Source organism: Pseudomonas flexibilis (assembly GCF_000802425.1).
GTDB lineage: Bacteria > Pseudomonadota > Gammaproteobacteria > Pseudomonadales > Pseudomonadaceae > Serpens > Serpens flexibilis.
Genome location: NZ_JRUD01000003.1, coordinates 54,978 through 110,291 on the forward strand (window position 1 = coordinate 54,978; position 55,314 = coordinate 110,291).

Sequence of the window (55,314 nt, forward strand, 5' to 3'; positions counted from 1 at the left end):
GAACCAGCCGTCCAGGCCCAGGGCGCGGTGCTCGTGGGGACGGTCGAACAGGCCCTGGCCGCGCTGCAACCAGGCCTGGCGCGAGGCCGAGTGCTCCCAGGCGGCCAGGCTGTCCGGGTCGCTGAAGCGGAAGATCATCTGGAATTCGTTGTCGCCGGGCGGCGGGGCGAGCATCCCGGAACCGAGGTAGCCGGGGAAATCGGCGGCCAGGCGTTCGCCTTCATGCATCCATTCGATGAATGCGGTGTAGTGGGCAGGCTCGACGCGGCGAGCAACCAACAGGGTCATGGGCGGGGTAGGCATCCTGCGACTCCTTGCGGTGACCGCCCGGGTAGGGCGGATACGGTTACGCGCCCCAGGGGTGGCGGGGCGCGCTCGGAGCGCAATCATGCAAGCTGCAAGCCGAAATGCAAGTGGTCTTGTGACGGACGTGCGGGTGTGCGCGCCGAACCGGGCATCTCGCGAATGAATTCGCTCCCACGGGTTGGCGTGAGGATGCTGGTCGGTGGCGAAGAGGATTGGTTGTCGGTGCGAGCGGCACCGGCATGGAGCAATGGATCAGTGGGCCTGTGCCTCGTGGTGCAGCGTGACCAGCAGATCCTGCAGGCGCGCCAGGCCGTTACGCTGCAGCGGGGTGATGCGATACGCCGCCAGCCCTTCCTCCAGCACGCGCACCTGCTTGCCGCGCAGCGACAGGGTGGATTTGTCCGGCAGTACCATCCACAGGGTGAAGTTGTTCGGCAGCGAGGCGCCGGCCACCAGTGCACCGTTGAGCGAGAGCTGGCGCACCGACAGGCCGGTGGCCGCGCCAGCGCGGTCCAGCAGCGCCAGCGGTGTGGCCAGGGTGGCGCGCCACGGACGTTCGACCAGGCCCTTCTCGAAGATCTGCGGCGTTTCCAGCTGCAACTGCAGGGTTTGCACCTCGTCACGATTCAGACGCAGCGGGAAGCTCAGGCGCTGACCATTGACCTGGGCCTCGACGGTCAGGTGCGCGTCATCACCCAGGCTGGCCAGCAGGGCATGGATGGCGGGGCTGCTGTCGAGCACCAAGCGACTGGTGTCGTGCGTGACGGAAGGCGTGGGCTCATCCAGCAACTGCTGGAGGAAGGCCAGTTCGTCACGGGTGAGCAGCGGCTCGTTGCGCATGGGGAAATCTCGAAGCGAAGCGGTAACCGATTGTAAGACTCGGCTATTCGACGTTTGTTGCAAGCGGTCCCGTTTCTTCCGATAAGCGGTTCCCATAAATGCAACTCCCGGCTGGATATCGGTTTTGCGGCATAATGCCGCGATTCTTGAGCGGTCACGTGGGAGTTTTTCATGAAAATCGCGATTCTGAGCGGCAGCGTGTACGGCACGGCCGAGGAAGTGGCCCGCCACGCCGAGCAGCAGTTGCAGCAGGCCGGCTTCGAAACCCGCTATCAGCCGCGGGGCGAATTGGCCGAACTGATCGCCTGGGCGCCCGAAGCGCTGCTGGTGGTCACCTCGACTACCGGCATGGGCGACCTGCCGGACAGCCTGCAGAAGATCCACGCCGCCCTGCGCGATCAGCCGCCGGCTTGGTACGGCTTGCCCGGTGCGGTGATCGGCCTGGGCGATTCCAGCTACGGCGACACTTTCTGCGGCGGCGGCGAGCAGATCCGCGAGCTGTATGCCGAGCTGGGCATCCGCGAAGTGCTGCCGATGCTGCGCCTGGACTCCAGCGAGACGGTCACCCCGGAGCTGGATGCCGAACCCTGGCTGGCCGAGCTGGCCGTCGCCCTGCGCGGTTGAACCGTTGAACAAGCCGGGGGAGACCCGGCGGTAGATGCCTTGTCGAGGAAATTCATGAGTCAGGTGCTGGATGAACTGGTGGCTCTGCTGAGCCTGGAAACCATTGAGGAAAATCTGTTTCGTGGCGCCAGCCAGGACCTGGGGTTTCCCCAGCTGTTCGGCGGCCAGGTGCTTGGCCAGGCGCTGTCCGCCGCCTGCCAGACGGTGATTGCCGATCGCCATGTGCACTCGCTGCACGGTTACTTCCTGCGCGCGGGCGATGCCCTGCTGCCGGTGGTCTACCAGGTGGAGCGGGTGCGTGACGGCGGCAGCTTCAGCACCCGGCGGGTCACCGCGATCCAGAAGGGTCAGCCGATCTTCTTCTGCAGTGCCTCCTTCCAGGCCGACGAGCCGGGCTTCGAGCACCAGCCGAGCATGCCGGAGGGCATCGAGGCGCCGGAAAACCTGCCCAGCGAAATGGACCTGTTCAGCCCGCATGCCGAGCGCATCCCGCAGCCGATGCGCGACAAGATCTTCTGTGCCAAACCGATCCAGATTCGTCCGGTGAACCCCGGCGATCCCTTCCGGCCGAAACCCAGCGAGCCGCTGAACATGTACTGGTTCAAGGCCGACGGCAGCCTGTCGGCCAACCCGGCGCTGCACAAGTACCTGCTGGCCTACGCCTCGGACTTCGGTCTGTTGACCGCGTCGCTGCGTCCGCACGGCGCCTCGTTCTGGCAGCCGGACATGCAGGTGGCCAGCCTCGACCACGCCTTGTGGTTCCACCGCGACCTGAAGATGGACGACTGGCACCTGTACGTTCAGGAAAGCCCGTGGAGCGGCGGCGCGCGGGGTTTCAGCCGCGGCAGCATCTTCAACCGCGCCGGCGAACTGGTGGCCTCGGTGGCCCAGGAAGGACTGATCCGTCGTCGGGAGAGCCGTGCATGAACTTGCGCGATGTCCGGCACTGGGTGTTCGACATGGACGGCACACTGACTGTCGCCGTGCATGATTTCGCGGCGATTCGCCGGGCGCTGGACATTCCCGCCGAGGACGACATCCTCGTCCACCTGGCCGAGCTGCCGGCCGAGCAGGCGCGGGCCAAGCGGGCCTGGCTGCTGGAGCACGAGCGTGAACTGGCACTGGCCGCGCAGCCGGCGCCCGGCGCGGTGGCACTGGTGCGGCACCTGTGCGAACGCGGCGTGCGCCTGGGCGTGCTGACGCGCAATGCTCACGAGCTGGCTCAGCTCACCCTCGACGGCATCGGCCTGGGCGACTGCTTCGAGCGCGATGATGTTCTCGGCCGTGACGAGGCGCCGCCCAAGCCGCATCCCGGCGGCCTGCTGAAGCTGGCGGCGCGTTGGGAAATACCCACACGGAGCCTGGTGATGGTCGGCGACTACCGCTTCGATCTGGAGTGCGCCCGCGCCGCCGGCGCGCGCAGTGTGCTGGTCAACCTGCCGGGCAACCCCTGGCCGGAGCTGGCCGACTGGCACGCCCGCGATTGTGCAGAGCTGCACGGCTGGCTGCGGTAGGACGGCTGCCCGCGCCCGTCGCGGGGTCGTGGGGGCGGCGTTAGCTGCGATGTTCTGGTCGAAGCGTTCGTGCAGGCCATAGCCACACGCTCGCTGAAGTCGTTCCCACAGGTCCGGGCGGTCGGTTCTTTCCGGACGGTGTGCCCGAACGCGCCACCTACAACCGTGGCGCCTCGAAGGTATCGCAGCGCCCGGCCTCGCCGCTGTCGAAGCCGATGCGGAACCAGTGCACCCGTTGTGCGGATGAGCCATGGGTAAAGGAATCCGGCACCACCTGCCCCTGGGTGCGCTTCTGCAGGCGGTCATCGCCGATCGCGCTGGCGGCGTTCAGCGCTTCCTCCAGATCGCCTTCCTCCATCCAGTCCAGGCGCCGCTGCGCATGGTGCGCCCAGACGCCGGCCAGGCAGTCGGCCTGCAGTTCCTGACGCACCAACAATCCGCCTGCTCCCTCAATCGGTTCGCCACGCTGACGGGCGGCCTCGACCTGACGGGAGATACCCAGCAGGGTCTGCACATGGTGGCCCACTTCGTGGGCGATCACGTAGGCCTGGGCGAAATCACCGGCGGCGCCGAAGCGCTGCTCCAGTTCCGCGAAGAATTGCAGGTCCAGGTACACCTGCCGGTCGGCCGGGCAGTAGAACGGGCCGACCGCCGAGGACGCGAAACCGCAGGCCGAATTGACTCCGCCGCTGAACAGCACCAGGCGCGGATGTTCATACTGGCCGCCCGCCTGTGCGAACAGCGCGTCCCAGGTGTCCTCGGTGTCACCCAGCACGGCGCGCACGAACTGGCTGTGCGGATCGTCGGCCGACGGGGGAGCGGCCTGCTGTCCGACCCCCGGTGTACCGCCCGGACCGGCCAGCTGGCCGAGGATCTGCAGCGGGTCCTGGCCCATCATCAGGCTCAGGACCACCACGATGGCGATGCCGCCCAGGCCCAGCCCGCCACCGACGCGCAGACCGCGTCCACCGCTGCGGGCATCCACCACGTTGTCGCTTCGACGGGCACGTTTCCAGCGCATGGCAGCTCTCCGCAAATCGACGTGGCGTTGAGTATGGTCGATGGGCCGTCCGGCTGGCGGCTTGTCGCGTTCCGATGCGGCGACCTAGGATTACCCTGTCATTGAGGCAGGTATGACAGATGAAGCGTCCCTCGTTACCCACCACCGTGCTGGCCTGCGCCCTGGCTGCCGGTTGCCAGGCGGTGAACACCACCAGCGGCGGCGCCGTGGGCGTCGATCGCAAGCAGTACATGTTCAGCATGCTGTCGACCGAGCAGGTCAACCAGATGTACGCGCAGTCGTACCACGAGGCCATCAGCCAGGCGGCCAGCGCGGGCGTGCTGGTGAAGGGGACTGCCGATGCCCGGCGGGTACAGACGATTTCCCAGCGCCTGATCGCCCAGGCCCCGGTGTTCCGGCCGGATGCCGCCCAGTGGCCCTGGGAAGTCAGCCTGATCTCCAGCCAGGAGATGAACGCCAACTGCGGGCCGGGCGGCAAGATCATGGTCTACACCGGGCTGATCGAGCAGCTGAAGCTGACCGACGACGAACTGGCCGCGGTGATCGGCCATGAGATTGCCCATGCCCTGCGCGAGCACAGCCGCGAAGCCCTGTCCAAGGCCTATGGCGTGGAGTTGGCCACCCAGCTCGGCGCTGCGCTGGGCGTGGGGCAGGGCGGCTTGCAGATGGCCAACCTGGGTGTCGAGTACCTGATGACCCTGCCCAACAGTCGCGGCAACGAGAACGAGGCGGACCTGATCGGCCTGGAGCTTTCGGCGCGTGCCGGCTACGACCCGAACGCCGCCCTCACGCTGTGGGAAAAGATGGCCCGCGCCGCCAACGGCGCGCCGCCGGAATTCATGAGCACCCACCCGTCTTCCAGCACGCGCATGAGCAACCTGCGCGAGACCATTCCCAAGGTGATGCCGCTCTACCGGCAGGCGACGTCGCGGTAGGACAGGCAACGCTTTATTGTCCGCCGTCACGCCGGAACGGGCGCCCCTGGCGGTCAGATAGAGCGCTGACCGCCCTACGCCAATACCCGCTTCATAGGGCGGACAACGTCTTTCTTGGCCGCCGTCGCGCGGTTTCGCTCAATGAGCGCCCAAGCAAGGGGCTGCTCCGCTGCTACCCCAGCAGCCCTGCCAGGTGCAGGGCCTGATAGGCGGCATACAGTCCCAGCAGCAGGAAGGCCAGCGCCGCCAGGCGATGGATCAGCTTCAGCGGCAGGCGCTCGGCGGCGAAGTTGCCGGCCAGCACCACCGGCACGTTGGCCAGCAGCATGCCCAGCGTGGTGCCCAGCACGACCATGACGAAGTCCGGGTACTGCGCGGCGAGCATCACCGTGGCGATCTGCGTCTTGTCGCCCATTTCGGCGAGGAAGAAGGCGATCAGCGTGGTGATGAAGGCGCCATGACGCTTGAAGCGGCTGCCTTCGTTCTCGTCCAGGGTGTCGGGAATCAGCGCCCAGGCCGCCACTACCAGGAAGGCCACGGCCAGCAGGCTGTGCAGCAGCACCGGCGTCAGCCAGTCGGCGATCCAGTTGCCCACCGCGCCGGCGGCGAAATGGTTGGCCAGGGTGGCAACGACGATCCCGGCGATGATCGGCCAGGGCTTGCGGAAACGGGCAGCGAGCACCAGGGCGAGCAACTGTGTCTTGTCGCCGATTTCGGCCAGGGTGACGATTCCGGTGGGGACCAGCAGGGATTCCAGCATCAGGCTTCCTAAAGGGGTGGGTCGACAAGAGAACGCAATGACACGCACGCCCACCCACCCCGGGTCGGGTCGTTCGTGTCACAGGTCTTGTCAAACCCCAGGCTTCAAGCCTGTCGGGTCGCCGGCGCCATGGTCTGTGGACCAAGCATGTTGACGCGGGCCGCGCGAGCAGGGCGCTCGCAGGAGACTACTCCCCCAGGACGGCGGGCATTCTGCCCAACGAGGCGGGTGGGTGCAAGCCTGACGTCCTGCCGCTTAACCGCTCCTCGTGCGACCGGCGGTACCGGTGCGATGGTGGACAAGGAAAACGTTGTCCATCCTACGTAGGGTGGATCGCGCTTCATCGATCCACCAACGCACTGCAAGATGCGGCCGGCGAGGTGCGGCCGGCAAGGTGCGCCGTGCAGTCACCCAAAAGCATCGCGGCTAAAGCCCCTCCCACCAGTCCCGGTCAGGAGCTGCGCCGCGCCCGGTAGATGCGGAATCCCTGCCTCTCGGCCAGTGTGACGCACGGACCCAGGTGCTGCTCGATCAGCGGCGGGTACTTGAGGAAGCTGTTGGCCACCAGCCGCAGTTCGCCGCCGGGGCGCAGGAAGCGGGCAGCGTCGCGCAGCAGGGTTTCGCTGGCCTGGTAGTCGGTGTGCACGCCCTGGTGGAACGGCGGGTTGCTGACGATGGCCGCCAGCCCGGTGGGCGCGGCGTGAATGCCGTCGCCGGCGATCAGCTCGGCGTCCAGGCCGTTGGCGGCCAGGGTCAGGCGACTGCTGGCCAGGGCGAAGGCGTCCACATCCAGCATCAGCAGCGGACTGGCCGGGTAGCGGCGCTTGAGCACCGCGCCGAGCACGCCGGCGCCGCAGCCGAAATCCAGCAGCGGCCCGGCCGGCAGGTCTTCCAGATGCTCCAGCAGCAGGGCGCTGCCGGCGTCGAGGCGTCCATGGCTGAACACGCCGGGCAGGGTGACCACCTGCAGCGGGCCGTCGGCCAGCGGCAGCTCGTAGCGTTGCGCCAGGTCTTCCAGCACCGGGACCGCGGGTGCCTGTTCGACCTGCACCTGCCACAGCTGGCAATGCCGGGCGCTGTCCAGCTTGCGCGGCGTGCCATAGGTGGCCAGCTGCTTGGCGGCGCGTTCCACGCCGGCACGCTTTTCGCCGACCAGGTACAGCAACTTGCCCGCCAGCTGGGCGGCCAGGGACTGCAACAGGTAATCGGTCAGCTCGCGGGACTTGGGCAGGAACAGCACGGCGGTCTCGAACCGCGTCTCGGGCGGCGTGGTGCCGAACCGGCTGCGCTCGGGGAAGCGTGCCTGCAGTGTGGCCTGCTCGCCGGCGTGCCAGCTCCAGCCAATGGCGTCGGGCAGGGCGGCGAGCAGGTCGTCGGCCGGCAGGCCGGCCAGCAGCACCGTGCCGGTGAACAGCTCGGCCTGGCGCAGCAGCACTTCGCTTCGTGGATCCATGGGAGGTCTCCTGTCAGCCGACCACGCGCAGCGCTGCGCCGGCGCGGAAGGCGCGGGCGTTTTCGGCCAGTTGTTCGAGGATGCGCTGGCGCGCCTCGCGGCTGCCCCAGGCGCAGTGCGGGGTGAGGATAAGCCGGGGGATGTCCGGCGCAAGCAGCGGATTGCCGTTGCGCGGCGGCTCCTCGCTGAGCACGTCGCTGGCCGCGCCGCCCAGGTGGCCGCTGCGCAGGGCGTCGGCCAGGGCCTGTTCATCCACCAGTCCGCCGCGTGCGGTGTTCACCAGCAGCGCGCCGGGCTTGAGCAGCGCCAACTCGCGGGCGCCGATCAGTTTGCGGGTCTGTTCGGTGAGCGGGCAATGCAGACTGAGGGCGTCCACCTGCGGCAGCAGCTGGTCCAGCGGCAGATAGCCGGGGCGCGCCGGCCGCCCCGGCAACTGGCCGAGCAGCACGCGCAGGCCGAAGGCCTCGGCCAGCCGTGCCACGGCGCCGCCCAGCTCGCCATGGCCGAGGATGCCCAGGGTCTTGCCGGCCAGTTCGACGATCGGGAAATCCAGCAGGCAGAACTGCGGCGCCTGCTGCCAGCGGCCGGCACGCACGGCGGACTGATAGTCGCTGAGATTGCCGGCCAGGGCGAGCAGCAGCATCAGGCAGTGCTGGGCCACCGAGGCGGTGCCGTAGCCCTGGCAGTTGCACACGGTGATGCCGCGCGCCCGGGCGGCGGCCAGGTCGACGTTGTTGGTGCCAGTGGCGGAGATCAGCACCAGCTTCAGCTCCGGGCAGGCGGCCAGCACCTGCTCGGTCAGCGGCACCTTGTTGCTGATTGCCACCTGGGCGCCGCGCAGGCGTTCGATGACTTGCTCCGGCGTGCTGGCGCTGTGCAGCGTCAGGCGGTCGAAGCAGGCATGCAGGCTGCTGAAATCAAGGTCGTCGAGGGTGGCGGAGTCGAGGAAAACGGCGTTGAAGGACATGGCGGCGGGGCTGCAGGTATAGAAAGCGAGAGGTTAACAGAGGCTGACAGGACCGTGGTTTGGGTAGGGCGGTCGGCGCCGTTCCGGCCGCCGGTGCGGCCCGACCAAGGCTTCGGTAGGGGGGAAGGTGGCCAACGCGTTGCGTTGGCCACCCTGCCGAAACTCCTGCCAGCGCTCGCGGACAGGTCCGCCCCCACAGGAGCAATAGCATGTGCCCTGTGGGAGCGAATTCATTCGCGAGCTATTCGGCGGTCAGCCCGCCACCAGCACCCGAATGGCTTCCAGGCGCAGCGAGGCCTTGTCCAGGTAGCTCAGGCCGTCCTCGCGCTGGCGGCGCAGCGCCTCGATTTCGCTGTCGCGCACGCTCGGGTTGACCGCCTGAAGGGCGGTGAGGCGCGCCAGTTCCTCGTCCAGCTCGGCAGCGAAGCGCTGCTTGGCCTCGGCAACGCGCTCGGCGTGGCGCGGCGCCATCTTGTCCTCGGCCAGCTTGAACTGCTGGCTCAGCACATCGCGCTGGGCCTGCACGAACTTGTTGGCGCTGGCGCGCGGCACGCTTTCCAGCTGGTCGTTGAGGGTGTCGAAGCTCACCTTGCTGGCCAGGTCGTTGCCCTTGGCATCCAGCAGGCAGCGCAGCGCCTGGGGCGGCAGCACACGGCCGAGCTGCAGGGCGCGCGGCGCCACCACGTCGCTGACGAATAGCAGCTCGAGCAGCACGGTGCCGGGCTTGAGCGCCTTGTTCTTGATCAGCGCCACCGAGGTGTTGCCCATCGAGCCGGACAGCACCAGGTCCATGCCGCCTTGCACCATCGGGTGTTCCCAGGTAAGGAACTGCATGTCCTCGCGGGCCAGCGCCTGGCTGCGGTCGTAGGTGATGGTCACGCCCTCGTCGTCGCCGAGCGGGAAGCTGGCGTCCAGCATCTTCTCGCTCGGGCGCAGGATCAGCGCGTTCTCCGAATGATCTTCGCTGTGGATGCCGAAGGCGTTGAACAGCTCTTCCATATAGATGGGCAGGGCGAATTCGTCGTCCTGCTCGAGGATCGCCTCGACCAGCCGCTCGCCTTCGCCGGCGCCGCCGGAGTTGAGTTCCAGCAGGCGGTCACGGCCGCTGTGCATCTCGGCTTCCAGGCGCTCGCGCTCGGCGCGGGCCTCATCGAGCAGCGCTTGCCAGGGCTTGTCGTCGCCGCCGTTGAGCTGTTCCAGCAGGCGAGGGCCGAACTGCTGCTGCAGGGCGTTGCCGGTCGGGCAGGTGGCCAGGAAGGCATTCAGCGCCTGGTGGTACCACTGGAACAGACGCTGCTGGGCACTGCCTTCCAGGTAGGGCACGTGCAGCTGGATGCGGTGCTTCTGGCCAATGCGGTCCAGACGTCCGATGCGCTGTTCGAGGAGGTCCGGGTGGGCCGGCAGGTCGAACAGCACCAGGTGATGGGCGAACTGGAAGTTGCGGCCCTCGGAACCGATTTCCGAACAGATCAGCACCTGGGCGCCGAACTCTTCGTCCGCGAAATAGGCGGCGGCACGGTCGCGCTCGAGGATGCTCATGCCCTCGTGGAACACCGTGGCCGGGATGCCGGAACGCAGGCGCAGCGCTTCTTCCAGGTCCAGCGCGGTCTCGGCGTGGGCGCAGATGACCAGCACCTTGTGCTGCTTGAGCAGCTTGAGGGTGTCGATCAGCCATTCCACGCGCGGGTCGAAGCGCCACCAGCGCGCTTCCTCCGCGTCGCCGGCATAGCCGAGCTCCGGATACAGCTCGGCCTGCTCGCCGGGCAGGTCCTGGTACTGCTCGGGTTGCGGCAGCGGGTAGGGATGCAGCTCGCGCTCCGGGAAGCCACGCACGGCGGCGCGGGTGTTGCGGAACAGCACGCGGCCGGTGCCGTGGCGGTCGATCAGCTCGCGGATCAGGCGCTGGCTGGCCTGGATGTCGCCATCGGTGACGGCGGCCAGCAGGGCTTCGCCTTCCTCACCGAGAAACTCATGGATGGTGCGGTGCGCCTGTTCCGACAGGCGCCCGTTGTCGAGCAGCTCCTGCACGGCCTCGGCCACCGGACGGTAATGCGCGCTCTCGGCGCGGAACGCCTGCAGGTCGTGGAAGCGGCTCGGGTCGAGCAGGCGCAGGCGCGCGAAGTGGCTGTCCTGACCGAGCTGCTCCGGGGTGGCGGTGAGCAGCAGCACGCCGGGAATCGCCCCGGCCAGGCGCTCGACCAGCTGGTATTCCGGGCTGGCGTGCTCGGGGTGCCAGACCAGGTGGTGAGCTTCGTCCACCACCAGCAGGTCCCAGCCGGCGGCCAGCAGGGCATCGGCGGCCTTGGCGTCGTCCTTCAGCCATTCCAGGGCGACCAGCGCCAGCTGGGTGTCCTCGAAGGGGTTGTCGGCATCGCTCTCGGCGAAGCGCTCGGCATCGAACAGCGCCACCGGCAGGTTGAAGCGCCGGCGCATTTCCACCAGCCACTGGTGCTGCAGGTTCTCCGGCACCAGGATCAGCACGCGGCTGGCGCGCCCGGAAAGCAGCTGGCGGTGGATGACCAGGCCGGCCTCGATGGTCTTGCCCAGGCCCACTTCGTCGGCCAGCAGCACGCGTGGGGCGATGCGGTCGGCCACCTCGCGGGCGATGTGCAACTGATGCGGGATCGGCTGCGCGCGGGCGCCGCCCAGGCCCCACAGCGGCGACTGCAGGATGCGGCCGCGGTGGGCCAGGCTGTGGTAGCGCAGGGCAAACCAGGAGAAGGGGTCGATCTGCCCGGCGAACAGGCGGTCGCTGGCCAGGCGGAACTGGATGAAGTTCGACAGCTGGGTTTCCGGCAGCGAGCAGGTCTCGTTCTGCTCGTTCAGTCCGTGGTATACCAGCAGCCCATCGACGTCCTCGACTTCGCGCACGGTCAGCTTCCAGCCTTCGAAATGGCTGATCTCGTCGCCGGGCGCGAAACGCACGCGGGTCAGCGGAGCATTGCGCAGCGCATACTGACGGGTATCGCCGGTGGCTGGGTAGAGTACGGTCAACAGACGGCCATCCTGAGCCAGAATGGTGCCGAGACCCAGCTCGGCCTCGCTGTCGCTGATCCAGCGTTGCCCCGGTTGATACTGCTGCTGCGCCATTCGCGTCTCCGTTGGTGAAAAAGCCGGGTATGGTACCGGAAGCGCAGAGGGATTCCACAGTTGGCGTGCGTAGCTGCTAAAGGGGCACCGCCGGCTGCCGACAGCTTGGACAACAAGGAGAACAATCATGTTGCCGCCGATCCTGCCCAACCAGATCCCCGTGACCAGCCAGCAGGACCCGCCCAAGCCCAAGCCGGACATTCCGCCCGTGGTGCCCACCCAGCAAGCCGGCAAGGAAGGCGCGGTCAGCCTGGACAAGCGCAATCCGGAGGAAACCGCCCTGCGGCTGCGCGAGGAACAGGAGCGCCGGCAGCGCCAGCAGCGCGAGCGTGACCGCATCAAGAAAGCCCTCGACGAAGGCGAGGAAGACCTGGAAGCCCTGGAGGCCAGCCTGGACCCGAGCGTGCCGCGCAAGGGCCTGTGGGTGGATATCAAGGCCTGAACGAGCCGAACCCGCATGACCGAAAAGCCCATCGATTTCGCCGCCGAGCGCGAAAAGCGCATCCACGACCTCAAGGAAAAGCGCCTGAACGAAGTCCGCGAGGCCTTCGAGCGGGCGTTGCCGCTGCCCAAGGGCAAGAAGCCACGCGGCGGCAAGAAGAAGCGCTGAGCGCCCCGCCGGCCTGTTCGGGCCGGTCTCCCTCTGTTTCCAATTGTTTCGGCGACGTTCCCCGCAGGTCGGGCGAACCTGCGTCGCAGCGCGCCTCACTCTTGATCTGGATCAGGTGCAGCATCCTGCCGCATGGGCGGGGCGTCGCAAACTTGACTTGGGTCAATGGGCGCCGACGGTCCTCTGGCAATCTGCGATCAACCAGCACGTGGTGAGGAGCCCGGACATGTTTATCGATGAAGTGGTATTGGCAGGCGTACTTATCGTCGGACTCTGCGTCGTCTTCTGCGCCGGGTTCGCCTATTTCATCTGGAAGGACTCGAAGAAAACCAAGAGCAACTGATCCTTCCTGATCAAAGAGCACGCAAGGCATTTTGGGCGACTTCGGTCGCCCATTTTTTTGCCTGGAAAAAGTCTACTTATACAAAATGTGAAAAAGTTCCCCTGACTTCAAACTTTCATAATCCGGAAATGGCTCTGTCACATCCGGTTCGGATACTCCGCTTCGGTCGAAACAGCGAAACGTTCAAATCGCTCGGACGTTATACAAACCCGATGGAGCTTTCCGATGAAAAAGAAGTTGATCGCGATGGTTGTCAGTGCCGCAGCTGTTATTCCCGCCGCGGCCATGGCGGATGTTGATGTTTATGGACGTGTCCATGTTTCCACCGATTTCCTGGACGATGGCGCCGATTATTCCGAAGTCAACATTTCCAGCAACTCCTCGCGTCTGGGTTTCAAGGGTAATCATCAGATCAATCCCGATCTGAAGGCGTTCTTCCAGATCGAGCAGGAAATCAATTTCACCAACAGCAATGGCGATAATTTCAGCACCCGCGACACCTTTGTCGGACTGAGCGGCAACTTCGGCGCCGTCCAGCTGGGTCGTTTCGACAGCCCGTTCAAGGTGGCCCGCGGTCCGGCCAACCTGTTCGGCGACCAAGTGGGTGATATGCGCAACCTGACGCGTGCCGGTCAGGCCCGCTTCGATGAGCGCTATGACAACACCTTCCAGTACACCACTCCGAACTTCAGCGGCTTCAATGCCAAGCTGGCGTACTCCGTGCACGAGGACAGCGTTGCCGCTTCGGATCACAAGACCGACAGTGTCAGCCTGTCGCTGAACTACGCCGGCGGCCCGTTCGAAGCCTCTCTGGCCTATGAGCAGGTTTCGGAAGAGGCCACCCGCGGCGAGCGGGACGGTATTCGTCTGGCTGCCGCCTACAAGCTGACCAGCGCTGCCAAGCTGGTCGGCTTCTACCAGACCCTGGACTACACCGGCCTGGCGGGTACCAGCGATGCGGTTCAGGAGCAGAACACTTCCGATGTCTACGGCCTGGGTGCCGAACTCAAGGTTGCCGCCAACACCGCCATCAAGGCCATGTGGATGGCCCGCGCCGTCGATGCTGACGACCGCGACAGCGACATGCTGGCCGTGGGTGTCGAGCACAAGCTGGACAAGGCGGTGCGCGTCTACGCCAACTACGCGCTGGTCAACAACGACGACAACATCGCGCTGACGCCCTGGGGGCAGGCCCGTACCGCCACCCCGCCCGGCACCAACGGCGAAACGGCCTCCGCGCTGTCCGTGGGCCTGCGCTACGACTTCTGATCTCATCCGAGAGCGGAAATCTCCAGCCGGGCTGCTCCTTGCGAGCAGCCCGGTTTTTTGTCATCGAAACGTAATCGTCCGTTCTTAATCTTCTGGCTCTGACCGATCGGGCAGCGTCATGCGGCCCATCCCCAACGCCAAGGAGTCTTCATGCGTCGTCTATTCTGGCTGGCCCTGATCGGGCTGCTGTCGGGCTGTGCCCAGCAGTCCCCCGTCAAGCTGTACGCGGGGCCCGAGTTGTCGCAGGCGCAGGTGCTCGTGGTTGAAGTGCCTGATGCGCTGGAAGTGATGGCTATCAACGGCCAGCCCGCACCTGCCGCCAATGGGTTGCTCGGCACCGGAAGTCGGGTGTTGCACCTGCGCCCCGGCGATTACCGGATCGATGCCTTCTACGAGAACGTCTTCGACATCGGCGGCGGCCTCAGTCACGAAGTGGTGCGCACGCGCAGCGCGACCTATCGTCTCACCGGTCGCGCCGGCGAGCGCTGGAAGCTTGATTACCGGGAGCCGGCCGGCCTGCAGGACGCGCGGGCCATGCAGGATTCCTTCGCCGGCTGGTCGGTGAACGTGCGCACCGGCGAGCGCATCGCCACGTCCCAGGGACCGAGGCCGGTGTCCACGGTCAGCCAGCTGCTTGGCCGTGACTCCAGCCCTGCTGCGCCCGCTTCGATCGAACCACTGGCGGCCGCCCCCGCACAGACTTTGCCGCACAACGACGCCACTCTGCACACCCTGCAGCAGTTGTGGCGGTTGCTCGATCCGCAAAGCCGACAGGCATTCCTGGATTGGGCGGGGCAGTAGCGGCTCCCTGTCGGGTTACACGCTTGCTCCCTTGCCCCGCCCGCTGGCGGGGCTTTTTTTGCTGATCGGCGCCCCGCCAGCGAGCCGATTTTCAAATCACGACGGAAGACGCTAGGCTTCCCGGGTCGTTTGCAGAGGCCCGCACCGCCCCATGACTGCGTTTACCTCGCCTGGTGGCACGCCTTCCGGCCGGGATATTCCGGAGCGGCACTTCTTCCGACCGCCGCTGCCGGCCGGTCACGCACCTCGTCCGCACCTGTGCGAGCGCCTGGAGCAGGGGCTCGAGGGTCGCCTGCTGCTGATCTGCGCGCCGGCGGGCTTCGGCAAGAGCTCCCTGGCCAGCGAATTCTGCGAGCGCCTGCCGTCCGGCTGGCGCACGCTCTGGCTTGGCCTGGGGCCTCGGGACGGCGACCCGGGGCGCTTCTTCGAGCGTTTTCTGGAAGGTCTGCGCAGGCATTATCCCGGCCTGTACGAGGAGGGCCTCGCCCTGCTGCGCATGCGCCAGCCACACCAGCCGTTCGCCTTCGAGGCCTGGCTGAGCGATCTGCTGGACGAACTGCAGGTACGCCTCGACGGTGAGGATCTGCTGCTGGTGCTGGACGATTACCATCTGGTGCAGGGGGCGGTGCTGGACAGCAGCCTGCAGTTCGTCCTGAACCACCTGCCGGCCGGCGTGCGCCTGCTGGTCACCAGTCGCCAGCGGCCCGCCTGGCACCTGGCGCGCCTGCGCCTGCACCGCCAGTTGCTGGAGCTGCAGGTCCAGGACCTGCGCCTGAGCGCCGAGGAGGCCGGTGCGCTGGTGGCCGGGCAGGGCACCCAGTTGAGCGATGAAGAGCGCGACCTGCTGCTGCAGCGCTGCGAGGGCTGGGTGGCCGGCCTGCGGCTGTGGTTGCTGGCGCGTCAGGATGCGCCGCAAACGGAGGCCGCTCCGCTGTCCCCGGCGATCGCCGACGGGCTGATCCACGATTACCTGCTTGAAGAAGTGATCGACCGCCAGCCTGCGGCCGTGCAGGCCTTCCTCTACCAGACCGCTTGCCTCGATCGCTTCTGCGCCGAGCTGTGCGACGCGTTGCGTGAAGAGCATGACAGCGCCGAGATTCTCGATCACCTCAAGGCCCATCAGGTCTTTCTGGTCCCCCTGGACGAGCAGGGCCGCTGGTTCCGCTATCACCATCTGTTCAGCGACCTGCTGCGCCGCCATCCGCCTGCCACGGGCGAGGTGTCGCGTGCCAGCCTGCACCTGCGCGCCTGTCGCTGGTACAGCCGGCAGAACGATCCGGTCGAGGCGGTCGAGCAGGCGTTGCGCGCCGGACGCAGCGATGTGGCCGCCGAGCTGGTGCAGAACCTGTCCGAAGAACAGCTGCTCGGCGAGCAGAACGTGGCCATGCTGTTGCGCTGGAAGCTGGAGCTGCCCGACAGCCTGCTCGGGCTTTCGCCACGGCTGATCCTGCTCTACGGCTGGGCCCTGGCCCTGGCCTGCCAACTGGACGCCGCCGAGGCACTGGCCGAACGGCTCGGACACTTCCTGCCGGCCGCCAGCGCGACTGAGCAGCGCTTGCTGCTGGCCCAATGGCAGGCCCTGAGCGGCATGATCGCCCGCGGGCGCGGCGAGATCGCGCTGGCCGAGCGGCATTGCCGCGAAGCCCTGGTCGATCTGCCGGCCGAGCGCTTCGGACAGCGCTTCATGTGTATTTCCACCCTGGCCAACCTGGCGGTGACGCGGGGTGTGCTGTGGCGCGCCCGTGACTTCAACCGCCAGGCGCTGGAGCTGGCCCAGCGCTACGGCAATCCGCTGTTCGAGGCGCTGGCCCATCACGATCGCGCGCGGGTGTTGCAGGCGCGTGGGGAAGTCCTGCGCGCGCTGGACGAGGTGCGCCTGGGCCTGGCGCGCCTGGGCGGTCTGGGCGCGCACAAGCCCTACGCGGTTCGCGCCCGGCTGACCCTGTACGAAGGCTACCTGCTGGCGCTGCGCCTTCAGCCGGAGCAGGCCCGCGAGCGGTTGCAGGCCGGTATCCGTGAAGCGCGGGCCTGCCGCGACGTGACCCTGGTGATCGGCTACAGCGTGCTGGCCACCCTGGCCGAGCAGGAGGGTGACATCGCCGAGGCTTTCCGTCTGCTCGCCGAAGCCGAGCGCACCCTGCACGCCTGGGATGTGCCGCCCATCTACTACCTGGCCCTGGTCACCCTGGTGAAATGCGAACTCTGGGCCGGCCAGGGGCAACTGCCCCTGGCCGAGCTGTGGCTGGCCCGGCTGAGTGACACCTACACCGGGGAGCAGCCGGCTGCGGCCCCGGAGCTGCTGCCCCAGTTGCCGCTGCACCTGGGGTTGCGCCGCGCCATCGTGGCCCGCCGGCGCTTCCAGACCGAGGACGCCGAGCGGCAGCTGCGCGATCTGCAGCGCCAGGCGCGCCGGCGCGGTGCCCTGATGTTCGCCTGCTTTGCGGATATCCACCTGTGCCTGTTGCTGCTGGATCGGGGGCGCCTGGAAGAGGCGGGCGCCGTGCTGGTCAGCGGGCTGGAGTCCGGCCGGGGCGGCTGTCTGCTGGCATTCCTGCACCTGCTGCGTCGCCATCCACACTGGCTGCGCGCGCAGCTTGCCGAGCAGCCGGACGGTCCGCTGGCGAGCGATCTGCTGGCCCTGCTGCCGGCGTCGGCCAGCTCGGCCGACGCTGGCGGGGAGGCGGTGCCGCTGAGCGGTCGCGAGCTGGGCGTGCTGCGCCTGATCGCCCAGGGGTGTTCGAACCAGGAAATCAGCGAGCGGCTGTTCATCTCGCTGCACACGGTGAAGACCCATGCGCGGCATATCAACGGCAAGCTGGGGGTGGAGCGGCGCACCCAGGCGGTGGCGCGGGCCAAGGCGCTGGGACTGCTGGACTGAGTGAGAGCCCTGCGCTCCGGCCGGTAAAGCGCCGATCGTCCTACGTCATGGCAGTGCTCCGGTCAGGATGGGTTCGGCGCCGGTCGATTTGGCGCGCATGTCGTCCTCGATGGCCAGCAGGGTCGGTTGCAGCGCATTGAGGCGGTCGCGCACCGCGGCCAGCGGATGTTCCCTCGCCAGGCTGTCCAGGCGCGCCAGGACCTCGGCGCGCGCCGGGGCCGGCAGGTGCACGAACAGCTCCGGCAACTGGCCGCTCAGCTCGCTGGCGTACTGCTCAAGCTCGGCGGCACCGAACTGCCGGGTCATGTCCAGGAAATCCAGGGCGCTGCGGGTCAGCTGGGCGGCGGCTTCCTTGGTGTCGCGCAGGCCCTGCAGGCGCACCGGGCTTCGTCGCTCCTCCTCCGACAGCGTCATCCAGAACTCCACCGTCAGGGTGAACAGCACCGCCTGCTGGCGCAGCGAATGGCTCATCAGCCCCAGCGCCTCGCTGGCGTAGGGCTGCTGCGCGGCCTTGAAATCCAGGTACAGGCGCAGCAGTTCGCGCAGGTGTAGCAGGATGTCCCGCGCCTGCTCCTGACGCTGCTCCAGGGCCACGTAGATGTTCAGTTGCGGGCGGAAGTTCTCGGGATTGACCATGCGCTGGTAGAGCGGCCCGGTGAATTCGCCGCCGCGCCGGGGCAGGGCGTCGGCCTGGCTGCCCTGCACCTTGCGCAGGGTGTCCAGCAACTGGCGGTAGTCCTCGCTGCTCCAGGGGCGCTGGATGTCGGGGATCGGCTCGCCGAGAAAGTACAACTCCGTAGCGGCCAGCGGTCTCAGCACAAGCAGCAGCACCAGGGCGAGCAGGGCGTTATGGGGGCGCGGCATGGGGCAATCCGTGGCTCGTTTCCGACCGGGGCAGCTTATCCAGCCTGGCGCGCAGCGTCATCCCGTCCTTCGGTTGGGCTCATGGGTGTTTTTTTCCGTGCTGTGATGCCGATGGCACGGGTACACCGTGCCTTCCGTTCGCTGCCGGCTCACAAGGAGAATGCCATGCCCGCTTCCAGTTCCACCCTGACGCCGCCCCTGGCCAGCGGCGTCGCCCGCCTGGGCTTCGGCGAGCTGCCCCTGCCCGCGCTCAAGGCCCGCTACGGCCACCCGGCCAGCGGTTCGCGTTATGTGGAGCTGGACGGCTTTGCGGTGCACTACCGCGATGAAGGCCACCCCGACCAGCCGGTGGTGGTGATGATGCACGGGGTGGTGGCTTCGCTGCATACCTGGGACGGCTGGGTGAAGGCCTTTTCGCGCCATTACCGGGTGATTCGCTTCGACCTGCCCTGTTTCGGTCTCACCGGTCCGGCGCCCGGCGGGTACTCCGAGGAGCGCATGCGCAAGGTGCTGGGGCTGTTGCTCGATCATCTGCGGGTCGAGCGGGCGACCCTGGTCGGCAACTCGCTGGGCGGCTACCTTGCCTGGAGCTACGCCCTGGAACAGCCCGAACGGGTGGATCGGCTGGTGCTGCTCGATCCGGTCGGCTACCCGATGCGAAGGATTCCCTGGATGATCGCCGCCGCCAGCCTGCCGGGCGCCACCTGGGCCATGCCGCTGTGGATGCCCCGCGCCTTGATCGCCCAGGGCGTGAAGGAAGTCTACGGGGATCGCAGCCGTATCCAGCCGGGCGTGCCCGATCGCTATTACGAGCTGACTCGCCGGCCCGGCAATCGCCGCGCCATGATGGAGATCTTCCGCCTGCTGGTGCGCCTGAACCGCAGCCGCAAGGACACCGCCGAGCGGGTGGCGCGCATCGGTGTGCCGACCCTGCTCATGTGGGGCGACCGGGACCGCTGGATCGCGCCGGAGCAGGTGGCCCTGTGGAAGCGCGACCTGCCGGGTGTGCAGGTGAAGGTGTATGCCGGCGTGGGGCATGTGCCGATGGAGGAAATCCCCGAACGCAGCGCCCTGGATGCGCTGAATTTCCTCGGCGCGAAGCGCTAGGGCGCTGGCCGCTGTGGGGCCGGGGACCTCGGCATCTGCCGAAACTCCGTCTGCCGGCGTAAACCTGGTGGCCTCGACCAGCCCTGCGGCGGTCACGACTGGCGAAACCGCACCAGCCGGCGCAGCAGCGGTCGGCCGGCCAGGTGCAGGAACAGCGGGGCGCCGGCGATCAGGTAGAAGTAATAGGTGACGCCCCGCCAGATGATGATTGCCGCCGCCGCGCTGGACTTGCCCACCAGCGGAGCGAGCAGCGCCACCGAGGCCAGTTCGGCGCTGCCGGCGCCGCCAGGTAGCAGGCTCAGCTGGCCGGCGCCCAGCGCCAGCACCTGGACCAGCACCGTCCAGGCCCAGGGCAGCGTGCTGCCCAGGCCCTGCAGGGTCAGGTAGAGCACGCTGTAGCGCAGCAGCCAGTGCAACGCGGTGAGCACGAACACCCCCAGCAGCACCCGGCGCGGCAGTCGCAGGCTGTCCTGCAGCGCATTGCGAAAGCCCAGTACCTTGCGCCCCCAGTGCACGCGCCGCCGCCAGGGCACGCCCAGTCGCGCCAGCAGATGGCCAAAGATGCGCAAGAGGCGGCGGTGGTTCCAGGCCAGCAGGAAGGCCAGTGTCAGCCCGCTGATCAACAGGAGCAGGCTGGCACCGAGCATCCAGCCCAGGCGCGAGCTCAGCGCGTTGAACAGCGCATAGCAGAGGATGCCCAGCAGCGCGCAGGCGAACACCAGCAGATCGCCCAGTTGTTCGACGGTGAAGATCGCCGTGCCCTGGGCCGGCCGCAGGCCGTGGCGCATCAGCAGCGCCATCAGGGTCAACGGGCCGCCGGCGCCGGCCGGCGTGGCGCAGATGGCGAACTCCGTGGCCATCACCACGCCCAGCGCACGGCCCTGGCCCATCGGCCGACCGACCAGCAGCAGGCGCAGGCGCAGCGCGTTGAGATTCCAGCCCACGAGGATCATGCCCAGCATCGCCAGCAACAGCCCCGGGGGAAAGGTGCGCAGGCGCTCCCACAGCCCGCTGCCGCCCAGCAGCAGAGGCACCAGCGCGGCGGCCAGCAGTGCACAGGCCAGGAGCCAGAGTCCGCGCTTCATGCGGCCGCTCGCTGCGTCCTGCAATGCTCCAGCCAGGCCGCCTTGGTCAGGGGGATGCGGCCGCTGTCGAGCAGACGGCGCACGGTGGCCAGCCAGAAGGCCCGCCCGCTGGGGTGGCGCAGATCCTCCGGATGCAGCGCCAGACGCAACACCGGCGCCTGCTGGTAGCGCCGCAACTGGGCTGCGCACCAGGCCTGGGACAGGCCGCGCCGCCAGGCACTGCGACTGGTCCACACCAGCGTCGGCGCAGGCAGCGCGGTGAAGTTGGGCAGCAGCAGCAGGCTGCGTGGATCACTGGTATAGCGCAGCCCGCTGCGGGCCAGGGCGCGCCGCGTGCCGGCGCTCATCAGCCAGGCCGGGGCGACGAACCCCTGCAGCGGCCAGCCGAGGCGCTTAAACAGCTCGACGCCTCGGGCCAGGCGCTCGCCGGCGCGCTGTTCATCGAGACGGAAGAACTCGCCCTCGCGGGTGTAGACGCGGCGCATGAACCAGTCGCGCGGATCGCGCGGCGGCGGTTCGTCGTCGCAGTGATGGAAGCCATGCAGGATCAGCTCGTCGCCCCGCGCCAGGCGCTGTTCGAGGATGTTGCGCAGCGGACTCGCCTGCAGGGGGTGGCGATGGTGGAAGTTGGGCACCACCAGCCAGCTCAGGGGCAGCGGACCGAGCTGGTCGAGCGCCTCCACGAACGGCCGGTACTGCGGCCAGCCGGGTGGCGCCACGTCATGCAGGACGATCAGCAGGTGCCGCTCAGCCATGCACCACCGCCGGCAGTTCTGTAACGCCCAGCACGGCGCGGTAATGGCCCAGCAGGCCGGCGACCACCGTGTCCCAGGAATAGTGACGCTCCACATGCCGGCGGGCCTGGCTGCCCAGTTGCCGGGGATCGCCTTCGAACAGCATCCGCACGGCCTGGGCCATGGAGGCGCCGTCGTTGGGCCGGCACAGCTGCCCGCAGTGCGGGGGTACGATCTCGGCCAGCGCCCCGGCGCGCACCGCTACCACCGGGATGCCGCTGGCCATGGCCTCCAGCACCACCAGGCCGAAGGTTTCCTGGTTGCCGGCGTGCAGCAGCGCGTCGCTGCTGGCCATCAGCCGCGCCACCTCGGTGGCGGGGCAGAAGTGGTTGATCACCGTGACATTGGCCGGCACCCGGGTGGGCATGCCGGAGCCGACCAGCAGCAGGTGGAAGGGATGCCCCAGGCGTTGTGCGCAGTCCAGCAACACCGGCAGGCGTTTTTCCCGCGAGCCGCGCCCGGCGAAGATCAGCAGCCGGGTCGCGTCGTCCAGGCCCAGCTGGCGTCGCAGGCCCTCGTCACGGTGGCGCGGGTGGAAGGTGTCCAGGTCGACGCCCAGCGGCTGCACGTGAACCTGCGTCACGCCCAGCCGCCGAAGTTTGTCGGCCATCACCTGGCTGGGCGCCAGCACGCGTTCGAAATTGCCATACAGGCGGGCGATATAGGCGTCCAGGTTGGTGTCCAGCCAGGGGCCGATGCGGTTGCGCACCAGACGCGGCAGGTCCGAGTGATAGAAGCCGATCACCGGCACGTCCAGGCGCCGACCGGCGTCCAGCGCCGCCCAGGCGGTCAGGTAGGGGTCGCCGACCTCGATCAGGTCCGGCTGCAGCGCGCGCAGCAGGTTACGCCACGGCGTGCGGCGTATGGGAAAGCGGTAGCCCCGGGCGAAGGGCAGCGGCGGGGTGGGGATGCGGTAGATGCCGTCGTGCTGGCTGTAGCTGTCGCCCGGAATCAGCAGGCTGTGCTGCACGCCGGGGTAGGCGCACAGGCGGCGGTGCTTGGCGTCCAGATAGGTGCGTACTCCGCCGCTGGCCGGCGCGTAGAACATCGTCATGTCAGCGATATGCACAGCATTCCTCCGTTGCGATCCGCTTCGATTGACCGTGCCGGACAGCGGGTGTTCGAAGGCTCTCTTCCTTCAAGACCGAAGCTTAGACGCGAACCTCGCACCCTTCGGGCTTTGTCACGCCGCCGTCATGCCGCTGTCACCGCCCCGACACCGGCCCTCCCTAGCATCGCCCTTGCCCACACTGCCCGACCGGCGGAGAAGCCGGCCAAGGAGACAAGCATGTTGCGTTCCCCCAGCCGCCTGCAGGCCGTGCGCCTGAGCGGTGACGATCAGCTGCGCGAAGCCCAGGCCCTGCGTTATCGCGTGTTCAGCCAGGCCTTCGAGGCCCACCTGCCGGGTGCCGACGAGGGGCTGGATCGCGACGATTACGATCCCCACTGCCTGCACATCGGTGTGCGCGACCTGGACAGCGGTGCGCTGGTGGCCACCACCCGCCTGCTCGACCACCAGGCGGCGCGCGGCCTGGGGCGCTTCTACAGCGAAGGGGAATTCCGCCTGCGCGGTCCGGCGCTGAGCCAGGGGCCGCTGCTGGAGATCGGCCGCACCTGCGTGGATGCCGCCTATCGCAACGGCGCGACCATCGGCGTGCTGTGGAGCGAACTGGCGGAAATCCTCAACGAGGGCGGCTACCGCTACCTGATGGGCTGCGCCAGCATCCCGATGCGCGACGGCGGCATCCAGGCGCGTGCGGTGATGCAGCGCCTGCGCGACAGCTACCTGTGCCACGAGCACCTGCGCGCCGAACCGCTCAATCCGCTGCCGGCGCTGGACATGGCGCTGCCCGACAACCTGGTGGCCGAGTTGCCGCCGCTGCTCAAGGCCTACCTGCGCCTGGGCGCGAAGATCTGTGGCGAGCCCTGCTGGGACCCGGACTTTCAGGTCGCCGACCTGTTCATCCTGCTGCGCCGCGAAGACCTCTGCCCGCGCTACGCCCGACACTTCAAGGCCGCGGTATGAGGCGGCTGCGGCTGGCCTGGCGCCTGCCGCGCCTGGTCGCGGTGCTGTTGCTGGGTGTGCTGTTCTCCCTGCTGCTGGCGCTGGTCGAGCCGCTGTGGCGCGGCGATCGCCTGGCCCTGCGTCTGCGCCTGACCCGGCGTTTCCACGCCGCGCTGGCGGCGGCCCTGCCGTTTCGCGTCACGCTGATCGGCGAGGTGCCGCATGAGCCACGGTTGTGGGTCGGCAACCATGTGTCCTGGACCGATATCCCGCTGCTCGGCCAGCTGCTGCCACTGGCCTTCCTGGCCAAGGCGGAAGTGCGCGGCTGGCCGCTGCTCGGCTGGCTGGCCGAGCAGGGCGGCACGCTGTTCATTCGTCGGGGCAACGGCGACGGCGCGAAAGTAGCCGAGCAACTCGCCGAGCGCCTGGGCCGACCCGGCGCGCTGGCGCTGTTCCCGGAAGGCACCAGCACGGACGGCACGCAGGTGCGTACCTTTCACGGTCGCCTGCTGGGCAGTGCCACGCAGGCCGGTGTGCCGCTGCAGCCGGTGGCCATTCGTTATCTGCGTGGCGGGCGCATCGACCCTCTGGCGCCGTTCATCGGCGACGATGAGCTGCCCGGCCACCTGCTGCGCCTGCTCGGCGCCGAAGTGGCTGAGGTGCATATCCATCTGCTGCCGCCTATTGACAGTCGCGGCAGGAGCCGGGACGAGCTGGCGCGGCTGAGCCGGCAGGCAGTGGCCGAAGCGTTGGGGCTGAGGGTGCCACCCTCTCCCCCGGCCCCTCTCCCGTCGAGGGAGAGGGGAGACGGTGCATGCAGGCCGGCGTAGGGTGGGCAACGTTGTTCTTGCCCACCATGGCGGTGGCCGCGGGTTCTGTCTGGCGGCCAGGAAGGCGCTGACTGCCCTACGCCGACCGCTGCTCTTCGGCGAAACGCATCAATTGCGGATAGAACGCGCGAAAGTCCTCCCACAGCGGGTCGTAAAGGCGTGCCAGCTCATCTTCCGCAGCGTCCAGCAGCTGCGGGCGCGACAGGCGGCGGCGCATGGCATCGACCACCCGAGGCAACGTGTCGAAATGGCGGTAGCTGCCCAGCCAGTCCTGGGCGGCCATGCGCGGGGCGATCAGCGCCAGGTGGCCGGGCAGCTCCGGGGTCACCGCCAGCACCCGGTACACGCGCCCGGTGAACTGCGGCAGGGATTCGCCGGCGTAGTCATCCCAGGCCCGCGCCAGGCAATGATCGAAGAACAGGTCGAGCAGGATGCCCGAGGTGCGCCGCCGCTCGGCGGGGAAGCGCGCACGGGCGGCCAGCACCGCCGGATGGCTGTCGGTGAAGGCATCGATGCGCCGGTGCAGACGGATCGCCGCCTCGATGTCGGCGGCAAAGCGCCCGGCCAGCGGTCCCTTGACGAAATCGCCGTACAGGCTGCCGAGCAACTGGGCCGGCGCGGGGCCGCCGAGGTGCAGGTGGGCGAGGTAGTTCATGGGGCGGCAGCTTACCGCGTGGATGCGCGGCGCGCATGCCGATGGTCAGGCGGCCGGGAGGTCCCGGTTCGTAGGGTGGACAACGGCGCAGCCTTGTCTACCGGGCTTTGCGCACGGTCGGGCAGTGGAAAATCGCTGCGCGAGTTTTCCACCCTACGGGGCGGGACGCGGCGGAGACCGACGCTGCGCGAGCAATCCATGCGAAAGACCGGCTCCGCGCCGGGTCCAATTGGCGTTGACTACTCTCGACCGTCTTGCGTGAGCGTCCGCCATGTCCCAACCGACCGATCTGCACATCCGCCCCCGTCGTCTGGCGTCCGGCCTGCCGGATCCGCTGCCGCGCCACTGGCACGGTGGCAATGCCTTCAAGAGTCATCTGTTCAACGCCATGTCGGTGCTGTTCCCCGATGGCGAGCGCTTCTTCATCGATTCGGTACGGCTGTTCCGTGAGCAAGTCACCGATGACGAACTGAAGGAACAGATTCGCGGCTTCATCGGCCAGGAAGGCCACCATAGCCGCGAACACCTGGAGTACAGCCAGCGCCTGCGCGAGCTGGGCTATGACATCGACGCCATCGAGCGCCGGCTGAAACGACGGCTGGCGTTCATTCAGCGCCACCTGCCGGATCGCCTGCAACTCGCCGCCACCTGCGCGGTGGAACACCTGACCGCCATCATGGCCAACGCCCTGCTGTCCAACCCGGACTGGATGGAAGGCGCCGACCCGCGCCTGGCGCGCCTGTGGCGCTGGCACGCGCTGGAGGAAACCGAGCACAAGGCGGTGGCATTCGATCTCTACCTGCAGGTCTGCGGCAGTCCCTGGCTGCGCCGCCGGGCGATGCTGCAGAGCACGATCTTCTTTACCTGGGACACCACGCGCGGGCTGATCCATTTCCTGCGCCGCGACGGCCTGCTCTGGAACTGGGGTGTCTGGCGCGATGGCCTGGGCTGGCTGTGGGGACGGCGCGGCATCTTCCGGCCGCTGGTGCGCGATTACCTGGACTTCTACCGGCGCGATTTCCATCCCTGGCAGCACGACAACCGGGCCTTGATGGTCCGCTATCAGGAAGAATTTGCCGGCGAGGTGCTCGGGCGGGGCTAGTTGAACCCGTGGGGCGGTCAAACACCCGCCCCACGGTGTGCCAGCCGGCTCTGCTGACCTGACCATGTCCCGTCTGTCACAAAGAATTCACCCGACATAGGTGGTTCTACTCACGCGCCCGAGATGTGCGTGATGTCACAATGCCAGTTGATTGTGTGATCTGCGATGCAGGAATCGACTGCGCATGCCTCCCCGGAATTCTTCTGTTGTTGCTCTCGCGGCCCTGGCCGTTCTCAACCTGTTGATCTGCACCTGGCTGGCGTCGGTCTGGTGGCAGGGCCTGTTGTGGGCGGCCGCCCTGGCGGGGCTACTGCTCTGGGTCGGCCGTTCCCCGGCGGGCGTGCGGGAGGAGTCGCAACCCGCAGCTGATCTCCCGGACCCGGAGCAGACCGAGCGCCTGCAGCGCTTGCAGGCGCTGACTGGCAGCGTGGTGCCGATGTGGAACCGCCACCTGGGGCTGGCCCGTCAGCAGATGGGCGATGCCATCGGCAACCTGGGCAGCGGCTTCAGCGGTCTCAACCAGCGCCTGCTGGCCGGCGACCAGATGGCCGGTGGCGAGCTGGGCAATCGCGCCATTGCCGCCATCGACCAGGCCGAGCAGGGCCTGCAGAGCCTGGTCGAGGCCCTGCGCCAGACCCAGCAGTACCGCGCCAGCCTGGTCAGCGAAATCCTCGGCATCGCCGGCCACACCAACCAATTGCGACGCATGGCCGAACAGGTCGGCGAGATCGCCGACCAGACCAACCTGCTGGCCCTGAACGCCGCCATCGAAGCGGCCCGCGCCGGCGATGCCGGGCGCGGTTTCTCGGTGGTCGCCGACGAGGTGCGCAAGCTCTCCAACCAGTCCGGCGAGGCCGGCAAGCAGATTCGCGAGACGGTGAAGACCGTGACCGACGCCATCCACAAGGCCGAGACCCTGTCGCAATCCTTCGCCGAGCGCGAGCAGGCGCTGGTCAGCGACTCCAGCCAACTGGCCGAGCAGATCGTCGCCCAGTTCGCCGACACCAGCCGCGCGCTGCAGGACTCGCTGCAGCAACTGCGCGACGAGCGCGGGCAGATCGAGCACGACCTGGCCCAGCTGATCGTCAACCTGCAGTTCCAGGACCGCGTCGACCAGATCATCAGCCACGTCACTGCCGACATGGAGCGCCTGCAGGCCTGCGCCCGCGACCTGGCCGAGTGCGATCTGGCCGGCCTCGGCGTCGAGCAGTGGCTCAAGCGCCTGGCCGGCACCTACACCACGCTGGAGCAGCAGGCGCTGCACGACGGCCGGCGCAACAGTGCGGCCGCCGCTTCCTCCTCCGTCACCTTCTTCTGATTCAAAGGAGCATTCGATGAGCAAGACAATCCTGGTCGTGGACGACTCCGCCAGCATGCGCCAGATGATCGGCCTGACCCTCAAGGGCGCCGGTTACAGCGTCATCGAGGCCACCGATGGCAAGGACGCGCTGGGCAAGCTGGACGGCCGCAAGATCAACCTGATCGTCTCCGACGTGAACATGCCCAACATGGACGGCATCGCCTTCGTTCAGGCCGCCAAGCAGGTGGCCGGCTACCGCTTCACCCCGGTGATCATGCTCACCACCGAAGGCAGCGAAGACAAGAAGCAGCAGGGCAAGGCCGCCGGCGTGCGCGCCTGGATGGTCAAGCCGTTCCAGCCGGCGATGCTGCTGGACGCCGTTTCCAAGCTGGTGATCTGAACCCATGACGCCCAGCGATCCCAACGCCGTGCTGCAACTGGGTGGCGCCTTCACCATCGAACGCGCCGCCGAGCTCAAGGGCCTGCTGCTGCAGCAGATCATGGAGAATCGGCCCGAGCGCCTCGACCTGCGCGGCATCACCGAGCTGGACACGGCCGGGCTGCAGTTGCTGCTGTCCGTCAAGCGCTGCTGGCCGCGCCTGAGCCTGGTCGAGCCGAGCCCGGCGGTTTCCCAGGTGGTGGACCTGCTGCGTCTTGCGGATTTCATCGACTGAGCGGCGGAGAAACTCATGGATATTCAAGCGGTACGCAACGTGCTGCTCGAGGAAGCCCGCGAGTTGCTGGCCACCTACGAGCACACCCTGCTCGACATCGAGGCCCAGGGCCTGGACGGCGAGCGAATCAACGCCATCTTCCGCGCGGCCCATACCCTCAAGGGTTCGTCGGGCATGTTCAACCTGCAACGGGTGGTCAGCTTCACCCATCTGCTGGAAAGCCTGCTGGTGCGCGTGCGCAGCGGCGAGCAGCCGATGGGCGGGGCGCTGATCAGCCTGCTGTTGCGCTGCGGCGACTACCTGAGCCGGCTGTTCGACAAGGTCGCCGAAGGCCTGGACGATGAAGACCCCGACCCGGCCCAGCGCGCCGAACTGATCGCCGCCCTGGAGGACTACCTGGGCAGCGTGCAGGCGCTCAAGCCCCTGGCGGGCGTGCCGGCGGGCAGCGAGGCGCAGGACTGGCTGATCGGCATTCATTGCCACCCCGAGCTGTTCCATCACGGCCTGGACCCGCTGCCGTTCATCCAGTACCTGGTCGGCATGGGCGAGCTGCTGGAGTTGGCCCTGGACCGCGAGCTGATTCCCAGCCTCGAGGACATCGATCCGGAGACCTGCTACTTCAAGGTCGACCTGCTGCTGCGCACGACCGCCAGCCGCGAGGCGCTGACGCAGGCCCTGGAGTTCATCCAGGAAGACTGCGACATCAGCCTGGAGCCGCTGGAAGCCATCGTCGCCGAGGCGCCGGAAGCTCCAGAGGCCAGCGAGCCGGCGCCCGTCGAGTCCGCCGCCCCGGCAAGCGCCCCCGCGGCGCCGGCCGCCTCCGGGGAGCGCGCCGCGCGGCGCGACGAGCAGAGCATGATCAAGGTCGATGCCCGCAAGCTCGACCAGCTGATCGACGCGGTGGGCGAGCTAGTGACCCGCTCGGCGCGCTGCCGCACCCTCAGCCTCACGTCCGCCCGCGAGACGGTGGAAACCTTTGTCGAGGAAGTGGACGGCTTCATCGAACAACTGCGCGATCGCGCGCTGAAGCTGCGCATGGCACCGATCAACGAGGTGTTCCAGCGCTTCCCGCGCGTGGTGCGCGACGTGGCGCGCGACCTGGGCAAGGATGTCGAACTGCAGATCCGGGGCGCCGAGACCGAGCTGGACAAGACCCTGATCGACAAGCTCGCCGACCCCCTGATGCACATCGTGCGCAATGCCCTGGACCACGGCATCGAGCCGGTCGAGGCGCGCCAGGCCGCCGGCAAGCCGGCGCGCGGTCGCCTGCTGCTCAACGCCTACCACGAATCCGGTTCGGTGGTCATCGAGGTCAGCGATGACGGCCGCGGCCTGAACGCCGCGAAGATTCGCGCCCGCGCCATCGAGCGCGGGCTGATCGGCGCGGAGACGCTGCTCGACGAACAGGGTGTCTTCGCGATGATCTTCGAGGCCGGCTTTTCCACGGCCGAGCAGGTCACCGACCTGTCCGGACGCGGTGTGGGCATGGATGTGGTGCGCCGCAGCATCGAAGCCATGCGCGGCACCCTCGAAATTCAGTCGACCCTGGGCCAGGGCACCTGCTTCCGCATCCGCCTGCCGCTGACGCTGTCGATCATCGACGGTTTCCAGGTGGTCGTTGGCGAGGCGCATTTCGTGATCCCGCTGGAACAGGTGGTCGAGTGCCTGGAGCTGCCGGCCAACGCCAGCGCGCGGCAGGTGATGAGCCTGCGCGGCACGCCGCTCAGCTACGTGCGCCTGGCCGAACTGTTCGAGCTGCCCCGCGACCCCGCGGCCCGCGAGTGCCTGGTGGTGGTCCAGCACGGCCAGCAACGCACCGGCATCGTCGTCGACCGCTTCGCCGGCGAACTGCAGGCGGTGATCAAGCCGCTCAACCCCATGCTGCGCAACGTGCCGGGCCTGGGTGGCTCGACCATCCTGGGCGACGGCCGCGTGGCGCTGATTCTCGACATCAATTCCTTGCTGGCCACGCCGCGTCGCGTGGAGCACGCCTAATCTGGTTAGCCTTACCTGGAGCACACCTCATGCAGTGGTATCTCAACCTCAAACTCATGCAGAAGCTGGTGATCGCCTTCTGCGTCGGCGCCCTGCTGACCCTGGCCGTGGGTGTCCTGGCCGTGCTGCGTCTGCAGCAGATGGCTGACATCAATCAGGACATGTACGACAACCGCCTGGTGGGCATCGACGCGTTGGGCAAGGCCAGCGCGTCGATGCTGACCCACACCCGGGGGGTACTGATGCTGCCCATGCTGGACCGCCAGGACTTGCTGGCGATGTTCGATACCCTGCAACGGCTTGAGAAGGAGGTGGATGCGCATGCCCAAGTCCTCGCCAAGACGAAGATGTCCGCTGAAGGCAGCAAGCTTTATGACCGTATCCAGCAGCTCTACGGCGAATATTTGGGGGCTTCCCACCAAGCGGTGACCCTTGCTCGCGAGCAGCAGGCCGAGCGTCTCCTGTCGCAGGTCATGGGGCCGGTGCGCAAGACATCTTTCGCCGTGAACGACGCAGTGAATGAGCTCGCCGCCCGCAACGCCATGGTGGCAGGCGAGGCCAATGAGGCCGCCAATGCGACTGCCCGCCAGACCCTGTTGCTGTTGGTGGTGGTTATCGCGATCGCAGCGCTGCTGGCGATAGGCATGGGGCTGCTGCTGGCTCGCCACGTGACGCGCCAGTTGGGCGGCGAGCCGGACTACGCCACCGCGATCGCCCAGAAGGTGGCCGCCGGCGACCTGACCGTCGAGGTGCAGATCAGCAACGACAACAGCCTGCTGGCCTCCATGAAGTCCATGGTCGAGCGCCTCACCCAGGTGATCGGCGAGGTGCGTTCCTCGGCCGACGCGCTGGCCTCCGCCTCCGAGCAGGTGTCCGCCGCCTCCACCACGCTGAGCCAGAACTCCACCGAGCAGGCCGCCAGCGTCGAGGAGACCAGCGCCGCCATCGAGCAGATTGCCGCCACTGTGGCGCAGAACGCCGAGAACGCCCAGGTCACCGACAACATGGCCACCAAGTCGGCCAATGAGGCCCGCGAAGGCGGTCGCACCGTGAAGGAAACCGTCAATGCGATGAAGGACATCGCCGAGAAGGTGAAGATCATCGACGCCATCGCTTACCAGACCAACCTGCTGGCGCTCAACGCTGCCATCGAGGCGGCCCGCGCCGGTGACCACGGCAAGGGCTTCGCGGTGGTCGCCGCCGAAGTGCGCAAGCTGGCCGAGCGCAGCCAGGTGGCCGCCCAGGAAATAGGTGAATTGGCCTCCTCCAGCGTGCAGCTGGCGGCCAACGCCGGCCAGGTGCTCGACCAGATGGTGCCGGCCATCGGCCAGACCGCTGACCTGGTCAAGGAAATCACCGCAGCTTCCCGTGAGCAGAGTGCCGGGCTGGAGCAGATCACCGCCGCTATCGGCCAACTCTCGCAAACCACCCAGACCAACGCCGCCGCGTCCGAGGAGCTGTCCGCCACCTCGGAAGAGATGAGCGCCCAGGCCACCCAGCTGCAGCAGATGATGACTTTCTTCCGCTTGCAGGCTGGCGAAACCGGCATGGCCAGGGAGCACGCCGCCGCGCGCCGCCAGGGCTTCAAGCGCAGTGGCGCGCCCGTCGACGAATCGGCCTTCACTGCGTTTTAAGGAGTGCCCATGAGCAGCGAGCGCAACGCCGGCACGGCCCTGCAGGCCGGGCAGTACCTGATGTTTACCCTGGGCGAGGAAACCTTCGGCTGTCGCATCGCCTGCATTCGCGAGATCATCGAATGCCCGCCGATGACCGCCATTCCGCTGACCCCTGCGTTCCTGCGCGGGGTGATCAACCTGCGTGGCGCGGTGGTGCCGGTGATCGACCTGTCGGTGCGTTTCGAGCGTGGCCGTACCGCGCTGGCCGAGCGCACCTGCATCGTCATCGTCGAGGTGGCCGGCGCCGAGGGTCCGCAACTGCTCGGCGTGATCGTCGACGGGGTGACCGAGGTGCTGGAAGTGGACTCTGCCGACCTGGAGATGCGGCCCAGCCTGGGCGGTGGCATTCGCGCCGATTTCGTCGCCGGCATGATCCGCCAGGGCGATCAGTTCGTGCTTGCCCTGGACATGGACAAGGTGCTGTCCGGCGACGAGCTGGCACGCCTGGTGGACATCCAGCAGCAGGCGCGCGAAAGCGCGTCGGGCTGACGGGGGCGGCATGTCGGGCATCTACGGGCTGAGTGACAGCGCCTATCGGCAGATCCGCGAGGCGTTCCGCCGCGCCAGCGGCATCGATATGCCGGAGAGCAAGCGCCAGCTGGTGGCCGGGCGGCTGTACTGCCGCCTCAAGGCCCTCGGCCTGCCCGATTACGACGCCTACGTCGCGCTGCTCCAGCAGCCGGAACAGGCGGTCGAACGGCAATGCATGGTCGACCTGCTGACCACCAACGAGACCTACTTCTTCCGCGAGCCGGAGCATTTCCGCTACCTGGCCGCGCAGATCCTGCCGACCCTGCGCCAGCGCCCGGTGCGCGTCTGGTGCGCGGCGGCATCCACCGGCGAGGAACCCTACAGTCTGGCGATGCTGCTGCAGGACAAGCTGGGCGACGGTGGCTGGTCGCTGCTGGCCAGCGACCTGTCGACCCGGGTGCTGGAGCGTGCGAGTCAGGGCCTGTACCCGCTGCAGCGCCTGGAGCTGCTGCCGCAGGAATACCTCAAGCGGTTCTGCCTGCGCGGCACCGGTGACTATGAAGGCCAGTTGCTTATTCGCCGCGAGTTGCGCGAGAAGGTGCGCTTCTGCCAGCACAATCTGTTAGATTCCGCCGCCGATTTAGGGCAATTTGACATCATCTTCTTGCGCAACGTACTGATCTATTTCAACGGCGCCACTCGCCATCAGGTGATCCAGCAGGTGCTACGTCAGTTGCGCCCCGGCGGCTGGCTGATCATCGGCCATTCCGAATCGCTGCAGGGCGTGCAGAGCCCCGTGCAACTGGTGCGTCCGTCCGTCTACCGGCTGCCGGCCTCGCTGGCCGCGGTGCGTGCCGACCTGCGCGGAGTCGCCTGATGATCAAGGTGATGATCGTCGATGATTCGGCGGTGGTGCGCTCGCTGCTCAAGGAAATGCTCTCCGGGCAGCCGGACATCCAGGTGATCGCCACGGCGCCCGATCCGCTGTTCGCGCAGCAGAAGATGCGCAGCGAGCGGCCGCACGTGCTGATCCTCGACATCGAGATGCCGCGCATGGATGGGCTGACCTTCCTGCGCCAGCTGATGGGCGAGGCGCCGATCGCCACCATCGTGTTCTCCTCGCTGGCCGAGCAGGGTTCGAGCACGGCCCTGGATGCCCTGGATGCCGGGGCGGTGGGCATCATGACCAAGCCGGCCGGTGGCATGAGCGAGTTCATCGCCGCCCACCAGCGGGACTTCCTGCAGATGATCCGCGACGCCGCCCAGGTGCGCCTGGCGCCGCGCCGGCCGGTTTCCGGTCGCCCACAGGCGGTGGTCGCGCCAGCGCGACCGCTGCAGCGCACCACCGACAGCGTGGTGGCGATCGGCACCTCGACCGGCGGCACCCAGGCGCTGGAACGGGTGCTCACCCGCCTGCCGGTCACCTGCCCGGGGCTGGTGATCGTCCAGCACATGCCGGCCAACTTCACCCGGCTGTTCGCCCAGCGCCTCAATGCCCTGTGCGAGATCGAGGTGCGCGAGGCGCGCAACAACGACCGGGTGCTCAGCGGGCAAGCGCTGATCGCCCCGGGTGGCCTGCACCTGCAGCTCAAGCGCAACGGCGCGCAATACGCGGTGGAGGTGCTGGACGGCCCCCAGGTGTCGCGCCACAAGCCCTCGGTGGACGTGCTGTTCCGCTCGGTGGCCCGCACGGCCGGACGCAACGCGCTGGGCGTGATCATGACTGGCATGGGCGACGACGGCGCCCGCGGTCTCAAGGAAATGCACGAGGCCGGGGCCACGACCCTGGCCCAGGACGAACAGAGCTGCGTGGTCTTCGGCATGCCCAAGGAGGCCATTCGTCACGGCGGGGTCAGCCGCGTCTGCGCCCTCGATGACATCCCCGAACTGATTGCCCGCTTTGGGCGTTGAATCTGCCTGGATACACCCTGATGCAGCTTGCCGAACTTCCCCTGTCCGTGCGCCAGACCCGGGTCCTGCTGGTGGACGACAGCGCCCTGCAACGCGAATGCGCCGCCGAGCTGCTCGAGACCCTCGGCCTGTCGCTGATTGCCCAGGCCGCCAGCGGCCGGGAGGCGCTGACGCTGCTGCGCCGTCTGGCCGAACAGCAACTGCCGCTGCCGCTGCTGATCCTCGACCTGGAAATGCCGGAAATGGACGGCATCGAGCTGCTGCTGCAACTGCATGAGGAGGACCTGTGTCCGCCGGTCGTGCTCTCCAGCGGCTGCGAGGAGGCCTTGGTGGCCACCGTGCTCGACATGATCCGTACCCTGCGCCTGCCCCTGCTGGGCAATCTGCCCAAGCCGCTGTCCGGCAAGGATCTGCACGGGCTGCTGCAGCACCTGCCGAACCTGGCGAGCCCGCCGGTCGAGGAGGCCGTCAGGCCGACCGTCAGCGTCACCGTTCCGAGCCTGCGCGAGGCCTTGCGCCAGGGCCATATGCGGCCCTACTACCAGCCGAAGATCGACCTCAAGAGTGGCCAGCTGCTGGGTTACGAGGTGCTGGCCCGCTGGCAGGATCCACGCCAGGGCATGCTCTACCCGGGTGATTTCATCGCCCTGGCCACGGAAAGCGGCCTGTTGCCGGAGCTGACGTTCCAACTCGTCGAACAGGTGTTGGCCGACGCGGCGCGCCTGCAGCAGCAGGGCTGGACGCCGAGCATGGCGGTGAACATCGATATCAGCATGCTGGCCAACCGCAACTTCGCCAATGAACTGATCGCCCGCGTTCAGGCCAGCGGCGCGCGCGCCGAGCAATTGATTCTGGAAGTCACCGAAAGCGCGCTGATGCACGACACCGCCGCCACCCTGGCTTCGGTAGGCCGCCTGCGTCTGGCCGGCTTCGGGCTGTCCATCGATGACTACGGCACCGGCTTCTCGACCCTGCAACAGCTGACCCGGTTACCGTTCACCGAACTGAAGATCGACCGAGCCTTCGTCACCAGCGCGCACCGTAACCGGCGCAGCCTGGCCATCCTGCAATCGGCCATCGACATGAGTGTGCGCCTGCGATTGCCGAGCATCGCCGAGGGCGTGGAGACCATCGACGAGGTGCGGCTGCTCTGCGGCCTGGGCTGCAGCGCCGCGCAGGGCTACCTGTTCGCCCGCCCGATGCCCGGCGAGGCGCTGCTGGACTGGCATGCCGCGCATGCCGGCAAGGCGTCACTGGAAGACTGGTTCCGGAGCTGAGCAGCTGGAACAGACTTTGCTGCATGGGCACCATTTACAGTCTCGTCAAAAAGCCATCACCGGGTGGGGTGGCTGACGACGCGGCGTCGCTGAAGGACTTCCATCGTGCAGAACCCTCGGCTTGCCCTGGCGCTTTTCATCGTCCTGGTCCTGGCGGTTGTCGTCGTTTTCTGGTGTCTGCTACGCCCGGAGACCCACCCGCTGCTGGCGAGCCTGCCGTTGGTGGTGCTGACCTTCCTGTTCACCCACCTGTGGCACCGGCGCCGACGCCAGGCGCGCGAGACCCTTTACCAGCAGTTGTTGCGCCAGCTGCCGATTCGTCTGCGCATCCGCGACCGTCGTGGCCGGCTGTTGCTGGACAATCGCCCACACGAACAGGGTGGGCTGGTGTTGCAGGCGCATCTACCGCTGGAGCGCGCGGAACCCCCGGCCACGCTGTCGCCGATCAGTCGGCGCGCCTGGCAGGGATTGCGCGAGGTACTGGCCAGCGGCGAGCGCCAGGAGATGGGCATCGAACTGCCGGCCAGCGCCGAGCATGGCCCCCAGGCGTACCGACAGATTTTCTTCCCGGTTTTCGATGGCAGTCAGCGCATCACCGCGCTGGGCAGCCTGCTGATTGATGAAAGCGATCTGCGCAACACCGCCAACGCGCTGCGCGCGCTGACCGCGGACCTGGAGCACCAGGTGGACGCGCGCACCCGCGAGCTGCTCGAAGCCAAGGAGAACGCCGAGCGCCAGGCCGAACTGCAGGCCGAGTTCATGGCCCATCTCAGTCACGAGATTCGCTCGCCGCTCAGCGCGCTGATCGGTCTCTCCCATCTGGCCCGGCGCAGTTCCCGCGACGCCCGGCTGGACAGCTACCTGGATAAGCTGCGCAAGGCCGCCGAACACCTGCTGGAGATCGTCAACGACGTGCTCGACTTCAGCCGGCTGGATGCCGGCCGGCTGCCGATTGCCCAGGTGCCTTTCAGCCCGACCGAGCTGGTGTGGAACGTGGTGGACATGGTCAGCGAAGGCGCCCGCGAAAAGGGCCTGACGGTCGGCGTGGAGCTGGATGCACAGGTCCCGTCCAGCCTGCACGGTGACCCGCTGCGCGTCTCGCAGATCCTCATCAATCTGGCCAGTAATGCCGTCAAGTTCACCAGCCACGGGCGCATCGACTTCCGCATGCGACTGCTGGAAGGGGGGGCGGAGCGCGTGCGGCTGCGCTTCGAGGTCGAGGACAGCGGCGTGGGAATCGCCAACGAGCACCTGGGGCTGCTGTTCAAGCCGTTCAGCCAGCTGCCGGGCCATGCCGAACGCTCGTCGGGCACCGGGCTGGGTTTGGCGATCTCCGCCCGGCTGGCCAGCCTGATGGGCGGCACGCTGGGCGTCCATAGCGCGCCGGGGGAAGGCAGCCTGTTCTTTCTCGAGCTGGAGCTGAGCCGGATGTCCACCGCACCTGCCGAAGAAACTGCCGCGGCCGCCGGAGATACGGCACAGCGGCGTTTTGCCGGTCACACGGTGCTGCTGGTCGATGACGATCCGCTGATGCGCGAGGTGTCCGCCGAGCTGTTGCAGCTGCTCGGCCTGCAAGTCCGCATGGCTGCCGATGGCCAGCAGGCGCTGGACTGCCTGCGGGCCGAGGCGGACATCGCCCTGGTCTGCATGGATCTGCAGATGCCGGTGCTGGACGGCCTGGAAGCGACCCGCCGTCTGCGCCAGAGCTGGCCTGAGCTGCCGGTGATCGCCATGACCGGCAGCACCCGGGACAGCGACCGGCAGGCCTGCCGCGCGGTGGGCATGAACGATTTCCTGGCCAAGCCGGTGGCTTTGGATCAGCTGGCGAGGGTGCTGGAGCGCTGGCTGCCGGCCGCACCCGCCCCGGTGCCGGAGGCAATGCGGAGCTTGCCGCTCCCGGACATCCACGGACTCGACCAGGCTGCGGCCCTGGAGCGCATGCTCGGCAATCAGCCTCTGTATTTGCGCCTGCTGCGACGCTTCCTGGACGAGAACGCAGCGTTGCCCGAACAGTTGGTCGAGCGGCTGGCCGCGGGGCAGAGGGCGGAAGCCGCCGATTTGATGCACCGCTTCAAATCCCTGGCGGCCACCCTGGGCGCCGTGGAATTGCAGGCGCAGAGCGGCCGGCTGGAAACGGTGCTGCAGGCGGGGGAGGATTCTGCCGAGGCGCTGGCTGCGTTCGAGGCGGAGTTCCGGCGTCTCTACCCGGCGCTGCGCCAGGCCCTGGAGCACGTGTAGCGGACGGAGCCGGGCGCCGCATCATACAGGTGGAGGCAGATGCTTTGACCACCCAGCGCCGCGCCAACAGCTCGCGAATCAATTCGCTCCCACGGGCGTAGCGCGGCGCTTTCCCGGAGCGGATTCGTCCGTGAGCCTGCTTAGCCCCGGCCGCCTTCGCGCACCCAGAACACCGTGGCGCCGGCCACGGCGGCGGGCATCATCAGGATGTTCAGGCCGGGCACCAGTAGCGCCGCGTAGGTGATACCGCCAAAGCCCAGGCTCTGCCAGCGGCGGGCGCGCAGCCAGTCGAGCATCTCGTTCCACCCCAGCTTGTTGTTATCGGCCGGGTAGTCGATGTACTGCACCGCCATCATCCAGATGCCGAACAGCAGCCACAGCGGCGCAGCCAGCACGTTGAGGCCGGGGATCAGCGAGAGGATCAGCAGCGCCAGGACGCGTGGCAGGAAGTAGGCCAGTTTGCGCAGCTCGCGGCCCAGGGTGCGCGGCACCATGGCCGCCAGCTCGCCCCAGCTGAAGGCCGGGAAGGGGTCCTGGCCGCGCACCACCACTTCGACCTTCTCGGCGAGGAAGCCATTGAAGGGTGCGGCGATCAGGTTGGCCAGCAGGGTAAAGGTGAAGAATACGATCAGCAGCACCAGCGCCACGAACAGCGGCCAGAGCAGGTATTCGAGAAAGGCCAGCCAGTCGGGCAGGCTGGGCATGAAATAGTCGACCCACTGGCCGAACTGCTGCACGGCCAGGCCGATCAGCACGGCGAACAGGACCAGGTTGATCAGCAGGGGCAACAGGACGAACAGACGCAATCCCGGGCTGAGCACCAGGCTCAATCCTTGGCGCAGATACTGTGGGCCGCTCAGGACGGGTGGCATGGGAATCTCCTGCAAGGGGTGGCGCGCGACTTTACCAGAAGGTGTGCCAGGCATTGCAGCGCGCACTTTGTAGGAGCGGCTTTAGCCGCGTTGCTTTGTGCGGTTCCACCCAGAAGCTCGCGACTGAAGTCGCTCCTACAGTTCGTGCAGTGCGGCCTGTTCAGTGGGAGTGGCCTGGCTGACGCAGTGGCCCAGGCCGTCCAGCTTGGCCTGGTACATGGCCTCGTCGGCGGCATTGATCAGTGCGTCCGGGCTACTGGCGTGCCGGGGATAGAGGGCGATGCCGATGCTGGGCAGCACGAAGTCGATACGCTGGCCGGACAAGCTGTAGGGCTGGGCCAGCGCAGCATGCAGGCGTTGGGCAATGAGCACGGCCTTGTCCGCATCGGCGTCCGGCACGAGCAGGGTGAATTCGTCGCCGCCCAATCGGTAGAGCAGATCGGGCTGGCGCACGGCGGTGCGCATGCGCTCGGCGATGGCGACCAGCAGGGCGTCGCCAGTGGCATGGCCGTAGCGGTCGTTGACTTCCTTGAAGCGGTCCAGGTCCAGATACAGCAGGGCCAGCGAGCGTCCCGTTCCGTGTGCCTCGTCGCAGCAATAGTGGAGCTGCTCGGTGAAGGCCATGCGGTTGCCCAGGCCGGTCAGCGGGTCGCGATGGGCCAGGTCATAGAGCTGCTCCTGGAAGGCGACCTGGTCGCCGATGTCATGCAGGATGCCGCGCAGGCCGCAGTAGCGGCCGCTGGCGTCGCGGATCAGCGAGATGCGGGTCTCGAAATAGCCGATAGCACCGTTACGGCGGCGGATCGGCACGACGAAGCGTGGCGCGACCCTGCCGCCGATGGTCTGTCGGAACTGCTGGCGTAGCCGCTGCAGTTCATCGACGCCGATGATTTCCGCCAGGTTTCGGCCTCGCAGCTCCTCGGCGGTGCAGCCCAGCTGCCGTTCCAGGCCGCGGCTGACCGTGAGGACGCGGCTTCCGGCGTCGATCTCGAAGTAGCCGTCGTCGATGGAATCGAGGATCGCCTGGTCGCGGGACTCGCTGCTGTCCAGGCGGTCGAGCATGCGGTTCAGGGCATGCCCCAGTTGGCCCAGCTCGTCCTGCCCGAGGCGCGTCAGGCGCGACGCATGGGCGTTCAGGCCGATGCTGGCGATCTCCCGGTGCATGAAGCGGATGCGGCGCAGCAGGCAGAACTCCACGCACAGCCCGGCCAGCAGCAGGGCGCCCGCACAGAGGCGCAGTATCCAGTCGATGAAGCAAGCCAGTTCCTGCATGCCTTGCAGGTAGGCCTGGCGAGGCAGGCTCAGCCGCAGGCGCAGGCCGTCCTGCGCTTGCGGGGTATGCAGGTGCAGCTCGGTGTGCAGCTGTGCCGCGGTGCTTTCCACGCCGGTGCCTCGCGCCAGAATCGCCGGGACAGGCGAAGACGCCGCCGGCGATGTTCCGCTGGCCAGGGTTTCGTTGTCCGGCGGCAGCAGTTGCAACTCGGCCCCGGGCGCGATGTGCAGTTCGTCGAGCAGTCGCACCGGGTCGAGCCGCTGGCCGGCGAGCAGCCGGCCCTGTCCGTTCGGCAGCGGGAGGCCGAGCAGGATCAGCGGCTGTTCCTGCCGCCAGGCCAGGCTGATGGTCGGCGGCTCGGCTGCGGCCAGGGGCGCATCGAGGGCAAGCTGCGCGAGATCCATCTCCAGTCGGGAAAACAGGCTGAGCGCGGGCTCGCCGTCATCAAGACGCAGGATGAAGTCCAGCTCGGCCGGCGCGGCGGGTACGTCCTCAGTCGCCGAGGCAAGCCGCAAGGCGTAGCCGTCCAGGCGGCTGAGCAGATAGCGCCCCTGTTGTTCCAGCGCGTGCTGGACCTGCCCGGAGGCCTGGTGCAGGCGTAGCTGATCCTGTTGATCAAGGTAGGGCAGCAGCAGGCGCTCGCCGAGCACATTGACCGCCAGCAGCACCAGAAGCAACAAGAGAAGGAACAGCCAGGACAGGCGCTTGCGCAGGGTCATTGGTGGATGCGGACAGGGAGGGTAAAAAGTGGCGCGGATTATGCCTGTTTTGTGACGCGCTTCAAAAATAGGGGTTGACTATGGAAGGCATTGAAACGGGCGATTTTTCCGATCAAGGGCGGTTCCGTACTCTTGCCGCCACGCCAGACAGGCACCTTTCCCCGGAGCCATCCCGTGTTTCGCTTCCCCCGTGTGGGGTGGTTCCGTTTTTATCCAACTCGTTCGCGATGCCAAACGTTCGCGAATGAATTCGCTCCCGCAGGTGGGTCAGGCCGGGGTCAGGCACTCCGGGCCATCCAGGTTCGGGTCGTTGACCAGCCCCGCCAGTGCCCGCTCGCGCAGAGGCGGTACGGGCGCCTGCAGCAGCGCCGTCAGCCGGGCTGCCGTAGTCTCGGCCGCCAGCCAGTCGCGCTGGCCCTCGGCATCCAGCAGCAGTGGCCGACGCAGATCGGCCGCCGGGCGAGTCACCAGCGCCAGACTCAGGTACTCGCGATCCCCGGCCGGATAGACCTCCCACAGAACCGCGCAATACAGCAGGCCGCCCTCGGCCCCGACCCAGTAGGGCCGTTTGCGCACGCCTCGCCACTCGTAGAAGCCGTTCACCGGCACCAGGCCACGCCGCAGGCGAAACGCCTCGCGGAACATCGGCTGTTCGGCCAGGGTCTCGGCGCGGGCATGGGCGGGTGTACGGGACAGATCGGTCAGCCAGGCCGGGGTCAGTCCCCAGCGCGCCAGGTCGGCGCGCTGGGTCTCGCCATCTGCGCGCAACAGCAACAGCGACGCGCCAGGGGAAAGATTCCAGTGGGGTTGCAGCGCGGGGAAGCCGGGCAGCGCGGCGAGCGCGGCGGGCCAGCGGAACAGGGCAAGACGGCCACTCATGGATCAATCAGCCTTACATCAGCAGAGCAGTTCGCCGGGACCGCCAAGAGGCTCCTCGGCGGGCAGCGGTTCGGCAGCCGTGTAGGCAGCGATCAGCTCCCGGGCGCGTTCGGTGTGTTCATCCTCGACCAGCAGCGCGAGCAGCCCGCCGGCGGGCAGTTCGCCGACGGCGCCCATCAGGTGCTCACCTTGCAGGTAGGCGGCGATGCCCTCGCTGGCCAGCATGTCGCGCAGCAGGTTCGCTTCCAGCAGATCCCAGGGGCGGTGAATGCACTGCATGGGGAGGTATCCTCGCGACAAAACGCCTGACAGCGGGTTGGATGTGACTTGCGAGTATACTTGGCGATCTATTTTCCGCGCCCCTTTGGGTGCTGCATGTTTTTCTCCTCCCGAACGAGACCATGATGGGCACCTTCGACGCTATCCGCCCTTACGCCGACAGCGAGGTTTCCGCTGTGCTGGCGCGCCTGTGCAACGACACCGAATTCCTCGATACCCTGACCCGCTTCCGCCTGCCGAAACTGGCCGGGCTGTTTGGCTGGGCGCTGCGCCCGCTGGTGGCGCGCCGCCTGCGCCGCGAAGTGCAGGGCATCGACAGCGTGGCCAAGCTGCAGGCCCGCATCGAGCCCTATGTGGATCGCACCATCGAGCGGGCCACCGATGGCATCAGCTATTCCGGCCTGGAGCATCTGCACAAGGGTCGCCGCCACCTGTACCTGGCCAACCACCGTGACATCGTCATGGACCCGGCCTTTGTCAACTACGCGCTGTACCACGCCGGCCACCGCACACCGCGCATCGCGATCGGCGACAACCTGCTGCAGCGGCCCTTCGTCAGCGACCTGATGCGCCTGAACAAGAGCTTCATCGTGCACCGCTCGCTGACCGGACGGCGCGAGAAGCTGGCTGCCTTCCAGTTGCTGTCGGCCTACATCAACCAGTCGATCCTCCAGGATGACGAATCGATCTGGATCGCCCAGGCCGAGGGGCGGGCCAAGGACGGTGACGATCGCACCGACTCGGCGATCCTCAAGATGTTCCACATGAGCCGCAAGGACGAGGCATTCGGCCAGGTGATCGACGAGCTGTCGCTGGTGCCGGTGTCGATCAGCTACGAATACGACCCCTGCGACCTGGACAAGGCGCGCGAGCTGTATACCCGCGCCACCACCGGCAGCTACACCAAGGCGCCGGGCGAGGACGACCGCAGCATCGCCAAGGGCATCACCGGCTACAAGGGGCGCGTGCACATTGCCTTCGCCGCTCCGGTGCGCGGCGCCAGTGACGACGCCAAGCAGCTGGCGCAGGATATCGACAAGTGCATCCTCGGCAACTACCGGCTGTTCCCGGTGCACTACCTGGCCTACGCCATGTGGGAAGGGCGCGAGCCCGAGCTGGCGGTGCCGGCCGCCAACGAACTGTTCGGCGCCGAGGAGCTGTCCAGGGCACAGGCGGAATGGGACCGCCGCCTGACCGCCTGCCCGGCCGAACACCGGCCTTGGCTGGTGGTGCAGTACGCCACTCCGGTGCGTAACCAGTACCGCATCCGGAACGCCCGACCCGTGTAGGGGTAGGGCTGAGTGGGAAGATCGAAATCTTCCCACTCAGACTGATCAGAAACGGTACGAGGCGCTGAGAAGGCTGGAAGTAACGGAAGAGGTATCCGGTACCCAGAAATCGTCATAGTCGCTGGAGTCGCGGAAATTCAGCGATAAATCGACCGACACTTTTTCCCAGTTGTAACCGACACCGAGACCGAACTGCGGGCCGCTGAAGGTTTCCTTGAATCCGTACTCTTCCCATTCTTCGCGGAAGAAGCCGGCACTTACATAGGCTTTAAAGCCATTTTCGATCAGGTTGATTCCGCCGAGAACCAGCAAGTCGTAGCCGCTAGCTTCCCAAGTGCTGTATTTGTCATGTTCAGCCGAGTAGAAGTTAACTTGCGCGCCAACATGGTTGTTGATGGCTGCTGTGGCTGTCAGGGCCAGACCGCTGAATTCGTCATCGGCATAGCGATCAAATTCCTGGGTGCTGTTGTAGATCCCTCCGCCGAGGGAAAACTTGATGTCCTGAGCTGCAGCAGGCAGGGAAGCTAATGCTAGAAGTGAAGCAGCAATCGCGATGTGCATTTTTTTCATTTTTTAAAGCTCCTTTTTTAATAAGTTACAGCCGGGAGCTTGTCGGCCTATTCTGCATTTTCTTTAGGGAGGAGACGGATAACGTTTGCAGGTCACAGCGCACCATGCTACCCCGCCCTAGGGCGGGGTAGCATTCTTCATAGCTCGTTCAGCGCCTCCAGCTTCACCGCCTCGGCGTAGGCCAGCTTGTCGGCCTGTTCAGCGTCGCCTTCCACCGAGACCATGAAGCGGTTGTTGATGATCAGCATGATCTTGCCGTTCTCGTCCTGGATGCCGCGCTGTTTGCCGATCTTCACCGACTTGCCCATGCTGCCGGCCAGCGCGGGGTTGGTCATGACCACCATCATCTGCGAGAGCATCGGCGAGTCGCCGACGATCTCCACTTCGATGTAGTGGTCGTCCTTGTTGTAGGTGCGCGAAGCCTGCAGGCCGCCGCCGAACAGTGCCGCACCGGCGGAGGAGCTTTGTGCCTCGTCGGCTTCCCAGCCCGGCAGCGGGGCCGGCAAGGCCTTGGTCAGCGCATCGGCACTTTTCTCGTTGAGCAGTTGGGTGGCGTAGCCGAGATTTTCCTTGGTACCGCTCATGTCGCCCTGGTTATAGGCCTTGAGGGCTTCCTCGAGCGCTTCCTTGATGTCATCGGCCTGGGCCGTGCCGGCGCAGGCCAGCAGGGCGGCGAGTCCGAGGGAGGCGAGGGTGCGTGGTGTCCTTTGCATGGTGATCGTCCTTGTTGTCGGTGGATAGCAGGCAGCATATGACCTGTTCGGCCAACTGCAAGGCGCGGTTCGCCATCCTGGTGTTCGTCCGCTGCCAGCGTTGCGCCGGCCGCCTAGGTCACGCCCCGGCTGCCGTGATGTATGGCTCTCGATACAGCTGGCCGCGCGGCAGGCCGGCCAGGTAGAGGGCCCGCGCCAGCGCGTCCACCCGGGCCGGTGCGCCGCACAGCAGCACCCGGGTGTCGCGGGACGGACGCTGGGCCTGCAGCCAGGCGCCGGCCTGCGAGTGCTCCAGCAACGTCACCTGCAGGTTCGTGTGCCGTTGCGCCAGCCCATCCAGGGCATCGGCGAGGTAATGCTCCGTCGACGAGCGTGCCAGGTGCAGCAGATGGATCGGGCCGGCGTGTCCCTGGCGCAGGGCTTCGCGCAGGATCGCCCACAGCGGCGCCAGGCCGGTGCCGGTGGCCAGCAGCCACAGCGGACGCTCCTGCCATTCCGGTTCATAGCGCAGCGCGCCGCCCTGCAGGCCGCTCAGGCGCAGGGGATCGCCCGGACGCAGCCGGCGCGCGTAGTCACAGAAGCCGCCCCTGCCCGCGCAGTCGATATGAAACTCCAGGAACGCATCCTCCCCCGGCAGGCTCGCCAGCGAGTAGGGGCGGGCAAGGCTGTGGTCACGCCACAGCAGCAGGTGTTGGCCGGCCTGGTAGCGCAGCGGGACCTCGGCTGCGAGACGCAGGCGCAGCACCTCGGGGGCCAGCCAGTCGTGGCCGACCACCTCGGCCGCCAGCGTCTGCTGGGCCGGATCGAACAGCTCGACGCCCAGGTCCTCGCTCACCCGGCACTGGCAGGCCAGTCGCCAGCCGGCGGCGCGCTCGCTGGCCGGCAGGGCGTCGGGCCGGGCGTCCAGCGGTTCGCCGTACAGACAGCGCACCCGGCAGGCGCCGCAACTGCCGGCGCGGCAGCAGTGCGCCACGGATTGGCCGGCCTCGAGCAGGGCATCAAGCAGGTTGCAACCGGGCTCTACCGACCAGTGCCGGTCGCCAACAGAGAGTTCGGGCATGACGTGGAAAGAGAGCTGAAGGAGCCGCGACTGTATGACGGTACGGTCCTTCGGCCAATCGATTCTGACTATCGGACCGAGCGACCAAGGTCGAGGCCGCGCGGCTGTCCGCACTTTCGTCGGCCGCGCTATACTGCCGCGCCTTTTTTGCTGGTGCGCCGGTCCTGGTCCGGCGCTTCCTTCGATGTTCCCGTCTTTAAAGAGGAGCGCACCCATGACCGTGATCAAACAGGATGACGTGATCCAGAGCGTCGCCGACGCCCTGCAGTACATCTCCTACTACCACCCCACCGACTTCATCCAGGCCATGCACGAGGCCTACCTGCGCGAAGCGTCGCCGGCCGCCCGTGACTCCATCGCCCAGATCCTGATCAACTCGCGCATGTGCGCCACCGGTCATCGTCCGATCTGCCAGGACACCGGCATCGTCACCGTGATTGCCAAGGTCGGCATGGACGTGCGCTGGGACGGCGCCACCATGAGCCTGGACGACATGATCAACGAGGGCGTGCGTCGCGCCTACACCCACCCGGACAACGTGCTGCGCGCCTCGGTGCTGGCCGACCCGGCCGGTGCCCGCAAGAACACCAAGGACAACACCCCGGCGGTGATCCACTACCAGGTGGTGCCGGGCAACACCGTGGAAATCCACGTGGCCGCCAAGGGCGGTGGCTCCGAGAACAAGTCCAAGATGGCCATGCTCAACCCGTCCGACTCGATCGTCGACTGGGTGCTGAAGACCGTGCCGGAAATGGGCGCCGGCTGGTGCCCGCCGGGCATGCTGGGCATCGGTATCGGCGGTACCGCCGAGAAGGCTGCGCTGATGGCCAAGGAAGTCCTGATGGACCCGATCGACATCCACGAACTGCAGGCCCGCGGCCCGCAGAACCGTATCGAGGAGCTGCGCCTGGAGCTGTTCGAGAAGGTCAACAAGCTGGGCATCGGCGCCCAGGGCCTGGGCGGTCTGACCACCGTGCTCGACGTGAAGATCATGGACTACCCGACCCATGCCGCCTCGCTGCCGGTGTGCATCATCCCCAACTGCGCCGCCACCCGTCACGCCCATTTCGTGCTGGACGGCTCCGGCCCGGCCAAGCTGGAAGCCCCGGACCTGGACGCCTACCCGGAAATCGTCTGGGAAGCCGGCCCGAGCGCCCGTCGCGTCAACCTGGACACCATCACCCCGGAAGAAGTGCAGAGCTGGAAGCCGGGCGAAACCCTGCTGCTCAACGGCAAGATGCTCACCGGCCGCGACGCCGCCCACAAGCGCATGGTCGACATGCTGAACAAGGGCGAACAACTGCCGGTGGACCTCAAGGGTCGCTTCATCTACTACGTCGGCCCGGTCGATCCGGTGCGTGACGAGGTGGTTGGCCCGGCCGGCCCGACCACCGCGACCCGCATGGACAAGTTCACCCGCCAGATCCTCGAGGCCACCGGCCTGCTGGGCATGATCGGCAAGTCCGAGCGCGGCCCGATCGCCATCGACGCCATCAAGGACCACAAGGCCGTGTACCTGATGGCCGTGGGCGGTGCCGCCTACCTGGTGGCCCAGGCCATCAAGGGCGCCAAGACCATCGCCTTCCCGGAACTGGGGATGGAAGCCATCTACGAGTTCGACGTGAAGGACATGCCGGTCACCGTGGCGGTCGACACCCAGGGCGAGTCCGTGCACATCACCGGCCCGGCGATCTGGCAGAAGAAGATCGCCGAAGCCCAGGTGGTGGAAGTGAAGTAAGCAGTCGTCTGCTGTTGCGAAGAAGCCCGGCCCTGTGCCGGGCTTTTTCGTTGGGGTGATCACAGCTCGATGCGCGTCCCCAGCACCTCGAGAAAACGCGCCAGCCAGGCGGGATGGGCCGGCCAGGCCGGCGCGGTGACCAGGTTGCCATCCACATGCACCGCGTCCACCGGCAGTTCGACATACTCGCCGCCGGCCAGACGGACCTCCGGGGCGCAGGCGGGATAGGCGCTGCAGGTCCGGCCCTTGAGCACGCCGGCGGCAGCCAGCACCTGGGCGCCATGGCAAACCGCGGCGATGGGCTTGTCGGCGTCGGCGAAGGCTTTCACCAGACGCAGCACTTCAGGGTTCAGGCGCAGGTACTCCGGCGCACGGCCGCCGGGGATCAGCAACGCGTCGTAGGCCGCCGCCTCGACTTCGGCGAAATCGGCGTTGAGGGTGAAGTTGTGCCCGGGCTTCTCGCTGTAGGTCTGGTCGCCCTCGAAATCATGGATCGCGGTACGCACGGTCTCGCCGGCGACCTTGTCCGGGCATACGGCATGCACGATGTGTCCGACCATGCACAGCGCCTGGAAGGGCACCATGGTTTCGTAGTCTTCGGCGTAGTCGCCGACCAGCATGAGAATCTTCTTGGCGGCCATGAACGGTCCTCCTGACGGAAAATGGCTGGCGATCAGTCGCCGGCAGCTACAGCCTAGTGGCCGTTGTCAGGTTCCGCTGCGCGGAGGCGCAGGTCAGATGCCGATCTTGTCCAGCGCCTCGCCGACTCTCTGCCAGAAGCTGCGTTGCGGGCGTTCGTGCTCGGCGGTCAGCTGGATGTCCCGGTCGGGCTGGATGCGGTTGGTGAAGACGATTTCCTGGCGCGCCAGGCTTTCGCCCACCAGGCGCAGCGGGCCGTCGCCCTGCTCGGTCTGGTCCACGTGGTGGGCCGGCAGGTTGAGCTCGTCGTAGCGCAGGAAGTACTGCTTGCCGGGTTCCACCTCCAGGGTAAAGCTGGCGATGCGGTTGAAATCGAAGGGACCGTCGGCGAGCAGGGTCCAGTGCAGGCCGAACAGCGGGCGGCGCATTTCGATCTTGTAGCTGCCGGGCCGGGCCAGCAGGCTCATGTAGCTGTCGCTCGGCAGCCGGCCGATCCGCCGGTTGTCCAGAAACACGCCCGGCGCTTCCAGTTCCTGGCGGGCCCAGTCGCTGGCCGGGCGATAGACATGGATGAGGGCGAGGGTAGGGTCGCTGTCCCGCGACAGGTAGATGGGCCCGTTGGTGGGGCCGAAGAAGGCGCCCGGGGTCGAGCAGCCGGCCAGCAGCAGAAGCAGGGCAAGGGACAGGAAACGGCGCATGACAAGCCTCGTCGGAGAAGTCGCAGCGAGCATAGACGCCTGACGGTGCGCTCCATCCCTGCCGAAAGGTGGGCCTCAGTCCCGGCGCTGGTCGAGCAGGTTGATGACGATGCGGTCCAGCCAGCCCCACAAGCGCTGGTAGAGGCGCAGGGGCAGCGGCCGGTTCTGGAAATCGACGAGGGTGATCTCCTTGCTCTGTGCAAAGTCCTGCTCGAAGCACTGTGCCACCGCCTGGCACAGCGACGGATCGAACGCCTCCAGGTTGGCCTCCAGGTTCCAGCGCAGGTTCCAGTGGTCGAAATTGCACGAGCCGATGCTCACCCAGTCGTCCACCAGCACCATCTTGGCGTGCAAAAAGCGCGGCTCGTACTCGAAGATGCGTACTCCCGCGCGCAGCAGGCGCGGGTAGTAGCGGTGTCCGGCGTAGCGCACCGCCGGATGATCGGTACGCTGGCCGGTGAGCAGCAGGCGCACCTCGATGCCGCGCCGCGCGGCGCGCATCAGCGCCCGGCGCACCTTGCGGGTCGGCAGGAAGTAGGGCGTGGCGAACAGCACCTGGCGGCGCGACTGCCCCAGGCTGCGCAGCAGCGCACGCAGGATGTCGCGGTGCTGGCGGGCGGCGGCATAGGCCAGTCGGCCCAACCCTCGGCGCTTGGCTGGCGGCGGCGGCAGGCGCGCCGGTTGGAGCGGTTCGACGGGGCGCCAGAAACGGCGCTCACCGCAGCAGCGCCACTGGTACTCGAACAGGCTGCGCCAGTCACCCAGCAGCGGCCCGTGCATTTCCACCATTACCTCGTGCCAGCTGTCCTGCGGCTGATCGGGGTTCCAGAACTCGTCGGTGGCGCCGGTGCCGCCCACATACCCCACCAGGTCGTCCACCAGCAGGATCTTGCGGTGATCGCGGAACAGGTTGCGCAGGCCGCGCCGCCAGCGCACCGGGTTGTACAGGCGCAGCTGCACGCCGGCGTCCACCAGCGCCTGGCGGTTGGCGGGGCTGAGCTTCAGACAGCCGAATGAATCGAACAGGCAGCGCACCTGTACCCCGCGGTGCGCCGCGTCGACCAGCGCGATGCGCAGCTGGTCGAAGCACTTGCCGTCCTCGACCAGGTACAGCTCCAGCTCCACCTGCCGCTGTGCGGCAGCGATCGCGTCCAGCATGCGCGGGAAGAAGTGGGCGCCGTCCACCAGCAATTCGAAGCGGTTGTCGCCGCGCCAGGGGAAGACCGCGCCGCTACGCATCGCCACCGCTCCGCCAGGCGCCGGGCGCGGGGTGCGCGGCCGGGTCTCGGAAAAGGGCAAGGCGGGACGATGGATACATGAAGAACTCTCAAGGCCAATGGTGGCGCAACGATAGCCGGGAGCTCTGCGCCGCTCAACCGGGGAAATCCCTTGAAACGGCTTGGCGGCTGGCCCTGCATCGCCCGTTTCGTCCAGACTTGCCCGGCATGGATTCCCCGGGCCGGCCAAGTGGTCGCGGCCCCGCGCGCGAGGACGACGATGAGCGAGATGCCCCCCGCCTGGCATGCCCAGGATAGCGAGACCTGCTTCGCCCGCCTGCGGGCCGAGCGCTCAGGCCTGAGCAGCGCCGAAGCCGAAGCACGGTTGCGCCAGTATGGCCCCAACCGCCTGCCGGAGGGTCGCCGCCTCGGCCCGCTGATGCGCTTCCTGCGCCAGTTTCACAACCTGCTGCTCTACCTGATGCTGGGCGCGGCGGCGATCACCGCGTTGCTCGGCCATTGGGTCGATACCTGGGTGATCGTGGCGGCGGTGCTGATCAACGCGGTGATCGGCTTTATCCAGGAGGGCCGCGCCGAGAACGCCCTGGCCAGCATCCGTCAGCTGCTCACCGCCCACGCCACGGTCCTGCGCGATGGGCACGCCCGGGAAATCAGTGCCGAAGGGCTGGTGCCGGGGGATGTGGTGCTGCTCAATGCCGGCGACAAGGTGCCTGCCGACCTGCGCCTCGTGGAGGTGCGCAACCTGCGCATCGAGGAAGCGGCACTCACCGGCGAGTCCCTGCCGGTGGACAAGGATCCCGAGCCGGTGGCCGACCAGGCGCCGCTTGGCGACCGTTTCAGCATGGCCTGGTCGGGCACCCTGGTGGTCAACGGCCAGGGGCGCGGGCTGGTGGTGGCCACCGGCGCGCACACCCAGTTGGGCCACATCAACAGCCTGCTGGCGCGGGTGCAGCAGCTGTCCACGCCGCTGCTGCGGCAGATCGACCGCTTCGGGCGCTGGCTGGCGGTGGTCATCCTCGGCCTGGTGGCCGCCACCTTCGTGCTCGGCGTGCTGTGGCGCGGTCACCCGCCGGGCGACATGTTCATCATGGCGGTGGCGCTGACCGCCTCGGCGATTCCCGAGGGGTTGCCGGCGATCATGACGGTGATGCTGGCGCTCGGCGTGCAGCGCATGGCCCGGCGCAACGCCATTATCCGGCGCCTGCCGGCTGTCGAGGCGCTGGGTTCGGTGACGGTGATCTGCTCCGACAAGACTGGCACCCTGACCCGTAACGAGATGACCGTGCAGCGGGTGGTCAGCGCCGAGGCCGTGTATAGCGTCGAAGGTGTCGGCTATGCGCCGCTGGGTAGCTTCAGCCGTGACGGGGTTGCGCTGGAACCGCGCGCCGAGCCGGTGCTGCAGGCGGCGATTCGCTCCGGCCTGCTATGCAACCACGCCCGCTTGCTGGAGGTCGACGGCGACTGGCGCATCGAAGGCGATCCCACCGAGGGCGCGCTGCTGGTGCTGGCCGGCAAGGCCGGCCTGGACCTGGCCGAGGAGGCCGCCGCCACGCCGCGCAGTGACGCCATCCCGTTCGCCTCCGAGCACCGCTTCACCGCCAGCCTGCACCACGGCGCCGACGGCGCCAGCATCCACGTGGTGGGCGCGCCGGAGCGCATCCTGGAAATGTGCGACCGCCAGCGCGTGCGGGACGGCGAGCAGCCGCTCGACCCCGACTACTGGCGACGCATGTTCACCGACACCGCCGCCCACGGCCTGCGCATGCTGGTGATCGCCGAGAAGGCGGTGGACCCGACGCAACGCCAGCTCGGCTTCGAGGACATGGAGCGCGGCTTCACCCTGCTCGCGCTGGTTGGCATCATCGACCCGCCGCGCAGCGAGGCCATCGAGGCGGTCGCCGAATGCCAGCGCGCCGGCATCCGCGTCAAGATGATCACCGGCGACCATGCCGACACCGCGCGCACCATCGGCGCGCAGCTGGGCATCGGCGTCGGCCGGCCGGCGATGACCGGCGCCGAGCTGGAGATGCTCGACGACCAGGCGCTGCGCAAGATCGTGGGTGAGATCGACGTCTTCGCGCGCACCAGCCCGGCCCACAAGCTGCGCCTGGTGCAGGCCCTGCAGGCCAGCGGCGAGGTGGTGGCGATGACCGGCGACGGCGTCAATGACGCACCGGCGCTCAAGCGCGCCGACGTCGGCGTGGCCATGGGCCACAAGGGCACCGAGGCGGCCAAGGAAGCCGGCGACGTGGTGCTCGCCGACGACAACTTCGCCACCATCGTCAACGCCGTGCGCGAGGGGCGCGCCATCTACGAGAACCTGAAGAAGTTCATCCTCTTCATGCTGCCCACCAATGGCGGCGAAGCGCTGGTGGTGGTGGCCGCCATCCTCTTTCAGCTGGCGCTGCCGCTGACCGCGGCCCAGGTGCTGTGGATCAACATGGTCACCTCCTGCGCCCTGAGCCTGGCGCTGGCCGCCGAGCCGGCCGAACCCGGGCTGATGCGCCGCCCGCCACGCAGCCCGAGCGAGGCGCTGCTTTCCGGCCTGTTCATCTGGCGGGTGATCATGGTCTCGGTGCTGATGATGATCGGCGCGCTGGGGCTGTTCCTCTGGGAACTGCAGCGCGGCAGCGAGCTGGAAGTGGCCCGCACCATGGCGGTCAACGTGGTAGTGGCCAGCGAAATGTTCTACCTGCTGTGCAGCCGCTCGCTGTTCGCCTCGGTACTCAACCGCCAGGGGCTGCTGGGCAATCCCTGGGTGCTGGTCAGCATCGCCGCCTGCGTGCCGTTGCAACTGCTGTACACCTACGCGCCGCCCCTGCAGAAGGTATTCGGCTCGGCCGCGCTGGATGCCGGCGAATGGGCACGGGTGATCGCCGCCGGCTCGCTGGTCCTGATCGGCTCCGAGCTGGAGAAATGGATACGCCGCCGGATCGACAATCGCCGCGAACGGCCGCATCCACAGACGGTGCACGGATGACCGCGCGCAGAGCCGCTGCGCTGGTTGCTTCGTCGCGACCGGAGTGCTAGCTTACGCGCCGCCGCCGGAATAGCTCAGTAGGTAGAGCAGCGCACTCGTAACGCGAAGGTCGCAGGTTCGATTCCTGTTTCCGGCACCAGAATACCTTCCACGGACTTCCACCGAAATCCATGGAACCGCTCTAGACCGGGACTTCAATGAATAAACCGATTCATTGGGTTCCGGTTTAATCCAGGCAAAGCCGCCGTTTTTAGGGGTACGTTTAGGGGTACAGGCACGGTTCGACAATGAGGTCGTACCCCTATGGCCCGCAAAACGCTCCCTCTCTCCGATCTCCAATGCCGTAGCGCCAAGCCCCGCGAGCGTGATTACAAGCTCTTCGACGGCGACGGCCTGTTCCTGCTGGTCAAAGCCAACGGCACGAAAAGCTGGCGATTCCGCTACACCAAGCCGACCGGTCGTCCACCTGTTCCCATGACCGGCCATGCCATATCGGCGATCAACCTGTGCAAGTCCGCCGAAGATAGCGAAGCAACAAGGCTTATTGGCCCTTCCGCACCGGCAAACCCTGCACGGCATGAAGTGTCACCGTGGCCTGCGCACTGAGTGCCGGCCACGGCGCTTGTGTGGCCCCTTCCTAGCCGGCGTGGATGTTGCCGCAGAACAGAGGACGATTGCGGTCTGCTGGGCTGGCGCGTACTAGCAGTACATAGTCGCCCTTGGTCAGCTCGCTCAGCGCCACCGGTGCCTGTGCCCAATGCTGGGTGTGCGAGGCCAGAGAAGGGTAATCAACGCTGTTGGCCTGAGTGGTCTTGTACGCTGGCTGCTTGCCCAGCTGCTGGCATGAACCGGCGTAAATACCGATGTCAAGGCGGCTGGGGAGCACCATGTAATGGGGGACACCGCCGACGGTGAGCTTGATGCTGGTGTGGTTGTCCACCGGGCTAAGGGTGGCTCGAGCGATATGCCCTGCGTTTTGCGGGGTAGCATTGAGGGGGACGTCGACAACCTCGGTTCTGGTTGCGCAACCTGATGTCGCCCCTGCCGCTACTACCAACGCTAGCCAAGATGCTCTGCTCATCACAGATCTCGCTGACCTGCACGCGCTGATGACCGATTCCCAGGACTGGTGGCCGGCGGATTTCGGTCACTACGGCGGCCTATTCATCCGCATGGCCTGGCACAGCGCCGGCACCTACCGGATCACCGATGGGCGCGGCGGCGCCGGTGGCGGGCAGCAGCGCTTCGCGCCGCTCAACAGCTGGCCGGACAACGCCTCGCTGGACAAGGCGCGCCGCCTGCTCTGGCCGATCAAGCAGAAGTACGGCAGAAACATTTCCTGGGCCGACCTGTTCGTGCTGACCGGCAACGTCGCGCTGGAGTCGATGGGCTTCAAGACCTTCGGCTTCGCCGGTGGCCGCGCCGACACCTGGGAACCGGAAGAACTGTTCTGGGGCCGGAGGGCACCTGGCTGGGCGATGAGCGTTACAGCGGCGAGCGCCAGCTACACCCGGGTTTGGGGGCGGTGCAGATGGGGCTTATCTATGTGAACCCCGAGGGCCCGAACGGCAAGCCCGATCCCAGGGCCGCGGCCATCGACATTCGCGAAACCTTTGCGCGCATGGCCATGAACGATTACGAAACCGTGGCGCTGGTGGCGGGCGGGCACAGCTTCGGCAAGACCCACGGCGCGGGCGATCCATCCATGCTGGGGCCGGAGCCGGAAGGGGCGGTGATCGAGGATCAGGGCCTGGGCTGGCGCAGCAAGTTCCAGACCGGCATCGGCGCCGACACCATCACCTCCGGTGTGGAAGTGATCTGGAGCCAGACCCCGACGCGCTGGTCCAACTACTTCTTCGAGAACCTGTTCAATTTCGAATGGGAGTTGACCAAGAGCCCGGCGGGCTGCTTCCAGTAGGAAGCCAAGGACGCGCCGGCGATCATGCCCGGCCCGTTCGACCCCAACAAGAAGCGCAAGCCGACCATGCTCACCACGGACCTGGCGCTGCGTGAGGACCCCATCTACGAGAAGATTTCCCGGCATTTTCTCCAGAACCCGGACGAGTTCGCCGACGCCTTCGCCAGGGCCTGGTTCAAGCTCACCCACCGGGACATGGGGCCGCGTGGTCGCTACCTCGGGCCGCTGGTGCCCCAGGAACAACTGATCTGGCAAGACCCGATTCCCGAGTGCGACCACCCGCTGATGGATGAGGCGGATATCGAGGCGCTCAAGCAGAAGCTGCTGGGCCTTGGGTTCAGCGTGCCGCAGCTGGTGTCGGTCGCCTGGGCGTCGGCCGCCACGTTCCGTGGCTCGGACAAGCGCGGCGGCGCGAACGGCGCGCGGATCCGCTTCGCGCCGCAGAAGGACTGGGAGGTGAACAATCCGCCGCTGCTGGCCAGTGTGCTGCAGGCGCTGGAGCAGGTGCAGGCCGAGTTCAACGCCTCGGCAACCGGTGGCAAGAAGGTCTCCATGGCCGACCTGATCGTGCTCGCCGGCTGTGCCGCGGTGGAAAAGGCGGCGCGGGATGGCGGCGTCGATATCAAGGTGCCGTTTACCCCGGGGCGCATGGATGCCCTGGAGGAGTGGACGGACGCCAAGTCCTTCGAGGCCCTGCGCCCGGTCGCCGACGGCTTTCGCAACTACTACCACGAGGCCAACTTCATGTCCCCGGAGGAGGCGCTGGTCGACAAGGCGCAACTGCTGCGCCTCAGCGTCCCGGAAATGACTGTGCTGGTCGGCGGCATGCGGGTGCTGGGCACCAACGCCGACGGCGGTTCGGAGGGGGTGTTCACCCAGCGGGTCGGCACCCTGTCCAACGACTTCTTCGTCAACCTGCTGGACATGAAGAACGAATGGATGGCGACCGAGCACAAGAACCGCTTCCAGTGCCGGGACCGCAAGACCCACCAGCCCACCTGGACGGGAACCCGCGTGGACCTGATCTTCGGTGCCCACTCGGAGCTGCGCGCGC

General features: G+C 67.4%; 49 protein-coding genes, 1 tRNA gene, 4 pseudogenes and 1 riboswitch (2 of these 55 running past the window's edge). Of the genes and pseudogenes, 31 read left to right on the forward strand and 23 right to left on the reverse strand.

The genetic code is table 11. From position 1 onward, the window contains the following. Together SF06_RS02870 and SF06_RS18480 are read right to left on the reverse strand one after the other, a co-directional pair. On the reverse strand, positions 1-303 hold the 5' portion of the coding sequence (locus SF06_RS02870) for an antibiotic biosynthesis monooxygenase (protein WP_027590803.1). The gene continues 264 nt to the left of window position 1, outside the view; the window shows 303 of its 567 coding nt (coding positions 1-303); it begins with the start codon at positions 301-303; its stop codon lies off the left edge, out of view. 255 nt (positions 304-558) lie between these two features. Then, complete coding sequence (locus tag SF06_RS18480) at positions 559-1,146, reverse strand: hypothetical protein (protein WP_051587460.1); 588 nt, start codon at positions 1,144-1,146, stop codon at positions 559-561. 171 nt (positions 1,147-1,317) lie between these two features. On the opposite strand from SF06_RS18480, the gene SF06_RS02880 reads away from it, so the two are divergent. Genes SF06_RS02880 through SF06_RS02890 form a run of 3 tightly spaced genes read left to right on the forward strand, consistent with a single transcriptional unit; the run spans position 1,318 to position 3,284 of the window. After that, positions 1,318-1,770, forward strand: a complete 453-nt coding sequence (locus SF06_RS02880; protein WP_027590802.1) for a flavodoxin — start codon at positions 1,318-1,320, stop codon at positions 1,768-1,770. A gap of 54 nt (positions 1,771-1,824) precedes the next feature. Beyond that, positions 1,825-2,697 (forward strand): acyl-CoA thioesterase, encoded by an 873-nt coding sequence (locus SF06_RS02885; protein WP_039559889.1) that lies wholly within the window; start codon positions 1,825-1,827, stop codon positions 2,695-2,697. Further along, entirely contained in the window at positions 2,694-3,284 is a 591-nt protein-coding gene (locus SF06_RS02890; RefSeq protein ID WP_039559890.1) for an HAD family hydrolase, read from the forward strand. Before SF06_RS02885 ends, SF06_RS02890 begins: the two co-directional genes overlap by 4 nt. 157 nt (positions 3,285-3,441) lie before the next feature. Here SF06_RS02890 and ypfJ read toward each other — a convergent pair whose 3' ends face one another. Beyond that, positions 3,442-4,305, reverse strand: a complete 864-nt coding sequence (ypfJ, locus tag SF06_RS02895) for a KPN_02809 family neutral zinc metallopeptidase (protein ID WP_039559892.1) — start codon at positions 4,303-4,305, stop codon at positions 3,442-3,444. A 119-nt stretch (positions 4,306-4,424) separates the two neighbouring features. Here ypfJ and SF06_RS02900 point away from each other — a divergent pair, with 119 nt between their 5' ends. Next, complete coding sequence (locus tag SF06_RS02900) at positions 4,425-5,240, forward strand: M48 family metallopeptidase (RefSeq protein WP_039559893.1); 816 nt, start codon at positions 4,425-4,427, stop codon at positions 5,238-5,240. A 172-nt stretch (positions 5,241-5,412) separates the two neighbouring features. On the opposite strand, the gene SF06_RS02905 is transcribed toward SF06_RS02900, so the two are convergent. The 4 genes from SF06_RS02905 to rapA form a co-directional block, all read right to left on the reverse strand. Next, the gene (locus SF06_RS02905) at positions 5,413-6,000 is read right to left on the reverse strand and encodes a TMEM165/GDT1 family protein (protein ID WP_039559896.1); all 588 of its coding nucleotides are present in this window, start codon (positions 5,998-6,000) and stop codon (positions 5,413-5,415) included. Between the two features lie 20 nt (positions 6,001-6,020). Then, positions 6,021-6,208, reverse strand: a riboswitch (yybP-ykoY riboswitch). Positions 6,209-6,451: 243 nt separating this feature from the next. Further along, positions 6,452-7,453 carry a methyltransferase gene (locus SF06_RS02910; protein ID WP_039559897.1) on the reverse strand — a complete coding sequence of 334 codons (1,002 nt, stop codon included), beginning with the start codon at positions 7,451-7,453 and terminating at the stop codon, positions 6,452-6,454. A gap of 13 nt (positions 7,454-7,466) precedes the next feature. Then, positions 7,467-8,420, reverse strand: coding sequence for a 2-hydroxyacid dehydrogenase (locus SF06_RS02915; protein WP_039559899.1), 954 nt, complete (start codon positions 8,418-8,420; stop codon positions 7,467-7,469). A gap of 252 nt (positions 8,421-8,672) precedes the next feature. Then, positions 8,673-11,510 (reverse strand): RNA polymerase-associated protein RapA, encoded by a 2,838-nt coding sequence (gene rapA, locus SF06_RS02920; protein ID WP_039559900.1) that lies wholly within the window; start codon positions 11,508-11,510, stop codon positions 8,673-8,675. A 127-nt stretch (positions 11,511-11,637) separates the two neighbouring features. On the opposite strand from rapA, the gene SF06_RS02925 reads away from it, so the two are divergent. The 6 genes from SF06_RS02925 (at position 11,638) to SF06_RS02945 (ending at position 17,411) form a co-directional block, all read left to right on the forward strand. Next, positions 11,638-11,952: a hypothetical protein gene (locus tag SF06_RS02925; protein ID WP_039559902.1), complete on the forward strand. Its 315-nt coding sequence runs from the start codon at positions 11,638-11,640 to the stop codon at positions 11,950-11,952. 15 nt (positions 11,953-11,967) lie between these two features. Continuing rightward, positions 11,968-12,120, forward strand: a complete 153-nt coding sequence (locus SF06_RS18485; RefSeq protein WP_169745294.1) for a hypothetical protein — start codon at positions 11,968-11,970, stop codon at positions 12,118-12,120. Positions 12,121-12,346: 226 nt separating this feature from the next. Further along, positions 12,347-12,463: a cytochrome c oxidase subunit CcoM gene (gene ccoM / locus SF06_RS18865; RefSeq protein ID WP_039559904.1), complete on the forward strand. Its 117-nt coding sequence runs from the start codon at positions 12,347-12,349 to the stop codon at positions 12,461-12,463. Positions 12,464-12,688: 225 nt separating this feature from the next. Beyond that, the gene (locus SF06_RS02935) at positions 12,689-13,732 is read left to right on the forward strand and encodes a porin (RefSeq protein ID WP_039559905.1); all 1,044 of its coding nucleotides are present in this window, start codon (positions 12,689-12,691) and stop codon (positions 13,730-13,732) included. A 150-nt stretch (positions 13,733-13,882) separates the two neighbouring features. Then, a complete protein-coding gene (locus tag SF06_RS02940; RefSeq protein ID WP_039559907.1) occupies positions 13,883-14,533 on the forward strand; it encodes a DUF2057 family protein in 651 nt (216 codons plus the stop codon). Between the two features lie 151 nt (positions 14,534-14,684). Further along, positions 14,685-17,411, forward strand: coding sequence for a winged helix-turn-helix domain-containing protein (locus tag SF06_RS02945; RefSeq protein WP_039559909.1), 2,727 nt, complete (start codon positions 14,685-14,687; stop codon positions 17,409-17,411). Between the two features lie 45 nt (positions 17,412-17,456). Here the strand turns inward: SF06_RS02945 and SF06_RS02950 are convergent, their stop codons facing one another. Next, positions 17,457-18,275 carry a hypothetical protein gene (locus SF06_RS02950; RefSeq protein ID WP_039559911.1) on the reverse strand — a complete coding sequence of 273 codons (819 nt, stop codon included), beginning with the start codon at positions 18,273-18,275 and terminating at the stop codon, positions 17,457-17,459. Positions 18,276-18,440: 165 nt separating this feature from the next. On the opposite strand from SF06_RS02950, the gene SF06_RS02955 reads away from it, so the two are divergent. Then, a complete protein-coding gene (locus tag SF06_RS02955; RefSeq protein ID WP_027591920.1) occupies positions 18,441-19,382 on the forward strand; it encodes an alpha/beta fold hydrolase in 942 nt (313 codons plus the stop codon). 92 nt (positions 19,383-19,474) lie between these two features. Here the strand turns inward: SF06_RS02955 and gpgF are convergent, their stop codons facing one another. The 3 genes from gpgF to gpgS are packed head-to-tail and all read right to left on the reverse strand — an operon-like array spanning position 19,475 to position 22,330. Next, positions 19,475-20,467: a glucosaminyl phosphatidylglycerol flippase gene (gene gpgF / locus SF06_RS02960; protein ID WP_039559912.1), complete on the reverse strand. Its 993-nt coding sequence runs from the start codon at positions 20,465-20,467 to the stop codon at positions 19,475-19,477. Continuing rightward, positions 20,464-21,222 (reverse strand): N-acetylglucosaminyl phosphatidylglycerol deacetylase, encoded by a 759-nt coding sequence (gene gpgD, locus SF06_RS02965; protein ID WP_039559914.1) that lies wholly within the window; start codon positions 21,220-21,222, stop codon positions 20,464-20,466. The genes gpgF and gpgD overlap by 4 nt, the downstream gene beginning before the upstream one ends. Further along, entirely contained in the window at positions 21,215-22,330 is a 1,116-nt protein-coding gene (gene gpgS / locus SF06_RS02970; RefSeq protein WP_027591793.1) for an N-acetylglucosaminyl phosphatidylglycerol synthase, read from the reverse strand. The genes gpgD and gpgS overlap by 8 nt, the downstream gene beginning before the upstream one ends. A 219-nt stretch (positions 22,331-22,549) precedes the next feature. Between gpgS and olsB the strand changes: the two genes are divergently transcribed. Then, complete coding sequence (olsB, locus tag SF06_RS02975) at positions 22,550-23,287, forward strand: L-ornithine N(alpha)-acyltransferase (protein ID WP_039559916.1); 738 nt, start codon at positions 22,550-22,552, stop codon at positions 23,285-23,287. Next, positions 23,284-24,096 (forward strand): lysophospholipid acyltransferase family protein, encoded by an 813-nt coding sequence (locus tag SF06_RS02980; protein WP_065365661.1) that lies wholly within the window; start codon positions 23,284-23,286, stop codon positions 24,094-24,096. The genes olsB and SF06_RS02980 overlap by 4 nt, the downstream gene beginning before the upstream one ends. 76 nt (positions 24,097-24,172) lie before the next feature. On the opposite strand, the gene SF06_RS02985 is transcribed toward SF06_RS02980, so the two are convergent. Next, complete coding sequence (locus tag SF06_RS02985) at positions 24,173-24,751, reverse strand: acyl carrier protein phosphodiesterase (RefSeq protein WP_039559918.1); 579 nt, start codon at positions 24,749-24,751, stop codon at positions 24,173-24,175. Positions 24,752-25,022: 271 nt separating this feature from the next. Between SF06_RS02985 and SF06_RS02990 the strand changes: the two genes are divergently transcribed. The 12 genes and pseudogenes from SF06_RS02990 (at position 25,023) to SF06_RS03040 (ending at position 37,395) form a co-directional block, all read left to right on the forward strand. Further along, positions 25,023-25,853, forward strand: a complete 831-nt coding sequence (locus SF06_RS02990; protein WP_037009932.1) for a metal-dependent hydrolase — start codon at positions 25,023-25,025, stop codon at positions 25,851-25,853. Between the two features lie 544 nt (positions 25,854-26,397). Then, positions 26,398-27,171, forward strand: a complete 774-nt coding sequence (locus SF06_RS18815; protein WP_267882102.1) for a methyl-accepting chemotaxis protein — start codon at positions 26,398-26,400, stop codon at positions 27,169-27,171. 16 nt (positions 27,172-27,187) lie between these two features. After that, complete coding sequence (locus SF06_RS03000; RefSeq protein ID WP_027591788.1) at positions 27,188-27,553, forward strand: response regulator; 366 nt, start codon at positions 27,188-27,190, stop codon at positions 27,551-27,553. A gap of 4 nt (positions 27,554-27,557) precedes the next feature. After that, entirely contained in the window at positions 27,558-27,827 is a 270-nt protein-coding gene (locus SF06_RS03005; RefSeq protein WP_039559919.1) for an STAS domain-containing protein, read from the forward strand. Between the two features lie 15 nt (positions 27,828-27,842). Further along, positions 27,843-29,822, forward strand: a complete 1,980-nt coding sequence (locus SF06_RS03010; RefSeq protein ID WP_052199684.1) for a chemotaxis protein CheA — start codon at positions 27,843-27,845, stop codon at positions 29,820-29,822. A 56-nt stretch (positions 29,823-29,878) separates the two neighbouring features. Further along, a pseudogene (locus tag SF06_RS18940) lies at positions 29,879-30,394 on the forward strand (MCP four helix bundle domain-containing protein); the annotation flags it as partial. A gap of 447 nt (positions 30,395-30,841) precedes the next feature. Next, positions 30,842-31,456, forward strand: a pseudogene (locus SF06_RS18945) (methyl-accepting chemotaxis protein); the annotation flags it as partial. 9 nt (positions 31,457-31,465) lie between these two features. Beyond that, the gene (locus SF06_RS03020) at positions 31,466-31,987 is read left to right on the forward strand and encodes a chemotaxis protein CheW (protein ID WP_039559923.1); all 522 of its coding nucleotides are present in this window, start codon (positions 31,466-31,468) and stop codon (positions 31,985-31,987) included. A gap of 10 nt (positions 31,988-31,997) precedes the next feature. Continuing rightward, positions 31,998-32,846 (forward strand): CheR family methyltransferase, encoded by an 849-nt coding sequence (locus tag SF06_RS03025; protein ID WP_052199685.1) that lies wholly within the window; start codon positions 31,998-32,000, stop codon positions 32,844-32,846. Next, positions 32,846-33,880: a protein-glutamate methylesterase/protein-glutamine glutaminase gene (locus tag SF06_RS03030; RefSeq protein ID WP_037008704.1), complete on the forward strand. Its 1,035-nt coding sequence runs from the start codon at positions 32,846-32,848 to the stop codon at positions 33,878-33,880. Before SF06_RS03025 ends, SF06_RS03030 begins: the two co-directional genes overlap by 1 nt. 20 nt (positions 33,881-33,900) lie before the next feature. Further along, on the forward strand, positions 33,901-35,157 hold the full coding sequence (locus tag SF06_RS03035; protein WP_051587383.1) for an EAL domain-containing response regulator: 1,257 nt from the start codon (positions 33,901-33,903) through the stop codon (positions 35,155-35,157). Positions 35,158-35,262: 105 nt separating this feature from the next. Further along, a complete protein-coding gene (locus tag SF06_RS03040; protein WP_052199686.1) occupies positions 35,263-37,395 on the forward strand; it encodes a response regulator in 2,133 nt (710 codons plus the stop codon). Between the two features lie 140 nt (positions 37,396-37,535). Here SF06_RS03040 and cysZ read toward each other — a convergent pair whose 3' ends face one another. The 4 genes from cysZ to SF06_RS03060 all read right to left on the reverse strand — a co-directional run bounded on the left by cysZ (position 37,536) and on the right by SF06_RS03060 (position 41,417). Beyond that, positions 37,536-38,267 (reverse strand): sulfate transporter CysZ, encoded by a 732-nt coding sequence (cysZ, locus tag SF06_RS03045; protein WP_175610507.1) that lies wholly within the window; start codon positions 38,265-38,267, stop codon positions 37,536-37,538. 135 nt (positions 38,268-38,402) lie between these two features. Then, a complete protein-coding gene (locus tag SF06_RS03050) occupies positions 38,403-40,259 on the reverse strand; it encodes a sensor domain-containing diguanylate cyclase (RefSeq protein ID WP_052199687.1) in 1,857 nt (618 codons plus the stop codon). Positions 40,260-40,526: 267 nt separating this feature from the next. After that, a complete protein-coding gene (locus SF06_RS03055; RefSeq protein WP_039559925.1) occupies positions 40,527-41,138 on the reverse strand; it encodes an SOS response-associated peptidase in 612 nt (203 codons plus the stop codon). 18 nt (positions 41,139-41,156) lie between these two features. Then, entirely contained in the window at positions 41,157-41,417 is a 261-nt protein-coding gene (locus SF06_RS03060) for a putative signal transducing protein (protein WP_027590062.1), read from the reverse strand. Positions 41,418-41,542: 125 nt separating this feature from the next. On the opposite strand from SF06_RS03060, the gene SF06_RS03065 reads away from it, so the two are divergent. Next, positions 41,543-42,706 (forward strand): 1-acyl-sn-glycerol-3-phosphate acyltransferase, encoded by a 1,164-nt coding sequence (locus SF06_RS03065; RefSeq protein WP_039559926.1) that lies wholly within the window; start codon positions 41,543-41,545, stop codon positions 42,704-42,706. Between the two features lie 45 nt (positions 42,707-42,751). Here the strand turns inward: SF06_RS03065 and SF06_RS03070 are convergent, their stop codons facing one another. From SF06_RS03070 to SF06_RS03080, 3 genes are all read right to left on the reverse strand, one after another. Next, positions 42,752-43,276 carry an outer membrane beta-barrel protein gene (locus tag SF06_RS03070; protein ID WP_052199688.1) on the reverse strand — a complete coding sequence of 175 codons (525 nt, stop codon included), beginning with the start codon at positions 43,274-43,276 and terminating at the stop codon, positions 42,752-42,754. Between the two features lie 137 nt (positions 43,277-43,413). After that, positions 43,414-43,989, reverse strand: coding sequence for a hypothetical protein (locus SF06_RS03075; RefSeq protein WP_039559927.1), 576 nt, complete (start codon positions 43,987-43,989; stop codon positions 43,414-43,416). Positions 43,990-44,107: 118 nt separating this feature from the next. After that, a complete protein-coding gene (locus SF06_RS03080; protein ID WP_039559929.1) occupies positions 44,108-45,049 on the reverse strand; it encodes an iron-sulfur-binding ferredoxin reductase in 942 nt (313 codons plus the stop codon). Positions 45,050-45,263: 214 nt separating this feature from the next. On the opposite strand from SF06_RS03080, the gene SF06_RS03085 reads away from it, so the two are divergent. Continuing rightward, on the forward strand, positions 45,264-46,787 hold the full coding sequence (locus SF06_RS03085) for a fumarate hydratase (RefSeq protein WP_027590058.1): 1,524 nt from the start codon (positions 45,264-45,266) through the stop codon (positions 46,785-46,787). Between the two features lie 59 nt (positions 46,788-46,846). Here the strand turns inward: SF06_RS03085 and SF06_RS03090 are convergent, their stop codons facing one another. From SF06_RS03090 to SF06_RS03100, 3 genes are all read right to left on the reverse strand, one after another. Next, positions 46,847-47,428, reverse strand: coding sequence for a DJ-1/PfpI family protein (locus SF06_RS03090; protein WP_027590057.1), 582 nt, complete (start codon positions 47,426-47,428; stop codon positions 46,847-46,849). Positions 47,429-47,521: 93 nt separating this feature from the next. Beyond that, complete coding sequence (locus tag SF06_RS03095; protein WP_039559930.1) at positions 47,522-48,124, reverse strand: DUF2846 domain-containing protein; 603 nt, start codon at positions 48,122-48,124, stop codon at positions 47,522-47,524. A gap of 75 nt (positions 48,125-48,199) precedes the next feature. After that, positions 48,200-49,363 carry a phospholipase D-like domain-containing protein gene (locus SF06_RS03100; protein ID WP_039559931.1) on the reverse strand — a complete coding sequence of 388 codons (1,164 nt, stop codon included), beginning with the start codon at positions 49,361-49,363 and terminating at the stop codon, positions 48,200-48,202. Positions 49,364-49,621: 258 nt separating this feature from the next. Between SF06_RS03100 and SF06_RS03105 the strand changes: the two genes are divergently transcribed. From SF06_RS03105 to SF06_RS18630, 3 genes and pseudogenes are all read left to right on the forward strand, one after another. Beyond that, positions 49,622-52,342 (forward strand): cation-transporting P-type ATPase, encoded by a 2,721-nt coding sequence (locus SF06_RS03105; RefSeq protein WP_039559933.1) that lies wholly within the window; start codon positions 49,622-49,624, stop codon positions 52,340-52,342. A 63-nt stretch (positions 52,343-52,405) separates the two neighbouring features. Then, positions 52,406-52,481 (forward strand) — tRNA-Thr (locus SF06_RS03110). 164 nt (positions 52,482-52,645) lie between these two features. Further along, positions 52,646-52,802: pseudogene (locus SF06_RS18630) on the forward strand (integrase arm-type DNA-binding domain-containing protein); the annotation flags it as partial. Positions 52,803-52,979: 177 nt separating this feature from the next. Here SF06_RS18630 and SF06_RS18210 read toward each other — a convergent pair. Continuing rightward, positions 52,980-53,282 carry a hypothetical protein gene (locus SF06_RS18210; protein ID WP_234703290.1) on the reverse strand — a complete coding sequence of 101 codons (303 nt, stop codon included), beginning with the start codon at positions 53,280-53,282 and terminating at the stop codon, positions 52,980-52,982. 154 nt (positions 53,283-53,436) lie between these two features. On the opposite strand from SF06_RS18210, the pseudogene katG reads away from it, so the two are divergent. Further along, positions 53,437-55,314, forward strand: a pseudogene (gene katG / locus SF06_RS03120) (catalase/peroxidase HPI) (its annotated part continues 140 nt past the right edge of the window); the annotation flags it as partial.

Excerpts from the sequence above, each read along its gene's own strand:
- ccoM (WP_039559904.1), top strand. The coding sequence starts at position 12,347 with ATGTTTATCGATGAAGTGGTATTGGCAGGCGTACTTATCGTCGGACTC.
- olsB (WP_039559916.1), top strand. The coding sequence starts at position 22,550 with ATGTTGCGTTCCCCCAGCCGCCTGCAGGCCGTGCGCCTGAGCGGTGAC.
- ypfJ (WP_039559892.1), bottom strand. The coding sequence starts at position 4,305 with ATGCGCTGGAAACGTGCCCGTCGAAGCGACAACGTGGTGGATGCCCGC.
- SF06_RS02915 (WP_039559899.1), bottom strand. The coding sequence starts at position 8,420 with ATGTCCTTCAACGCCGTTTTCCTCGACTCCGCCACCCTCGACGACCTT.
- SF06_RS03020 (WP_039559923.1), top strand. The coding sequence starts at position 31,466 with ATGAGCAGCGAGCGCAACGCCGGCACGGCCCTGCAGGCCGGGCAGTAC.
- SF06_RS03065 (WP_039559926.1), top strand. The coding sequence starts at position 41,543 with ATGGGCACCTTCGACGCTATCCGCCCTTACGCCGACAGCGAGGTTTCC.
- SF06_RS02940 (WP_039559907.1), top strand. The coding sequence starts at position 13,883 with ATGCGTCGTCTATTCTGGCTGGCCCTGATCGGGCTGCTGTCGGGCTGT.
- SF06_RS02905 (WP_039559896.1), bottom strand. The coding sequence starts at position 6,000 with ATGCTGGAATCCCTGCTGGTCCCCACCGGAATCGTCACCCTGGCCGAA.
- SF06_RS02900 (WP_039559893.1), top strand. The coding sequence starts at position 4,425 with ATGAAGCGTCCCTCGTTACCCACCACCGTGCTGGCCTGCGCCCTGGCT.
- SF06_RS02945 (WP_039559909.1), top strand. The coding sequence starts at position 14,685 with ATGACTGCGTTTACCTCGCCTGGTGGCACGCCTTCCGGCCGGGATATT.
- SF06_RS03100 (WP_039559931.1), bottom strand. The coding sequence starts at position 49,363 with ATGCGTAGCGGCGCGGTCTTCCCCTGGCGCGGCGACAACCGCTTCGAA.
- SF06_RS03060 (WP_027590062.1), bottom strand. The coding sequence starts at position 41,417 with ATGCAGTGCATTCACCGCCCCTGGGATCTGCTGGAAGCGAACCTGCTG.
- SF06_RS03085 (WP_027590058.1), top strand. The coding sequence starts at position 45,264 with ATGACCGTGATCAAACAGGATGACGTGATCCAGAGCGTCGCCGACGCC.
- SF06_RS02885 (WP_039559889.1), top strand. The coding sequence starts at position 1,825 with ATGAGTCAGGTGCTGGATGAACTGGTGGCTCTGCTGAGCCTGGAAACC.
- SF06_RS18815 (WP_267882102.1), top strand. The coding sequence starts at position 26,398 with ATGGCCGGTGGCGAGCTGGGCAATCGCGCCATTGCCGCCATCGACCAG.
- SF06_RS02925 (WP_039559902.1), top strand. The coding sequence starts at position 11,638 with ATGTTGCCGCCGATCCTGCCCAACCAGATCCCCGTGACCAGCCAGCAG.
- SF06_RS02880 (WP_027590802.1), top strand. The coding sequence starts at position 1,318 with ATGAAAATCGCGATTCTGAGCGGCAGCGTGTACGGCACGGCCGAGGAA.
- SF06_RS02950 (WP_039559911.1), bottom strand. The coding sequence starts at position 18,275 with ATGCCGCGCCCCCATAACGCCCTGCTCGCCCTGGTGCTGCTGCTTGTG.
- SF06_RS03050 (WP_052199687.1), bottom strand. The coding sequence starts at position 40,259 with ATGACCCTGCGCAAGCGCCTGTCCTGGCTGTTCCTTCTCTTGTTGCTT.
- SF06_RS03090 (WP_027590057.1), bottom strand. The coding sequence starts at position 47,428 with ATGGCCGCCAAGAAGATTCTCATGCTGGTCGGCGACTACGCCGAAGAC.
- SF06_RS03005 (WP_039559919.1), top strand. The coding sequence starts at position 27,558 with ATGACGCCCAGCGATCCCAACGCCGTGCTGCAACTGGGTGGCGCCTTC.
- SF06_RS03025 (WP_052199685.1), top strand. The coding sequence starts at position 31,998 with ATGTCGGGCATCTACGGGCTGAGTGACAGCGCCTATCGGCAGATCCGC.
- SF06_RS02985 (WP_039559918.1), bottom strand. The coding sequence starts at position 24,751 with ATGAACTACCTCGCCCACCTGCACCTCGGCGGCCCCGCGCCGGCCCAG.
- SF06_RS03080 (WP_039559929.1), bottom strand. The coding sequence starts at position 45,049 with ATGCCCGAACTCTCTGTTGGCGACCGGCACTGGTCGGTAGAGCCCGGT.
- gpgF (WP_039559912.1), bottom strand. The coding sequence starts at position 20,467 with ATGAAGCGCGGACTCTGGCTCCTGGCCTGTGCACTGCTGGCCGCCGCG.
- SF06_RS02910 (WP_039559897.1), bottom strand. The coding sequence starts at position 7,453 with ATGGATCCACGAAGCGAAGTGCTGCTGCGCCAGGCCGAGCTGTTCACC.
- SF06_RS03055 (WP_039559925.1), bottom strand. The coding sequence starts at position 41,138 with ATGAGTGGCCGTCTTGCCCTGTTCCGCTGGCCCGCCGCGCTCGCCGCG.
- cysZ (WP_175610507.1), bottom strand. The coding sequence starts at position 38,267 with ATGCCACCCGTCCTGAGCGGCCCACAGTATCTGCGCCAAGGATTGAGC.
- SF06_RS02890 (WP_039559890.1), top strand. The coding sequence starts at position 2,694 with ATGAACTTGCGCGATGTCCGGCACTGGGTGTTCGACATGGACGGCACA.
- SF06_RS03000 (WP_027591788.1), top strand. The coding sequence starts at position 27,188 with ATGAGCAAGACAATCCTGGTCGTGGACGACTCCGCCAGCATGCGCCAG.
- SF06_RS18480 (WP_051587460.1), bottom strand. The coding sequence starts at position 1,146 with ATGCGCAACGAGCCGCTGCTCACCCGTGACGAACTGGCCTTCCTCCAG.
- SF06_RS02935 (WP_039559905.1), top strand. The coding sequence starts at position 12,689 with ATGAAAAAGAAGTTGATCGCGATGGTTGTCAGTGCCGCAGCTGTTATT.
- SF06_RS18485 (WP_169745294.1), top strand. The coding sequence starts at position 11,968 with ATGACCGAAAAGCCCATCGATTTCGCCGCCGAGCGCGAAAAGCGCATC.
- SF06_RS03105 (WP_039559933.1), top strand. The coding sequence starts at position 49,622 with ATGAGCGAGATGCCCCCCGCCTGGCATGCCCAGGATAGCGAGACCTGC.
- rapA (WP_039559900.1), bottom strand. The coding sequence starts at position 11,510 with ATGGCGCAGCAGCAGTATCAACCGGGGCAACGCTGGATCAGCGACAGC.
- SF06_RS03075 (WP_039559927.1), bottom strand. The coding sequence starts at position 43,989 with ATGCAAAGGACACCACGCACCCTCGCCTCCCTCGGACTCGCCGCCCTG.
- SF06_RS02980 (WP_065365661.1), top strand. The coding sequence starts at position 23,284 with ATGAGGCGGCTGCGGCTGGCCTGGCGCCTGCCGCGCCTGGTCGCGGTG.
- SF06_RS03095 (WP_039559930.1), bottom strand. The coding sequence starts at position 48,124 with ATGCGCCGTTTCCTGTCCCTTGCCCTGCTTCTGCTGCTGGCCGGCTGC.
- SF06_RS03070 (WP_052199688.1), bottom strand. The coding sequence starts at position 43,276 with ATGAAAAAAATGCACATCGCGATTGCTGCTTCACTTCTAGCATTAGCT.
- SF06_RS03010 (WP_052199684.1), top strand. The coding sequence starts at position 27,843 with ATGGATATTCAAGCGGTACGCAACGTGCTGCTCGAGGAAGCCCGCGAG.
- SF06_RS03030 (WP_037008704.1), top strand. The coding sequence starts at position 32,846 with ATGATCAAGGTGATGATCGTCGATGATTCGGCGGTGGTGCGCTCGCTG.
- gpgD (WP_039559914.1), bottom strand. The coding sequence starts at position 21,222 with ATGGCTGAGCGGCACCTGCTGATCGTCCTGCATGACGTGGCGCCACCC.
- SF06_RS03035 (WP_051587383.1), top strand. The coding sequence starts at position 33,901 with ATGCAGCTTGCCGAACTTCCCCTGTCCGTGCGCCAGACCCGGGTCCTG.
- SF06_RS02990 (WP_037009932.1), top strand. The coding sequence starts at position 25,023 with ATGTCCCAACCGACCGATCTGCACATCCGCCCCCGTCGTCTGGCGTCC.
- SF06_RS02955 (WP_027591920.1), top strand. The coding sequence starts at position 18,441 with ATGCCCGCTTCCAGTTCCACCCTGACGCCGCCCCTGGCCAGCGGCGTC.